Below are 53,961 nucleotides of genomic sequence, written 5' to 3' on the forward strand. Positions count from 1 at the left end.
CTGCCCGTAGGCCACCCACTTGTCGTAGCCGTGCTCGAACTGGACGTCGTCCCAGCGGATCGGCGAGTTGTGGTGGCCGCGCGACGACACGGACACGACGCGCGCGCCGTCGGCGACGGCCGGCCACAGGCGGTTGACCAGCGCGAAGTGGCCGAGGTGGTTGGTGGCGAACTGGGCTTCCCAGCCCGGGCCGACACGGGTCTCCGGGCACGCCATGACGCCGGCGTTGGCGATGAGGAGGTCGATGCGCCGCCCGGAGGCGAGGAAGCGCTCGGCGAAGGCGCGGACGCTTTCGAGGTCGCTCAGGTCCAGCTCGTCGACCTCGACGTTTTCAACGCCTTCGAGGGCCGCTTCGGCCGTCTCGCGGCGGCGGGCCGGGACGACGACGTGCGCGCCGGCGCCGGTGAGCGCGCGGGTGGTCTCGAGGCCGATCCCGGAGTATCCGCCGGTGACGACGGCGAGCCGGCCGGTGAGGTCGATGCCCGCGACGGCTTCGGCCGCCGTGGTGGTGGCGCCGAAACCCGAACCGATCTTGTGCTGTGCGGTGGTCATGCCCCGACGCTACGAGCTGGAGCGCGCTCCAGCGCAAATCGCGAACGAGGCCGAAAGAGGGGACAATCGGGGACGAGAGGCGCAGCCGACCTAGGAAGGCTCTGATGGCCGACTACTACGGGAACCAGCCCCAGGACGTCCGCCCGGGGATCGATGCGGGCCGGCTGTGGGCGGGCGGCGTGGCGACGGCGGTGGTCGCGGCCCTGCTCGCCGTGGTCGGGCTGCTCATCGCCCGGGGCATCTTCGAGGTCGAAGTGCTGGCCCCAAAAGGCGAGGGCGTCTGGGGGAACGCGAGCACCACGACGTACGCACTGGTCGCCGCCGCGGTGGCCCTGCTCGCCACCGGGCTGATGCACCTGCTCAGCGTCGCCACGCCGGCGCCGGCCCAGTTCTTCGGCTGGATCATGGTGCTGGTGACGTTGATCGCGGTGGTGCTGCCGCTGACGTTGACGGTCGCCCCGAGCGCGAAGATCGCGACGGCGATCATCAACCTCGTGATCGGCCTGGTGATCGCCACGGTGGTCAACAGCATGGCGGCGAGCGCCCGCACCCTGCACCGGCGCCGCAGCCAGCAGAAACCCCCGCCGCCGACCCGGCAGTGGTCGAACCAGGAGCCCCCGCCGACCCGGTACTACGACCAGTGACCGTGGACGTGCGGGAGACGAACCGCCGGGTGATCGAGCAGTTCCGGGCGGGCGGTGAGGTCGAGGGCATGCACCGGGACCGCCTGGTGCTGCTCACCACGACGGGCCGGCACTCGGGCGAGCCGCGCACGGTCCCGATGATGTTCCACCGCGACGGGGATCGCCTGCTGGTGGTGGCGTCCAACATCGGCGCGCCGCGGCACCCGGACTGGTACCTCAACCTCGCCGACGACCCGCGGGTGACGGTGGAGGTGGACGGCCGCGAGTTCGAGGCGGAGGCCCTGCCGCTGCTGGGCGCGGACTACGTGCGGACGTGGACGGAGCTGGAGAAGCAGTACCCCTTCCTGGCCGACCACGCGGCGAAGGCCCGGCAGGCCAAGCGGGTCATCCCCATCGTCGAGCTGTCCGAAGAGGACTGACCCGCTCGGTCCACTTCGGACTACTTGCTCGCCACCCGGCGGTAGCGGGCCGTGGCCAGCGGGGCGAACACCGCGATGATCGCGACGCAGCACAGGAGCGCGTACAGGGCCGCGTGCTCCGCCGGCCAGCCCGACGGCGGTGCCCCGAACCGGTTGCCGAACAGGTCGCGGGTCGCGTTGATCACCGCCGTGAACGGGTTCCAGTCCGCGATCGCCTTGAGGAAGCCCGGCAGGGTCTGCGTCGGGACGAACGCCGACGAGATGAAGCTCAGCGGGAACATCCAGATCAGCCCGAGGCTCTGCGCCACCTCGACGCTGCGCGCCGCCAGGCCGATCAGCGCGCCCACCCACGACAGGGCCCACGCGAACATCAGCATCACCAGGTAGCCGAGCAGCGCGTCCCAGAAGCTGCCGCGGATCCGCCAGCCGACGATCAGGCCGCAGGCCGACATCACGACCAGCGCCACCACGCTGACGACCAGGTCGGACGTCGTGCGGCCGAGGACCACCGCGAGCCGGGACATCGGCAGGGAGCGGAACCGGTCGATGATGCCCTTCTGCAGGTCGTTGGCGAACCCGATGACGGTGAACGCCGAGTTGAACGCCACCGTCTGGGCGAAGATCCCGGCGATGAGGAACTCGCGGTAGGCCGCGCCGCCCGCCTCGCCGCCGATGGCGTTGCCGAAGACGTAGGCGAACAGCAGCACGAACATGATCGGCTGCAGCGTCGCGGCCATCAGCCAGTCCGGGTTGCGGCGGACGTTCATCAGGTTGCGCCAGGTGATGACGCCGCCGTCGGAGATGCCCTTCGCGAGCGCGTTCACTTCGCCACCTCTTCGGCCTCGGCGCCGTGGCCGGTCAGGGACAGGAAGACGTCGTCGAGCGTGGGCCGGTGCAGGGCGACGTCCTGGACGGCGATGCCCTGAGCGTCCAGCCGCCGCAACGCCTCGATGAGCGCTTTCGGCCCGGTGTCGACGAGGATCTCGGCGCGCCGGGTGTGGTCGTCGCCGGCCGGCTCGCCCGCGCCGACTTCGCGCAGCACCGCCAGGGTGGCCGGCAGGTCCGCGGCGGAGGCGACGACCAGCTCCAGCCGTTCGCCGCCGATCTGCGCCTTGAGCTCGTCGGCCGTGCCGCGCGCGATCACCTTGCCGTGGTCGATGACGACGATCGAGTCGGCGAGCTGGTCGGCCTCTTCGAGGTACTGGGTGGTCAGCAGCACCGTCGTGCCGTCGGCGACCAGTTCCTTGATGACGCCCCAGGTGTCGAGCCGCCCGCCCGGGTCGAGGCCGGTGGTCGGCTCGTCGAGGACGACGACGACCGGCTCGGCGACCAGCGCGCCGGCCAGGTCGAGCCGCCGGCGCATGCCGCCCGAGTACCCCTTCGCGGGCCGGTCGGCGGCCTCCTCGAGCGCGAACCGCGCGAGCAGCTCGCGGGCGCGCGCCCGGGCCGCGGCCTTCTTCCGGCCGTAGAGCCGCCCGACCATGTAGAGGTTTTCGAAACCGGTGAGGTTTTCGTCGACGGCCGCGTACTGGCCGGAGAGCCCGATCCGCTGCCGGACCTGGTCGGGCTCGGCGAGCACGTCGTACCCGGCCACGTGCGCCGTGCCCGAGTCGGGCCGCAGCAGCGTGGTCAGGATGCGGACGGTCGTGGTCTTGCCGGCGCCGTTCGGGCCGAGCAGGCCGAGCACCCGCCCGGCCGGGATGTCGAGGTCGACGCCGTCGAGCGCGCGCGTCGACCCGTAGGTCTTGACGAGTCCGCGCACCTGGACGGCGATGTCCGGTTCGGGCATGGCGATTCCCCTCTCGCTGACACCCGCCAAGCTAGGCCACGCTGTCCGCTTTGTCCTCCGGGTTTATCCCTGAGCCACCGAGAGCGTCACCGCGAACTCCGGCGGGGTCCGCAGCGACTGGAACACGACGCAGTAGCGCTCGGTCAGCTTCTTCAGCGTGGCGAGCTGGTCTTCGGACGCGTCGGTGTCCAGCTCGAACGACAGCCGGATCGCGCGGAAGCCCACCGGGGCGTCTTTCGCGACGGCCAGGGTGCCGCGGAAGTCCAGGTCGCCCTCGGCGCGGACGCGCCCGCCGCGGACTTCGAGCTCCAGCGACGTCGCGACCGCCCGCAGCGTCACCCCGGCGCACGCGACGAGCGCTTCGAGCAGCATGTCGCCGGAGCAGGCGAGAGTACCGTCGCCGCCGGTCGCCGGGTGCAGGCCGGCTTCCACGACCGCGCGGCCCGTCTCGACCTTGCAGGAGATGCCGAGGCCGTCGAGTTCGGCGTCGGCGTGCAGCGTCACGAGCGCGCTTTCCGGCTGCTCCCGGTACTTGTCCTTCAGCGGGGCCTGGGTCGCGCGCAGCTCTTCGGTGTCCATGGGCCCGATTGTGCCCCCGGACGCGAAGAAGCGGGGAGACCGGTCGCCCGGCCTCCCCGCTTCAGCGGTTCAGCTTCAGCTCAGGGTGACGGCCACGTCGTCGATGACGAACGAGGTCTGCAGCGAGCTGTCTTCGGTGCCGCTGAACTTCAGCGCGAGGGTGCCGCCGGCGGCCGACGAGACGTCGATCGTCTTGAGCGCGTACCCGGACGCCTTGTTCAGGTTGGAGTAGCTGCCCAGCGTCGCGCTGCCGTTGGTGACGGTCAGCTTGTCGTAGGCGGTGGTGGTGGTCGTTTCCGCGGTGTCGATGTGCAGGTAGAACGTCAGGCTGGCGTGGCAGCCCGCCGGGATGCTCACCGACTGGGCGACGGCCTCGGTGTGGGTCGAGCCGTAGCCGTCGAGGTAGGCGGAGTAGGTGCCGCCGTGCGCGGCCTCACCCGACGAAGCCCACTGGCCGATGGTGCCGGTGTCGCCGGTCCAGTTCGCCGCGCCCGATTCGAAGCCGCCGTTGACGATCTTCTGGCCGGAGCAGCCGCCGGTGGTGCCGACGGTCCACGTGAACGACGCCGTGCCGGTCTTGTTGGCCGCGTCCTTCGCCGTCACCGTGACGTTCGAGGTGCCCGCGGTGGTCGCGGTGCCCGAGATCGTGCCGGTGGAGGCGTTGATGGACAGGCCGGCCGGGAGGCCGGTGGCCGACCAGGTGTACGGCGCGGTGCCGCCGGAAGCCGACAGCGGCAGGTTCACCGAAGCGCCGGTCACGGTCGACTGGTTGCCCGGGTTGGACACGGTGACCGTGCCGGTCGCCGAGCACGTCGGGTCACCCGACTGCGCCGGGACGGAGATCGCGTCCCACGCCGCCTTGACGGTGTTGAACTCGGTGCAGCTGCCCGGGAACAGGTTCTTCGCCGCGGTCAGCGTCCAGGTGCGGTACTTCAGGTACGAGGCGCCGCTGGTCTTGAGCAGCATCGCGTTGTAGAAGATCTTCACCGCGTTCTGGACACCGAGGCCGGTGATCGACGAGCTGTTGCAGGTGGAGCTGGTCGGCTGCCCGTTGGTCGGGTTGGTGCCTTCGGCCAGCAGGTAGAACCAGTGGTTGCCCGGCCCGGCCGCGGCGTGCACCTCGGTGCTCGGGATCGAGCTGTCGTAGCAGTTCTTGTCACCCAGCGCCGACGGGTTGTACATGTTGCGGATCGGGCCCGAGCCGACGAGGTTGATCTGCTCGCCGACGAGGAAGTCCGGCACGTCGTACGGCGCCGGCTCGTTCGCGAACCACTCGGTCGAAGCGCCGAAGACGTCCGCGACGAACTCCTGGGTGCCGTTGCCGGAGATGCCGCCCGGGGTGTGGTCGTCGATGCCGTGGCCGTGCTCGTGCGCGACGACGTCGATCGAGCCGATCCACTGGTTCTGCGAGTTGTGCCCGATCTGGACCTGGGTGCCGTCGTAGTAGGCGTTCTCGTCGGCCAGGCCGACGCGGATCGGCCAGCCGCCGCCGTTGCCGTCGAAGCTGTTGCGGCCCAGCCACTGCGAGAGCATCTTGTTCTCGGTCTGGGCGGCGAACAGCGCGTCGACGCAGCCGGTCTCGCGGCTGGTCGCGTTGCCGTTGCCCCAGCTGTCGGTCGTCTTGCTGAAGGTGGTGTTGTTCGCCGCGTCCTGGCAGGACGTGTTGGTGATCGTCGGGTCCTTCAGCGAGTACGTCGAGCCCGAGTGCGTGGTGTCGAGGTGCACCGGGTTCGGGCCGTTCCAGGCGGAGGTGCCGTCACCGTGCAGGACGTGCTCCTGCGTGTGGAGCACCTTCCCGGTGGCGGCGTCGACGATGACGTCGAGGCGGCTCGGGCCTTCGGCGTCGCGGCCGACGACGGTGCTCTTCCACGCCAGCGTCGGCGAGCCGAGGGCGAAGACGACCTGCTCGGCCGGGCTGACGCTGTCCACGGCGGACAGCTGCTTGCGCGCGGTGGCTTCGGCCGCGGCCTTCGTCACCTTGGCGCCGGTGGTGGCGAGGTTGATGGTCTGGTCCTGCGCGACCGAGGTGCCGAGCACCTGGCCCGTCGAGTTGGTCGCGACGACGAAGTCGCCACCGACCACCGGCAGGCCCTTGTAGCTGCGCTCGTACGGGATGTACTGCAGCCCGTTGGTGGCGGAAATCGCTTTCTGGGCCAGGAAAACGTCGTCCGCGCTGGCGTGCAGCGCGGCCGGCCTGCTCGCCACCAGGCCGGCGGCCGCGGTGGCGGCCTGGGCCACCGCGCTCGGCGCGGCGTTCGGGGTGGCGTTCGGGGTGGGTTGTGCCTGTGCGGTGCCGGTGATGCACAGCGCACCGACGAGCACGCCGGTTGCTGCCAAGACGACAGGACGTCTCAGATCCATCGAGGAATCTCCTCCGGGCAGGGTGGACCAGACCCGGGTTCGAGGCCGGGCCGGATCAAGGGGACGCGAGGTGAAGCGGTGGAACGGAAATCAGAATCCGGTGCCGGAGCTTCGTGAACAAGCGACTAACGTACGGTCTTATCTACCGGAAGCAATAACTCCCAAAAAGGACATTCGACCCTATTGGGATTTCTCTTGCTGATCGTCCACTCAGGACCGAACGGGGATCACCGCTGTTCGGGTGATCTTTCCCGCGTCCGAACCGACGAAGGCCCCTTCGCCGGGAATCGGCGAAGGGGCCTTTGGTGGTACGGCTGTGTCAGGCGGTCTTCTCGCGCTTCGGGAGCTTCCAGCCCGGGCGCACGAAGTGGCAGGTGTACCCGTTCGGAATGCGCTGCAGGTAGTCCTGGTGCTCCGGCTCGGCTTCCCAGAAGTCGCCCACCGGGCTGACTTCGGTGACGACCTTGCCGGGCCACAACCCGGACGCGTCGACGTCGGCGATCGTGTCCTCGGCGACCTTCTTCTGGTCGTCGTTCTCGAAGAAGATCGCGGAGCGGTAGCTCATGCCGATGTCGTTGCCCTGACGGTTCTTCGTCGTCGGGTCGTGCACCTGGAAGAAGAACTCGAGCAGGTCCCGGAACGTCGTCTTCGCGGGGTCGTAGACCACCTCGATGGCCTCGGCGTGCGTGCCGTGGTTGCGGTAGGTGGCGTTCGGGACGTCGCCGCCGCTGTAACCGACCCGGGTCGAGATCACCCCGGGCTGACGGCGGAACAGCTCCTGCATGCCCCAGAAGCAGCCGCCGGCCAGGACGGCCCTTTCGGTTGACGTGGTCACGGCGTCACTCCTTCTCCTCGTGTGGTGCTGCCACCTGTACAACTTCGGTGCTCAGCCGATGATTCCACGCGGGGATTACGGAAGCCTGACGTCACCCGGCCTGGAGCTTCGCGAGGGTGAGCACGTCGCCGCCGATGCCCCAGCCGCCGTCGGCGACCTCCTCGACGAGCACCATCGTGTTCGCGCGGGCACGGTCGCCGTAGATCTCGGCGTACAGGTCGGTGGTGCGGGTCACGAGCTGCTCCTTCTGCTCCGGGGTGAGGGTGCCGGCAGGGACCTTGAAGTTGGCGAACGGCATGGGACGTCCTTCGGGTATCGATGTTGTCGGATTGACGTAAGCGACGCTAACACGAGGTTGGCATCGACGCTACCCTCAGATTGATATCAACGATAACGCCTGCTAGCGTCGGTGCCGTGGACTTGAGAACGCGGATCCTGGAGGCGGCGGCCGACCTGCTGTCCCGCTCCGCCGAAGCCGACTTCTCCACGCGGGCGGTCTGTGAGGCGGCCGGTGTCGGCGCGCCCGCGCTCTACCGGCAGTTCGGCGACAAGGAGGGGCTGCTCGCCGCCGTCGTCGACCGCGGGTTCGAGAAGTACCTCGCCGGCAAGCGGGCCGCGAAGCCGTCCGACGACCCGGTGCGCGACCTGCGCGACGGCTGGGACAACCACGTCGCGTTCGCGCTCGACAACCCCAACCACTACCGCCTGATGTACTCGGGCCTGTCGACGCCGCCGGGCGCCGCGGCCGAGGCGCACAGCCTGCTGCTCGCGGTCCTCGAGCGCTGCGCGGCCGCCGGGCGGCTCAAGCTGCCGCCGCCGCTCGCCGCGCAGATGGTGATGGCGGCCAACGCCGGCGTCGCGCTGTCGATGATCACGCGTCCCGAGCTGTACTCCGACCGCGGGTTTTCGACGCGGGTCCGGGAGAGCGTGCTGGCCGGAGTCCTCGCCGACGAGCCGGCCGGGCCGGGTGGTGTCGAGGTGACGGCCACGACCCTCGCCGCGCGGCTGCGCGAGACGCCGCCGGGCATGCTGACGGCGGCGGAGGCGACGTTGTTGCAGGAGTGGCTGGCGAGGCTGAGCCTCCACAGTGGACACTGAGCCGGACGGCGGCGGCCGTTGGTCCGTTCGCTTCCTCTTCGCCGCCTGCGCGGCCGGGTTCCGGCGGGGGTGGGACGATGGCGTCGGGGCCGCCCCGATCCGGCCCCGGGGAGGCGCGCGATGCGCGACCAGGAACAGGCCGTCACGGAACGGACCAGCGGGGTGCTGGTCGTCGAAATCCGCGGCGAACTGGACATAGCCACCGTGCTTCGGTGGACAACGCTCATCGAAGCCGCGATCTGCGAGCTTCCGGAGCCGCACCTGCTGGTGCTCGACCTGACGTCACTGGAGTTCTTGTCGGCGCGCGGGGCCCGTGGCCTGCTCGAGGCGCTGGAAAGCTGCCGGGAGCGCGGGATAGCCGGGTGCCTGATCGCCACGCCCGGGACGGTGGCGGCCCGGGTGGTCCGGCTCACCGGGCTCGTCGACCGGGTCCCGGTGTTCCCGAACCGGCTCTCGGCGATCGCCGCGTACCAGCCGGTGGAAATGCGCTGGCTGCCGGGCTGACGGCCCGTCCACGACACGACCCGGCGCGGGCCCTGCGCCGGGTGCTATTCGCCGCGCATCGACCGGCGGATCTCGGCCAGCCGGTCCTTGGCCGCCTGGTCGCGGTCGGCGATCTTCTTGTCCAGGGTCTCCGCCGTGTGGTCGGTCCCGAGACCGGCCACCTCGACCGACCCGACCGACGTGTGGTAGCGGTTTTCGATCTTGTCCCGGACGAAGTCGAAGCTGGGTACGCCGCCCTCGCTGTAGTCCGGGTCGGGCAGGGGCGGCGAGGGGATCGCGATCGCGGCCGTGGGGGTCTCGTCGACGATCTCGCCGTCCACGATGTCCGGGTCCTCGGGTTTGCTCATCGTCGCCTCCTCGCCGCCGCTCGGCCCTTCCGACCTTAGCGCCGAAGTGGCGCCCCGGTCAGCGACTCGCGGACGGCCTGTTCGACGAGGGCGTGGACCGAACCGCGGTCCAGCTGCGTCGAGGTGAACTCAAAATGAACGACAGGTGGGAAACCGCCAGTGGGTAATTCGGCCGTGGGGCGGCGGGGCGCGGTGGGGAATTCTCGACGCGCACAGCCGGTGTCCGGAGGGAGCAGACATGAGTGCCGGGGCCTACCACGCCGAAACCACGGAGATGGGGACGGTCGTCAAGGCGGTCGAGGAGGTCGGATCGTCCTTCGTGTCCACGACCCGCGACCTGGAAGGCCTGGTGCTCGACGCGTTGTCGTTCGCCGGGATCGGCAGCGGGGTCGCCGCCGCGAACTCGGCGTTGCACTCGACGCTGGGCAGCGCGCTCCAGAAGTTCCTCAGTCTCATCACGAACGTGAACCAGAACGTCCAGACGGCCGCGAACGGCTACAACGCGGCCGATTCCGACGTCGCCCAGGCCTACGGCGGCGGGCAGAACGCGACTACCCAAGGCGGCGGGGCGGCGGCCGCGGCGGCGCCGCCGCAGCTCGACCCGCGCGTCGTCGACTCGATCATGCGGTCCGAAGGCGCGACGGGGGAGCAGGGCGGCGTGCCCGAGGCCTACGGCTTCCGGCAGAACATGCACAACGGCTACGACCGGATCATCGCCGCCCGCGAGCAGTACGGGCAGGGCAGCGCCGAGGAACGCGCCGTCGTCTCCGACCTGATGACGGCGAACGCGCGCACGGCCGGTGCGCTCAACTTCACCGACCCCGGCACGCAGGCCGCGATCATGTCCGGCGCCCACATGCGCGGCGCCGGCGGGGTCCGCGCGATCCTCAACCACATGGCGGGCGACGACATCGTCCGCAGCTCCGGCACGATCAGCGACGCGGCGGTCCAGCACGCGCAGGGCCTGACGCCCGAGCAGTTCCAGCAGGAGTTCCACGACGCCCGCATCGAGTACGACCGCCAGATCTACGGCGACACGACCACGCGCCAGGGCGGGCACACGGCGAACTGGTGGGACCGCTACGGCAACGGGCTGACCCAGCGCTACGACCGCGAGCAGAACGAGTTCCTCCGGCTGTCGCAGCCCCAGAACTGATCTTCGGCGGTTCGAAGATCGGAAAACGGGGCACCCTACACCGTGTAGCCGAACGACGACGGGAGGCACACGATGTTCCGGAGGATGATCGCACTACTGGGCGGGGTCGCCGCGCTGTCGGGGACCGTGGCGTTCGCGGGAACGGCCGAAGCGGCGGCCACGCCGTGCAGCGCCGAGGCAAAGGCCTGCGTCCAGCGCAGTTCGAACACCGCGTGGCTGACGGACGGCGCCGGGAACGTCACCTACGGGGGCGTTCCGGTCACCGTCGGGCTGCCGAAGTACCCGACCCCGCTCGGGACGTTCCACGTGCAGTACAAGGACATCGACCACTACAGCAAGCAGTACAACGGGCCGATGCCGTACTCGGTGTTCTTCACGACCACCGGGGTCGCGTTCCACCAGGGCAGCCTGAAGGTCAAGTCCCACGGGTGCGTGCACCTCTCGCACGCGGCCGCGGTGACGTTCTACAACGCGCTGCACCCGGGTGACGTCGTCCAGGTCGTGCCCTGATCCGTCCGGTGTGGACGGTCGAGCAGGGCGCCGGTGACGGCGCCGAAGACCAGGTGGTCGAGCACCTGGGGCGTGCGGGGCAACGCCCGCACCGCCGGGTAGGCCCGGCTCGCGATGCCGAGGTCCAGCGCCGCGATCGCGAGCCCGGCCACCGCGCCCTTCAGGACGCCCCGGCAGCCGGTGGCCGCTAGGACACCGGTCCAGGCGGCCGAGACGAGGGCGTGCGCGACCAGTCCGGCGGCTACGCCGGGCCGGTCGCGCCGGCCGGGCAGCAGGGTGCCCGCCGCGCGGGTCGCGGCGAGGACGTCGCTGCCGGTGACCAGGGCGTGGGCGGTCGAGGGGAGCCCGCTCACGACGGCGGCGACGGCGCCCGCCCGGGCGACGTTCACCGCGCGGCCAGGTACGCGGCCACCCGGATCCGCAACCCGCGGACGTGGGGGAGCGCGATCGTGAACTCGCGCGTCGGCCGGTAGCCGGGCCACGGGTCGCCGTGGGTGCACGGTCCCGTGAAGTAGACGAAGCCGTCTTCGTCGTCGAAGCGCCCGGGCGACCAGCGCGCGGCGTCGCCCGCGCGGCGATCGGCGCAGTCGGCTCGCGCGAGCCAGTACACCTCGTGCTTCATGACGCGCTTGAGCTGCCCGGCGAACGCCGGCAGATCGGGCTCCGGCAGGCCGAGCCCGCGCCCGCCCCAGACCCGTGGCGCGCGCTCGGACGTGCGCGCGGGGCAGCCGAAGGTGACCTCGCCACCGGCGTAGTGACGGGCCCAGTTTTCCGTTGCCAGGTCGGAGAAAGAAGATCCGCCGGTGATCTCCAGCGTCATGGGGGAACGATAGTCGATCACGGCGGGACGGGTACCGCCGCGCGGGTGTCGATCACTGATCTCATGGTGTATACAGTATGCAGTAGGCTACCGCCGGGCTGAGGAGGCCGCCATGTACTCAGTCACCAACCCCGCGACCGGGGACCTGGTGGAAGAGATCCCCAACGCGACCGACGAGGAGGTCCGCGCCGCGATCGACCGCGTCCACGGCGAGTTCGCGGCCTGGCGGGCCCGGCCCGTCGCCGAGCGGGCGGCCGTCGTCCTGCGCGCGGCGGAGCTGTTCGCCGACCGCGCCGACGAGCTGGCCGCGATCATGACGCTGGAAATGGGGAAGCGGATCAACGAGGGCCGCGGCGAGGTCGGCGTCGTCGTCGACATCTTCCGGTACTACGGCGAACGCGGCCCGGAGCTGCTGGCCGACGAGCCCCTCCCGATCCGCGGCGGCGAGGCCGTGCTGACGAAGGAGCCGATCGGGGCGCTGCTCGGCGTCATGCCGTGGAACTTCCCGTGCTACCAGGTCGCCCGGTTCGTCGCGCCGAACCTGGTGCTGGGCAACACGATCCTGCTCAAGCACGCGTCGATCTGCCCGCGTTCGGCGGCGGCGATCGAACAGGTGCTGCGCGACGCCGGCGTGCCTTCGGACGCCTACGTGAACGTGTTCGCCTCGAGCCGTCAGGTGCCGTGGATGCTCGCCGACCCGCGCCTGGTCGGGGTGTCGCTCACGGGCAGCGAGCAGGCGGGCATCTCGGTGGCGGCGGAGGCCGGGCGGAACCTGAAGAAGTGCGTCCTCGAGCTCGGCGGATCCGACCCGCTGATCGTCCTGGACACCGACGACCTGGACGAGACGGTCAAGGTCACGGCGACGGCCCGGATGCGCAACTGCGGCCAGTCGTGCAACGCACCGAAGCGGATGATCGTTTTGGGCGAGCTGTACGACGAGTTCGTCGACCGGCTGGCCAAGCGGGTGACGGAGTACTACGTGCCGGGCGACCCGGCCGACCCGGCGACGACGCTCCCACCACTGGCGTCGATCGCGGCAGCGGACGAAGTGGCGGCCCAGGTCGAGACGGCGATCCGCGAAGGCGCAACCCTCCGGGCGGGCGGCCGGCGCGTCCCCGGCCCGGGCGCGTACCTGGAGGCCACGGTGCTCACCGACGTCACGCCGGAAATGGCGGCGTACCACGAGGAAATCTTCGGCCCGGTGGTCCTGGTGTTCCGCGCGGACACGGAGGAGGAAGCCATAGCCCTGGCGAACGACACCCCGTTCGGCCTGGGCGCGAGCGTGTTCGGCACGGACCGCGCCCGCGCGGTGCGGGTGGCCCGCGCCATCGAGGCGGGGATGGTCTACCTCAACAAATCGGGCGGCTCGGAAGCGGACCTGCCGTTCGGCGGCATCAAGCGATCCGGCATCGGGCGCGAATTGGGGCCACTGGGCATCGAGGAGTTCATGAACAAGAAACCGATACGCCTCTGACCTGCTGTTTTGTTGCGTTTGGTCCCACCAGGCCGTCGTCAGGCCGTCTCGGAATCCTGGGCCGTCTGGGGCGGCCGGCGGGGCTTGAACACGCGGTTGGTCGCCGCGCGGGCACGCTTGTGGCTCGACGGGACGAGGTGGGTGTAGATCCGGAGCGTGTAGCCGGGGTCGTGGTGGCCGAGGTACTCCGCGACTTCCTTGATCGACACGCCGTTGGCGAGCATCGTGGACGCGAAGAAGTGGCGCATGCCGTGCATCCCGTCCCGGCGGTCGACGTACTCCAGGCCAGCACCCTTGAAGGCCGGCCGCCAGATGTCCTTGGTGAAGTTGGAGCCCTTGATCACGTTGCCGATCGGCTGTTTGGCGTAGACGCTCCGCTTGGTCACCCGGCCGATCAGCACGCGCGCGGTCTCCGGCCGGCCACCGGGTTCGAGCCAGGGGAGCGTCAGCGTGACAGGCTCGAAGGTGGCCATGTAGTCGTCGATGTCGTCGAGCACGCCTTGCCCGAGCGGCACTACGCGCGTCTTGCCACCCTTGGGCGGCGAGAACACGGGCTGAGTGCCGATCCACCGGATCTGACGCTGAACGTTGACGATCATCTCGTCCCGGTCGACGTCGTCCGGGCTGAACCCGAAGATCTCCATCTGGCGGAGCCCGAGCCCGGCCCCGAGCGGCACTGTGACGGTGTACTCGGCGGGCAGAGCGAGCCGCACCGCGCGGACCCGGCTGTCCGGCCACGGGATGACCTTCCGCTGGACGGGCTTGGGCCGCTTGACGCTCTTCGCCCGGCACGGGTTCGCCCGGATCTTCTTGTCGTCGTAGGCCGCCTGAAGGATGGCGGACACGGTGTCGAAGAGCACCGCGCGGGTGGACGCCATCAGGCCGCGCCCGCCTTCGCTCTTCGGCCGTTCCAACCAGTCGAGCCAGTCCCGAATGGTGTCGGTCTTCGCAGCCACCTTGAGCGGCTTATCCCCGAGGAACGGGAAGATCCCGGTCTTGAGGTGGTTGCTCACGGTTTGCCGGGTTCCTGCGTCCGCCGACTGGCCCTTACGCCACTGGGCCGTGTAGTCGCGGAACTTCTCTTCGCCGGACTCGGCCGAGATGTACTCACCGGCGAGCACGTCGTGTTGCATCTTGGTCAGGAAGGTCTTGGCCTTCGTGAGTTGCTTGTCCGGAAAGGACTTGCTCCGCTCGTTGCCCTCGGGGTCGTAGTACCGGACCTTGTACCGGTCGCCCTTGCCGAACAGTTCGGTCTTCTCGCGGACGGGGTGACCCTTGGCATTGAAGACCGGCTTGTCGTGCTCGTCCTTCTTCTGCCGCCACCACCGGTCTTGTACGTGGCCTTTCATCGTTTCTCCTATCTTGGCTGGGTTTGATGCGGATTCACCCCATGTCCGAGTTTTCGGGCATGGGGTGAATCCGGGATCTGTTATGCGGCACCGTCATGGCCGAGCTGGTCGATCCAGGCTCGAACCGTGTCGGGGGAGTACCGGACGTGCTTGCCCATCCGAAGCCACGTGGGGCCGTAGCTCTTGAAACGCCAGTCCCGCAGGGTCTTCTCGGGTATCCCGAGGAAGGTGGCCAAGTCCTCAGGCGTCCACAGGCCCTCGATGCTCACCACCTTGATTCGTGCACTCATATCTGCCCCCTCAGGCCGCCAGAGATGGAGTTGCCGAAGTAACTTCGCCCGGTGGTCCGGCGGCGAGTAGCGCTAAGTCGTACTCGGCCTTCCACGTGATCCGCTCCGAGATGGCTCGCATGACCAGCTGGTCCCGTGGCGGGCAGTGGGTGTCGCCGGGCTCGACCTTGCGCCACACGAACCGATCCGGGGCCGGTTCCGGCTTGCTGATCCCGACCGCCGCCAACGCCGAGAGCACGAAGCCCCGGCGGTCGGCCTTGTGGTCGGCGACCGTCTTGCCGGACCACTTGCGCGAAACCAGAACCCGCCGCCCCGGAAGCCCGAGCGTGGACCTCCGGTGAGCGCGTCCCTTGCAGTGCCCCGGGGTGGTCTTCCCGTTGGCTCCCTTCGGGTTAATCCCGTACAACAGCCAGACCGCGCAGCGCGGCGAGCACGGCGTCACGGCCAGGTGGGTGTGCAGCATGTCGTGGTGGTCCTGCTGCCCAGTGGTGTCGGCCTCCACGACCTCACCCGTGGACTTCGTCAGGTACTTGGTCAGATAGCCGATGTGACGGCCGGCCTCTTCCGTCCCGCCGAGCAGGCCCTTCGAGTGCACCTGCGCGCCGAAGGTCACGACATGCGCGGGTGCCTCCACAGCATCCACCGCGTCATCCCAGGCCGTCAGCGGTTCCCGTGTTTCCGGGTCCACAAAGGAACGCGAATCGGGGTCCCACAATGGTTTCCGGTCCGTGTATACCATCTCGTCATGCGCAGGCCACCAGACCTGGTGATAGGTGGCCTCGGTGACCAGGCGGATGGTGTCGTGCGAGATCGCCCCTCGCAACGCCGCGTGCAGGTGCGGAGCGGCCCGCTTCTGCGGTTCGACCGTGGCGAAGTACTGCACGTCCCAGCCGACGACGCGGCGCAGGTTCTGCCACCACCGATCCACCAGCGCCGCGAAGTGCACCGCATCCCGAGCGGCCCGCCGGTAGTCATACGACGCCGGATCGGCCGGGGACCCATCGGGCCGGACGCGGCCGTAGGTGTCGCAGGTCAGCGTGACGAACATCGACGGCCGGAACTTCCCTGAGAACTCACGCCCCACCGTCGTCTTGCTCACCTTCCGTCGAGGCAGGTTCGGCGCGTCCTGTCGCCGCTTCGTCGACCGCTTCACCGCCTTGCGTTCCGGCACGTCCAGGGCTGGCAGGCGCCCGGTCATCCCCGAGGCCCGCAGCTCCGCATCGACGCCCGCGACCTCTGCCCGCAGCTCTTCCGCCTCGACCTCATCCCCGGCTGCCGCCACGTCCCGGTAGTGCGCGGCCAGGTCGGCCCGGTAGGTCAGCAGCTCGGTTTGTGTCTCCGAGGGCTTCTCGCGGGTGATCACCGGCTCTTCGGTCAGGTGCCAGCCTTCCCGGCATTGGGCCTGTCGCAGCGCCTTCGCCTTCCGGGCACACGGCAGGCAGACCGATTCGACGGTCGAGCCGCATGGGACGGGGACGTAGCGGACTTCGCCGGTTTCGGTGTCGCCGACCTCCATCGTGAACGGCCGGGTACACACGCCGTGCTTCTCCGCCGTGGCCTTGACGACGTCGGCCGAAAGGGCACCGCGGATTCGCTCGACCGGGGTGGCCGGCACCGCCGGGGCCTGCGGGTTTTCGCTGGTGGTGGTCATGCCGACCTCCCTTCGCCCGTGCGTCGATCGGCCAGGCTGATCACCTGGGCGCCGCCGTTGGTGACGTAGTGCTCCAGTTGCTTGATCGTGTGATCGGGCACCCACCCGGCCCGCACGCGCAGCGGTTCGCGGATGCCTTCGCCCCAGACGTAGCCGACCCCGGCCGCCGATTCCGGGATTCGGTTGGCCCACGCCCCGCGCTCGTATGCGCCGTCGCCGAGGACCATCGGGACCTGCGTCTTCGAGGTCAGCCGCATCGCGATGCGCCGGGGCAGCAGCTCCCGCACCGGCACCGTGTCCTTCGTCGGCTCCTGCACGTAGCCCCGGACCGTGAACCCGAGCGCCCGGCCTTGGGTGGTCAGGATCGCCACCTTCTCCACGATGGCGTCGCGGGTCTTGCGGTCGGTGTACTTGGTCAGCGCGCCGATCTCGTCGAACTCCAGCAGCTCCACCGGGTAGTCGGTGGAGATCGGGACCTGCCGGGTGTGCCCGGCGAACTCGCGCTTGCGCCTGTCCAGCTCGTCCAAGAGCGCGTCAAGGACCTGGACCGCTTCCTGTCCGCTCTGGCCGTAGCGGGCGAAGATCCCGCGTCCGTAGGACAGCTCCATCGCTTTCGGATCGATCCCGGACACCCGGACCAGACCGGCCCGGATCGCCGAGGCCGCCGCGACCAGCGGGCACCACATCACCGAGTTCTTGCCCGATCCGGTGGCCCCGGCGACCAGGGTGTGCGCGCCGGTACCGACGAGGGGGAGCCGCCAGGGCTTGCCGTATTCGGTCGACCCGGCGAACACCGCCCGCAGGTCGACCCCGGTACCGTCCACGGCGACGAGGTCCGGCACCGGCAGGCACGCGACCGGCGAGGCGAGGAGGTCTCGGCGCATGAAGTCGATCGACACGACGTCGGGCTCGAGTTCCCGGATTTGGCAGCGGGTGACCTTCCGCGCGACTGCCAGCGCGCGGGCACCGTCGTCGAAGTCCTCCGGCTTCTGGCCCGGTACCAGCCGTACCCGGACCTCATCCCACGAGGCCCCGGACCGGACCGACAGCAGCGCAGGCACCGCGACCGAGCGGTCCTGACTGCGGGCAACCGTGTTCCGGCCCCGTCGACGGCCGACCAGGGACACCGTGACGTCGACCGGCACCGAGGCGTCCCGAACCACCAGGTTACACGCGGTCAGCCAGCCGGCCAGCTTCCGGCCGTAGAGCGCCCACCGCAGCCACCACGAACGCAGCCACCGGCCGCACCACTGGTCATAGCTCACCGCGTCCAGCCGCCACCAGACGAGCTGCACTAGGCCGAGCACGACGAGGGTGACCAGGAGCGAGAGCCCGCCCAGCCACCGGCACCAGCCCCACGCCGCGACGAGGGTGAGGCAGGTCCGCCAGTGCGTCACGAGTTGCCGGACAATCCAGCCGACCGCGCGCGCCAGGCCCCAGAGCACCATCCCGAAGACCGCGAGCGCGGCCAGCATCTCTGCCAGGCCGGCCAGGGCACGCCCGATCTTCGCCAACACCCACAGCAGCACGGCCAGGCCGCCGCCGACCGCCATCAGCGTCATCACGCTGTGCGCGTCCATCAGTGACCACCCCGCACATCGGCCGTGCGGATCTCCAGCGGGAGCATCCCCAGGCACGGGGCGCACTTGGTCTCCCCGGGCAGCAGGCGGGCGAACTTCTTGCATTCCGCGCAGCGCATCCGGGTGACCCCGGTTGACTGGCGTTGGTTGTCATCATTTATCGTTCGCATTGTTCACTTCTCCAGTGGACAGACGCAGAACCGGAACAGGTTGGTAGCCAAGGGCCGGTTCTGCGTTCTAAAAGGGACACTTGCGGGCACGTGGGGACGCGTTTATCCGCCACACGTCCCCACGTGCGGAATGCTTGATATTCAGTTCTTCTCAGACTTGCCGGTACTGTCCTCGTGAGCGGAGCTGGACCCCCTCGGCGAGCAGGATGTTGCGGGTTTGGTTGTAGCTCATGCCATACGTGGCAGCGACTTGCCGGATCGTCTGTCCGTGCTCGTACGCGTTGACCAGACCCGGCGGAGTTGCCGGCAGGCGGATCTTCGGCGGCCGCAGCGCAACTCCGGCGTCGATCAGGGTGGTGCGCACCTTTCGATAGCTGAGCGGAAGCTCTGCCGCCAGAGACTCGATCGTCTCACCGTCGGAATAGCGCTTGACCAGGTCGATGACGACTGCCGGGTCTATCTCGTCAGTCACTTCTCCTCTCCGAAACTCGATCGCCATTCCGGCTTTCTCGTCAGCTTCTCGACCTGACGCATTTCGTAACCAACCCAGTACAACGCCTCCCAGTGGTGACGCTGATCGGTCTCCGCGACCCGCTCGTACATCGCCGCGTTCGCCCGGTGAAACGCCACCCACTCCGAGGTCTTCGCGTCGACCTCGGGACGCAGCACGAACACCGCCTCCCGGGCGTCAGCCAGCGTCACAGCCTCGTCCCGCGCCTGGACCACCGTCACCGACTCCATCAGGCCCGACCGGTGCCGCCGCGCGAGCCGTCAGCAGCGCCGCCAAGTCGTCCACCCCGTCGCGGAGTTGGCGAAGGAATGCCACGCAGGCCGGCCACTGCTCCAGGTCCTCCGGGACCGTCAGCGAAACCACCGACGTCGCCCCGGTCACGACCAGCATTGGGGGACTGGCCGGGTGCGGTCCGGTCTCCTCGACTGTCACCGAATCCCGGGACTCGACCCTCCACGTCACGCCGAACCCGTCGACTCGAAGCACCATCACCATCTGCCTTACTTGCCCAATCCCGTGCCAGCTCGGCGAACCCCTCGGCTGCCGACTCCAGAGCCGCGACACACCACCACGGCAGACCCCGCGTCCGCGCCAGCTCATGCCACGCCCGCGACACCCGCCGCGCCGCGTTCGACGTGTTGAGCGACGACGTGGTCGAGAAGACCCGCGAGCCGTGCTCCCACGCCGCCATGTAATCGCGGTACGCCGATTCCCACGCCCGGACCAGCTCACTGAACGCCGCAGCATCGCGAACCGGCCCGGACGCGTTCATCCCGCTCACGCTGCCTTGGTCGCAGCTTCGCCAGCCGTGGCGGAGCGCGCGGACTTCGAGCCCGAACCACTCCCGGCTGCCTTGAAGCCGGTCGCCCGGAACGTGTACGACTGGTACTTGAACTCGCCCTGGCCCGCCACCTTCGGCTCCGCCGTCAGCCCCTCCAGCTCGATCGGGCGCATGCCGGGCAGCGCTTCCGAGGTCGAGGGGACCGGCTGGACGTCAGCCAGCAGCGTGATCTCGAATGAAGCCCGCTTCGCCTTCGTCTCGTCCGGGTCGGTCACCGTCGCCTTCCACTGCCGCTTGCCGGTCACCTCGTCCACCCGCTGCCGGGTCGGGCGGCCTGCCGTCCGGTCTTCGCGAGACTGGTACTCCGTGTCCGCCGTAACTTCTCCCACCATGACGAGCCCCTGAGGGAACGCCTGGTCAAACGCGATTTCGAACCTGAAACCCTTGGTGATAGCCATTTCGTTAGCCCCTAGATGTCGTTCTCAGTCAGTAACTTCTGGCGTGTCGTCGCCACTGTCGACTTGTGCCGTTGTCGAGTTCAGGACGGCTCGTACCTCTTCGAGTTCTCTGCTCAGCACCGCAATGGCGTCCGAATCCACGAGCAGGACCACCGGGAACGCCTTGCCGAACCGAATTTCCGCTCGGTTCGCGTAGGCGAGGGCGCGGACCCGGATGGGAAGGTCTGCCGTGACGTGGATCTGGACCGTGTCGCGCATGTCGGTCGCGCCTACGCCGCGAGTCGGCGGAGCGCCCGTGTTCCCGCATCGCGTGACCGGCCGTCGAGCACGGACCCCGCGCTTCGAGTCGTCATGCCTGCCTTCCTTTCGGTTCAGTCGCCGGGCGGACCCCGGCAATCTGACTTCCAATCTCCGGCAAATGGCGGGACATGATCACCACGTGGCGGGACATCTCGGGACGTCCCTGGTACGGTCGAAGACGTCCCTAAAAGTCCCAGGGGGGTGCTGATGCCGAACGAACGCCTGCGTGACGCGCTGCTGCGCAACGGTCTGACGTTGGAACAGGTCGCCAACGCCGTCGGCGTCGATCACAAGACCGTCGAACGCTGGATCACCAAGGGGCGCCTGCCGTACCCGAAGCATCGGCACAAGATCGCCGCGATGGCGCGCGAGTCAGAGACCTACCTATGGCCGGACTCGATCGCACCGGCGCGCAAGGCCGAGACGGCGGCAGCGGAAGTCGTGCGGGTGTTCCCGCATCGCAACGCCATCCCGGTCGAGCTATGGGACCGGCTGATCAAGGAGGCGTCGGAGAACGTTGAGGTCCTGGTACACGCCGCTTTGTTCTTGGTCGAGCGCCCGCGCTTCATAAAGGACTTGATTGCCAAGGCTGCGGCCGGCGCGAAGATCCGCCTGGCCTTCGGTGACCCGGAGGGTGGCAGCGTCGCGCTGCGGGGCGAGGAGGAGCAGCTCGGCGACGGGACGCTTCCAGCGCGTATCCGCAACGCCCTCGCGTTCTATCGACCGCTGATCGGTGTCGAAGGCATCGAGATGCGGTTCCATAACACGACGCTGTACAACTCGATCTTCCGGTTCGACGACGAGATGATCATCAATACGCACGTGTACGGGTTCCAGGGAGCCCACGCCCCGTCGCTCCACCTTCGGCGGCTTTCCGCCGGGGACCTCTTCGAGACGTACTCGGAGAGCTTCGAGTCAGTCTGGAACCTCGCCAAGCCAGCCACCTTCTAGGAGGCAGCATGACCCGAGTCGACTACTACAACGACCCCAACGCCCCCAAAGTGAACAGCATTGCGGTAGCAGTCTCGGCGTTCATCCAGGACGATGAAGGCCGGATATTAATGATTAGGCGCACGGACAACGATCTGTACTCAATCCCGGGTGGCCAACTGGAACTCGGTGAGACGTTGGCTCAGGCAGCGGTACGGGAGGTTCGCGAAGAGACAGGCATTGAGTGTGAGATCAACGGGTTGATCGGCCTGTACTCAGACCCAAAACATGTTATTGCCTACGACGATGGTGAGGTTCGGCAGGAGTTCTCTATCTGCTTCCGTGCTAAATATCTCGGAGGTGTTGCTTCTGTTAGCGATGAGAGTAAAGAGGTTCTTTGGGTTGCTCCTGCAGGTCTGGGTAATCTAAAAATTCACAAATCTATCGAGCTGCGCCTGTCTCATGCATTAAGTGGGGCAGATTTGCCGTATTTCACCTAGAGCTGTGTGCTGTGGCGTAATGTAGGCCGATCTGTGCCCTTGAGACTAGCTTGCTCTGTGTTGCGAAGTCTGTGTCGCGGGGCTGCCCGATGATGGTGCGGTACGCTCGCGAGCTTCCTCCTTTCGCTTATTGATAATCGCCACCCAGTCGTCCGCTAGATCGGGATTCTTCTTTCGGAATATCGCCTCCATCTCTTTCTGTGCCTCTTCATGTGTGACATCTTCGATCTCGTCCAATGCTGTCCGCGCCTCTTGGTAGAATCCTCTGTTTTCAAGGGTTATGACGAGAGCGCAGAGCCATTCGTTGTCATTCTGTGGGGTTTCGTCGAGTGCGGCTATCCCGTCCCGCACTGTCTCGACGATCGGCAAATCGATATAATCCTGATAGTAACAATTAGCCAAGAGCTCATGAGATCGCCTAAGTTTCTGGGCGGCTTGGACGAGGAGCGTTGCTGAAACCAGAGTAGCCAGGGGTATCAATATGAAGTGATTTCCCGTCGGAAAAGTGCAGCTTGCAGCGATTATTGCAGGGGAAATCGCTACTCGTAGGTCAACTTCTGACGCTAGCCGATCGTACTCTTGATAAAGAGCTGGTGCTGTTTGGGAGAGTCGAGTTGCGCCGTAGGGGAGTGTCTTTATGGCCTGCTCGATGGGGAATCCAAAAGTTCCAACGGCGGTCATTCCAGTTCTGGTGAGTCTTGAGCGAATGGCTTCAAACATCATGCTTCTCGACGTCTGGTTCAGTGGCCAGAAGTGCAAGTCCATTCTCGCGAAGAATCGTGAGATTTTCTTAAATCCCCATCGTGGGATAAACTTCCCATTTCTCGATCGGTAGCCGAGTCGAGAAATGGCAATCCCAAGTCTTCGCGCTAGTCTGCCTAGCTTAAATACCAAAGGGTTTATTGCAGTCTCAACGACACTTCCCAGTAGATAAGCTGCGCCAACTGCGGTCGCGGTGACGATCGCTCCGGATGCTGTGCTGGTTGTAAGGGTTGACGCGTATCTGACTATTTGATCACTGATCGACTTTACTGTGTCGTGAAATGTGAACACGATGGCTGCGAGCCAGATCGCCCCCGATGCGAGAGGTGCTCGCAGTTCGCGAAGGCCAGGCAGCAGTGATGAAAGAAAGCCCACGTCGTCTCCAAACGCTGCCGAAATTGGCTCTATGGGATCAAGGCGCGCCGCCAGCGGCGGCGCGCATGTCACCACCCGTGCGGCGGGTCCGCCCTCATGCGACACGGACGGCCTGCCGCTCCGCTCCGGCCGCCGGTCGCCGGGCGGCCCGCCGGAGGCCCGCCCGCGTGCGCGCGCCGCCGGGAGCCGGTTGATCCACTCGTCCCCATACGTCCAGAGACGCCGCCCGGTCGATCAGTGTTACGCCGACCGGGGCACGACCTGGTGGCCGCTCCCTCGTCAGCGATCGTTTAACACCGGCCGACCGCCATCAAGAGCGCCTGCGGCGTCGCTGCGCGATGGACGCAAGCGCCCACCCTTGACACCGGTCCTCCGGCGCTAATGGCGGCGGGGACGAGAAAGACGGGGAGGGCTGCCACCTGGCCAGATGAGGCACAGGGCAGCGAGGAGCCAGGCCGTCTACAGGCCGTCAGAAGTCCAGACAGGCCCGGACGCGACCGGACCCAACAGACGCAAAAGAGCAGGTCAGAGGCGGTACGCCCAAGAACGCCCCCAGGCCCGTTGACCGCCTGGATAGTTCATGAACAAGAAGCCCATCCGGCTCTGAGGGCTATTCGAGGGCTATTCGGAAACCTCGCCGTCCCGGATGGAGCGGGCCACCTCGCGGTCGATCTCCGCTTGCTCGCGCTCTGCGCCGGCCGCCGATGCCGACAGGCGGGCCTTCGCGCGCTGCACCTCCGCGCCGGCGCGGTCGAGCAGTTCGTGGTCGATCTCCGCGAGGGTGGTTTCGAAGTTCGCACCGGATCCCGGGAAGGATTCGAAACGGGCTTCGTAAAAGCGGATTCGCTCCTCGCGCTTGTCGGCCGAGGATTCGCGCTGGTCGGCGCGGTGCTCGCGTTCGTCGGCGCGGTGGTCGCGCTCGTCCGCCTTGCGGTCGCGCTCGTCTGCCTTGCGGTCGCGCTCGTCGGCGATGCGGTCGCGCTCGTCGGCGATGCGGTCGCGCTCGCTCTTCGCCCGCTCGTCCATGCTTGCCAGGGTACGGCCGGAGAGGACCGGCCGCCTATCGGCTCACGGGATGATGCCCCGTGAGGCCAACGCGTCCGCCAAGCGCTGCCGCAGCTCCTGAGCCGTCGCCTGGACGTCGATCTCCGCCGGTGGGGACAGCACCTTCGAGATCACCGTCGAAAGGTTCTGGTACGCCGGGGTGAGCGGGCGGACCGCCGCGTCCGTGAGGGCCGCCTGGATGTCGCCCTTCATCGGGTACTGGTCGGCCATCGTCGGGTTTTCCTTCGGGTCGGCCGGTTTCGCCGGGTCCAGCGGGCCGTTGTCGCGGTAGATCGACGCGATGCTCGGCGGGATGCCGTCCACCAGGGCCTGGTACTTCTGCGAAGTCGCGTTCCGCAGGCACAGCGCCGCTTCGAACGCTTCCGGCTTGTGCTGCGAATACGTCGACACCGCCAGGTTGAACCCGCCGATCGTGACGCGGCTGGCGCGGCCCGGGTCCACCGCCGGGTAGCGCGTCCACTTGAAGTGCGCGAGGTCCTGCGGCTTTTCCTTGGCGTAGGAGGCGTAGACGAACGGCCAGTTCAGTTCGGTCGCCGCCTGCCCGCGCTGGAACGCCTGCCGGATGTCGTCCTCCTTCTGGTTGGTCAGCGACGGGTCGGTGATCCCCGCGGTCGTCAGCTTCTTGAGCAGCTCCAGGGCCCGCACGGCGCCGTCGTCCATCACCACGGACTTGCCGTCGTCGGACAGGATGTGCCCGCCCGCGGAGGCGACCAGCGTGTTGTAGAAGACGACCAGGCCTTCGTACTGGGCGCCGGTGAACACGACCTGGTACGGCTTCCCGGCGGCCTTCAGCTGCTGCGCCTGCGTCACCAGCTCGTCGAACGTCTTCGGCGGCGACGGCGTGATCCGGTCGTCGTACCAGAGCAGCTGGACGTTCGTGTTCTTCGTGGCGCCGTACAGCTTTCCGTTCCACTTGGCGGTGGCCAGCGGCCCGGGCAGGACGTCCTGCGTGGCCGCGGCCGCGTTCGCGCCCGTCCACTCCTCGGCCCAGCCCGCCTCGGCGAACTCCGGGACCCACGTGACGTCGAGGCCGAGCACGTCCAGCGAGGTGTCCCCGGCGGCGAGCCGGCGCACCATCTGCTCGCGCTGGCCGTCCGCGCCGCGCGGCAGCTTGTTGTAGACGATCTTGTAGCGGCCCGCGGCCTCCTGCGTGCACCGGTCGACCACCGTCTGCAGGTGGTCCTCCGGCGAGATGTACAGGTTGATCGTCAGGCCCGCGGCCGAGGAGCACGCGGCGAGCGCGGAGGCGGCCAGCGTGACCGCGCCGACGACGGGAAGGAGCTGGCGCATGTCGGCCTCCTTGCCGGACAGGCAACGCTTGATTGCAAGCGCTTGCATCGATGATTAGCCTTGATCAAGGCAAGTGTCAACGCCTGATGGGAAACTGGTTGCAAGCGCTTGCGGCGAATGGGGCAGGAGATGCCGGACAAGCTCGACGACGTGGCCCGGCTCGCCGGCGTCTCGGCGGCCACGGTGTCGCGGGCCCTGCGCGGGCGGCCCGGGGTCGCCGAAGGCACGCGGACCCGGGTGCTGGCGGCCGCGGCGCGGCTCGGGTACGCGATCTCGCCCGCCGCGTCGAGCCTGGCCACCGGCCGCACCGGGACGGTCGGCGTGATCGTCCCCTACGTCGACCGCTGGTACTTCTCGCGGCTCATCTCCGGTGTGGAGCGGGTGCTGCGCGACGCCGGGACGAGCCTGCTGCTCTACAACCTCGGCGACGACCCGGGCCGCGCGCGGTTCTTCGCCGATCTGCCGCTGCGGCGCCGCGTCGACGCCGTGCTCGTGCTTTCCCTGCCGCTGACCGGGGCCGAGCGCGACCGGTTGCTCGGCGTGGGCACGCCGCTGGTCACGGTCGGCACCGAGGAGCCCGGCGCGGACTCCGTCGGCATCGACGACCACGCGGCCGCGGTGGGCGCGATGCGCCACCTCGTCCAGCTGGGCCACCGGGAAATCGCGTTCATCGGGGAGAACGCCCCGGTCCCGCTCGGGTTCACGACGCCGCTGCGACGGCTCGAGGCCTACCGCGAGGTCTACCACGCGGTGTGCCGGGAGGACGGCCGCGAGCCGGAGGCGGCGTTCGAGACCGGCGGCGGGTTTACCGTCGCGGGCGGGGAACGCGCGATGGGCACCCTCCTCGGCCTGCCGCGCCGGCCGACCGCGGTGTTCGCCGCCTCCGACGAAATGGCGTTCGGCGCGCTGCGCACGCTGCGCCGGGCCGGGCTTCGGGTGCCGGACGACGTCTCGGTGCTCGGGTTCGACGATCACGAACTGGCCGACCTGCTCGACCTGAGCACGGTCGCGCAGCCCGTGGCCGAGCTCGGCGAGCGGGCAGGGCGGTTGCTGCTCGCGCGATTGTCCGGTGGAAAAATCGCGACATCGCCGTCGATTCTCGGGACACAACTAGTCCTTCGGGGGAGTACCGCGCCACCGAAGGCGCTCTGACCAGCGGTTCTTACGGCGTTGCTCTGTTCGGTCGATTGCGGCCAAGTGGATCACCGGGTCAAATAATCGCCGACAAGGATTAATCGCCGTGAGGAGCTGGCTGTGCACTGGGGGTCCGTGCTCGAAGAAGGCGGAGCGGGGATGGTCCGCCCGTACTTCCGCACCCACGGCCGAACGCGGCCGACGCGGGATCTGCCGATCGAGACGCTGGTGTCGATCACCCAGCGCGGTCAGGCCGTGGTGCGGGGGAGCACGACGGAAGAGTCGGAGATCTGCGCGCTGCTGCGGACCTCCCAGTCGGTCGCGGAGGTCGCCGCGCGGCGGCGGATCCCGCTGGGCGTCGCGCGGGTCCTGCTGTCCGATCTGGCCGACCGGGGGCTGGTCATCGTGCACACCGCGCGCAAGAGCTCCGGGAACCGGCCCAGCCTCGAGCTGATGGAACGCATCCTCCACGGCCTCAGCCGGCTGTGAACTCCCGGATCAGCCGCGCGAGCTCGGCCGGCTGATCGAGCGGGACCAGCGTGTAGCTGTCATCGACCTCGACGAGCTTTCCCTTGGGCAGCAAGGCGGCCAGCCGCTTCCCGTGCTCCGGTGGCATCACGCGGTCCTCGGCGGCCCAGACGACCAGGACGGGCCGGTCGAACGCCGGCAGCCGCTCGGCCGCCTCGACCAGGAGGTCCGGGGCCGCCGCGGCCGCGCGCAGGACGCGGACCGTGTCGCGGCGGACGTCCGCCCGGCTCAGCAGTGGCCGGATCCAGCCCGCCGAAACGGCGTCGCCACGTTTGGTCAGCCAGCCGAACGCGATCGGGAGCCGGCGCACCGCGCGCAGCCGCATCTGCTGCATGAACGCGCCGAACAACGCCGGTGACAGCTTCCCGGTGAGGAACAGCGTCCTGCCGGTGAGCCCGGGCGGGAAGTTGTCGAAGGCGTCGCACGAGGCGAGCACCACGCGGCTGACCCGCGGAGCACCGTCCGCCATGAGCAGCTGCACCAGCGCGCCGCCGGTGTCGACGCCGACCAGGGTGACGTCCCGCAGGTCGAGCCGCTCCAGGAAGCCGGCCAGCAGGCGGGCGATGCCGGGCATCGAAAGGTCGGCGTCCGTCGGCATCGGGTGCCGGTGCGCGCCCAGCGGCAGCGTCGGGACGACGCAGCGGTGGCCCGGCAGAGTCGCGACCGGGCCGTCCCACAACGTGCCGTCCATCAGCAGGCCGTGGACGAAGACGACGACCGGGCCCGGCCCGCCCGTGTCGGTGTACTCGACGGTGCCCGCCCCCAGCGCGATTTCCATGCCAGAAGTGAACCACGCGGTTCACATTGTGTCGAGAGCTTCCTCCCGCTCCACCGCGCGCAGGAGCGCCTCGAACCCGGCGGCCGCGCCTGCGCCGTCCGGGCTGGTCAGCAGGTCCACGAGGAAGCCGCGCAAGGTCGCGAGGACCATCGAAGCGACCTCGAACTTCCGCTGGTCCGGCCAGCCGGGCGGGCAGAACTCCATGAGCGTCGGCAGGTACTGCTGGGACGCGCCGTGGCCGAGCGCCGCGTACCGGCCCGGGTCGTACATCGCCAGGCCCATCGCCTGGTCGAGGACCCGCCGCAGCTCCGACTCCTCGTCGCGCAGGCTCACCCAGGCGGCGCGGACGCGGTCGGTGAGCGTCGAGGACGTCTCGGCGACGGCCGTCAGCGCGTTGCCGATCCGCCGTTCCCGCAAGGCGAAGACCGCTTGGCGGAGCAGGTCTTCCGCGCTCGCGAAGTGGTAGAGCAGCACCTTGTGCGTCGTCCCGGCGGCCCGCGCGGCGCGCCGCAGCGAGAAGTCGACCAGGCCGTTCTCGGCGACGTCGTCGGTGACCTTCGCCAGCAGCTCCCGGCGCCGGGCCTCGCCGCGGGCCGAGCCGGTCGAACGCCGGTAGCCGGTAGCGTTGTCCATGGCCGACAGCTTGGCACGGGGAGGGGTCGTCGATGCGGGTACTGGTGACCGGGGGCAACGCCGGGATCGGGTACTTCGCCGCGGAGCAGCTGGCGTCGGCGGGTGCCGAGGTGGTGATCGGCAGCCGGGACCCGGCGAAGGCGGAGGCCGCGAAGAGCGCCCTCCGCGCGCGGGTCGCCGGGGCGAAGGTCGAGCACGTCCGGATCGACCTCGCGGACCTGGCTTCGCTCGAGGCGGTCGACCCGGGTGAGCTGGACGCCGTCGTCTGCAACGCGGGCGTCATGCTCGACGAGCCGCCGCGGCGCGAGACCCCCGCCGGGCACGAGCTGATGTTCGGCACCAACCACCTCGGCCACTTCGCGCTGGTCGCCCGGCTGATGCCGGTGCTGGCGCCGGACGCGCGCATCGTCACCACCGGCAGCTTCGCGGCCAAGTCCGCGAGCCTCGACTTCGCTGACCTCCAGAGCGAGCGCGACTACCGGCCGAAGCGGGCGTACGAGCGGTCCAAGCTGGCCCAGATGCTGTTCGCGCTGGAGCTCGACCGGCGGCTGCGGGAGGCGGGCTCGAAGCGGCTGAGCGTGGTGGCCCATCCCGGTGGTGCGCTCGACTCGCTGACGCCGTCACGGCCGCCCGTGCACGTCCGCACCGCCGGCGAGTGGCTCACGGGGCTGCCGGCCCGGGTTCTGCTGCAGGGCAAGGACGCCGGCGCGCGGCCCGCCGTCCGCGCGGTGCTCGGCCCGGACGTCACCGGCGGCCAGCTGTGGGGCCCGCACGTCTTCGGCCTGCGCGGCCGCCCGCGGCTCGAGGAACGCTGGAAGAACCTCGCCGACGACGCGGCCGCCGGGCGGCTGTGGGCGGAAAGTGTCACGCTGACCGGGGTGGACCCGCTGGGCTGAGTGCACAGCGCCGACGCCCTGGCTGTGCACATCGCACGGTGACGCCGCCGGAACCGCTGCCTACGGTGCGGGGAACCGTTCCCCTTCCCGGAATAGGAGGTCGGCGTGGCCTCAGCAGTCGGTGTCGATGACTATGCCCTCACCAGAGTGCCGGACCAGGCCCGGTACTCGTGGTGGTCGGTCGCCGTCCAGCGGTTCGGCCAGGTGTCCGCCCTGTCCCAGTTCCTGCTCGGAGCCACCGTCGGCTTCGGGATGAGCTTCTGGAACGCGGTACTGGCGTTCACGTTCGGCTCGGTCATCCTGGAGCTCATCACGATCCTCGTCGGCGTCATCGGCGTCCGCGAAGGTCTTTCGACGTCCATGATCGCCCGCTGGACCGGCTTCGGCCGCGGCGGCTCGGCGCTCATCGGGCTCGCCATCGGGATCAGCCTCATCGGCTGGTTCGGCATCCAGTCCGCGGTCTCCGCGGAAGGGCTCGTCTCGCTCATCGGCGGCCTGCCGGAGTGGGGCTGGGCGCTCGTGTTCGGCCTGCTCGTCACCGCGATCGTGGTGCGCGGCTTCCACTCCATGGCCTGGACGGCGTACGTGACCGTCCCGGCGTTCCTGGTCCTCGTCGGCTGGTCGGTCATCTCGGAGCTGACCCGCCACGACGTCGGCGCGCTCGTCTCCTCGGCCCCGCCCGGGCCGTCGCTGAGCCTGCTCCAGGGCACCACGCTGGTGGCCGGCGGCTTCATCGTCGGCGCCGTCATCACCCCGGACATGACCCGCTTCAACCGGTCCACTTCGGACGTCGTGAAGCAGACGCTCGTCGGGATCACGCTCGGCGAGTACGTCATCGGCCTCTCCGGCGTGCTGCTCGCGCACGCCGTCGGCAGCGCCGGGATCACCACGATCGTGACGTCGTCGGTCGGCTGGGTCGGGCTGCTCATCGTCATCGCCGGCACGATGAAGATCAACGACTGGAACCTGTACTCCTCGGGGCTGGGCGTCGTGAACTTCATCGGCACGGTGTCCGGGCGCAAGGCCCACCGCGGCCTGGTCACCGCGGTGCTCGGCATCGCGGGCAGCGTGCTCGCCGCGGCCGGGATCCTGGCCAAGTTCACCGACTTCCTCACTGTGCTGGGCGTCGCGTTCCCGCCGATCGCCGGGATCATGGTCGCCGAGTACTTCGTCGTGAAGAAGTGGCGCGGGGACCTGGAAGCCGCCCGCGCCCGGGGCACGGTTCCCGAAGACGCCCCGGTGTGGGTGCCCGCCACGATCGTCGTCTGGATCGCCGCGGCGCTCTTCGGCGAGTTCGTCGAATGGGGCCTGCCGAGCATCAACTCGCTCGTCGTGGCCTTCGTCCTGTACGTCGTCGCCGGGAAGCTCGGTCTGGTGCGGGGGATCGGCAGCAGCCGGACCGCCGAGACCGCTCCCGCCGTCCAGTCTGCTTAAGGAGAACCTGTGCGCATCGGCATCGACGTCGGCGGCACCAACACCGACGCTGTCCTGCTCGACGGCCGTCAGGTGCTCGCCTCGGTCAAGACCAGCACGACCGCGGACGTCACCTCGGGCATCGTCGCGGCGATCGACGGGCTGCAGCGGCAGCGCGCGTTCGACCCGGCGGGCGTGCGGGCGGTGATGATCGGCACCACGCACTTCATCAACGCGCTCGTCGAGGCCCACCGGCTCGCGCCGACCGCGGCCGTCCGGCTCAGCCTGCCGGCCGGGGCGTCGTTGCCGCCGATGGTCGACTGGCCGCAGCGGCTCGTCGACGCGGTGTCGGGGCGCAGCTACCTGGTCCACGGCGGACACGAGTTCGACGGCCGCCACATCGCGGAGCTCGACGAGAGCGAGCTGCGCAAGGCCGCCGACGACATGGGGACGGCCGGGGTGCGCAGCGTCGCGATCACCTCGGTCTTCTCCCCGGTCAACGCCGAGTTCGAAGCCCGCGCGGCGGAGATCATCGCCGCGCAGCTGCCGGACGTCGCGATCTCGCTGTCCCACGAGATCGGCCGGATCGGCTTGCTGGAACGGGAGAACGCGACGGTCATCAACGCGGCGCTGCGGGAGCTGGCCGCGCACATCGTCGACGGGCTGGCCGCGTCGGTCACCGGCGCGGGCATCACCGCGCCGCTGTACCTGAGCCAGAACGACGGCACGCTGATGGACGTCGACTTCGCCCGCCGCTACCCGGTGGCGACGTTCGCCTCGGGGCCGACGAACTCGATGCGCGGCGCGGCCGTGCTGTCCGGTTTGGACACCTGCGCGGTGGTCGACGTCGGCGGCACGACGTCGGACGTCGGTGTCCTGCGGCAAGGGTTCCCGCGCGAGGCGACCACGGACGTCAGCGTCGCCGGGATCCGCACCAACTTCCGGATGCCGGACGTGCTGTCGATCGGCCTCGGCGGCGGCAGCCGGGTGCGCGGCAACGTCACGGTCGGCCCGGACTCGGTCGGCTACGAGCTGACGTCGAAGGCCCTGGTCTTCGGCGGCGACACGCTCACCGCGACCGACATCGCGGTCGCCGCGGGCCGCGCCGACATCGGTGATCCTTCGCTGGTGTCGCATTTGGACAAGAGCCTGGTGCGTGCCGCACTGGACCGCATCGCGGCCGAGGTGTCCGATGTGGTCGAACGGATGCGGACGTCCGCCGAGCCGTTGCCGGTGGTCGCCGTCGGCGGTGGCTCCGTGCTGCTGCCGGACGAGCTGGCCGGCTGCGGCGAGGTGCACCGGCCGGAGAACTACGCCGTGGCCAACGCGATCGGCGCGGCCATCGCGCAGATCGGCGGCGAGGTCGACCGCGTCTTCGTGATCGAACCGGGCCGCCGGGAAGCCGTCGTCGAAGAGGCCAAGCAGGAGGCGATCGACCGGGCCGTCGCCGCCGGGGCGTCGCCCGCGTCGGTCGGCATCGTCGACTTCGACGAAGTACCCATCCCGTACCTGCCCGGCAACGCCACGCGCATCCGCGCGAAGGCCGTCGGCGACCTGCAGCTGGGGGCGTGATGCGCGAGATCACGGCGGACGACCTCCACGACATCGCCCGCGGTGCCGCCATCCTCGGCACCGGCGGCGGGGGCGACCCGTACATCGGCCGGCTGCTGGCGCTCTCGGCGGTCCGCTCGTACGGGCCGGTCCCGCTGGTGCCCCTGGCGGAGGTGGGCGACGACGCCGTCGTGCTGCCCGTGGCCATGATGGGTGCGCCGACAGTGATGGTCGAGAAGCTGCCCTCGGCCGAGCAGGTCGGGCTCGCCGCCCGCACGCTCGCCGGCTACCTCGGCAAGGAGCTGACGCACATCGCGTGCGCCGAGGCGGGCGGGGTCAACTCGCTCATCCCGGTCGTCGCGGCCGCGCAGCTGGGGCTCCCGCTGGTCGACGCCGACGGCATGGGCCGGGCGTTCCCCGAGCTGCAAATGGTTTTGCCGACTTTGTACGGCATCCGCGCCACCCCGATGTCCATTGCGGACGAGAAGGGCAACCGCGGGGTGCTGGACACAGTGGACAACCGGTGGGCCGAGCGGCTCGCCCGCTCCGCGACCATCGACATGGGCTGCTCGGCGATGATCAGCAACTACGCGATGTCCGGCTCGCAGGCCCGGGAGTCGCTGGTACCGGGCACGCTCAGCCTGTGCGCCGAACTGGGTGCGCTGGTGCGCGTGGCCCGGGCGGCGCACGAGGACCCGGTCGCTCGCGTGGTCGACCGGCTGGGTGGGCGGCGGCTGTTCAGCGGCAAGGTCGTCGACGTCGCCCGCCGGACGGTCACCGGCTTCGCCCGCGGCGAGGCCCGCCTGTCCGGAATGGACGACGACACCGGCGCGGAACTGGTGCTGCGGTTCCAGAACGAGCACCTGGTCGCCGAGCGCGACGGCGTCGTCGAAGCGTCGGTGCCCGACCTGATCTGCACGCTGGAGCGCGAGTCCGGCGAGGCGGTGACCACCGAAGGGCTGCGCTACGGCCAGCGCGTCACGGTGATCGCCGCTCCCGCCGACCCGCGCTGGCACACGCCGGAAGGCCTCGCGCTCGCCGGGCCGCGGTACTTCGGCTACGACATCGACCCGATCGGAGTCGCCGGGTGAGCTGGACCCTGACCGAAGACCACCTGACCGACCTCGCCCGCGGCGCCGCCGTGCTCGGCACCGGCGGGGGCGGCGACCCGTACGTCGGCCGCCTGCTCGTGCGCGAGGCCATCCGCGAACACGGGCCGGTCACGATCCTCGACCCGTCCGAAGTGGACGACGACGCCCTCGTCGTCCCGACCGCGCAGATGGGCGCGCCGACCGTGGTGCACGAGAAGCTGCCCAACGGCTCGGAACCCGTGCTGGCCCTGCGGACCCTCGAAAAACACCTCGGGAAACGGGCCGACGCCACGATGCCGATCGAGTGCGGGGGCATCAACTCGATGATCCCGCTGCTCGTCGGCGCGCGGCTCGGTCTGCCGGTCGTCGACGCCGACGGCATGGGCCGGGCGTTCCCCGAACTGCAGATGGAGACGTTCGGCGTCTACGGCGTGCCCGGTTCGCCGATGGCGATCGGCGGCGAGCGCGGCGAGACGACCGTGATCGACACCGGCGCGGACAACCGGCGGATGGAGTGGCTGGCGCGCGGCATCACCATCCGGCTCGGCGGGGTCGCGCACATCGCCGAGTACGCGATGAGCGGCGCCGACGTCAAGCGCACGGCCGTGCCGCAAACGCTTTCGCTGGCGTTGACCGTGGGCCGGACGATCCGTGAGGCACGCGAGTCCAACGAGGACCCGGTCGGCCGGCTGGCGTCGGCGTTGCGCTCGACGCCGTACCAGCACCTGCGGGTGCTGTTCCGCGGCAAGGTGTCCGATGTGGAACGCCGGACCGAGGCGGGCTTCGCGCGCGGCCGGGCGGCGGCCGTTTCGTTCGACGGCGCGCACAAGCTGGAGATCCTGTTCCAGAACGAGAACCTCCTGGCCACTGTGGACGGTGAAGTGCGCTGCCTGGTGCCGGACCTGATCTGCGTGCTGGAGTCCGAGTCCGCCGAGCCGATCACCACCGAGACGCTGCGGTACGGGCAGCGCGTCACCGTCGTCGGCATCTCGACCCCGGCGCTGATGCGCACGCCCGAGGCGCTGGACACCTTCGGCCCGGGCGCGTTCGGGCTCGCCCACGACTTCCGGCCCGTCGAGGAGATCGCGTGAGCCTCGCCGGGAAGCACGTAGTGATCATCGGCGGCGGGTCGGGCATCGGGCTCGAAGTGGCCCGGCGTGCGTCGGCGGCGGGTGCGTCGGTGCACCTCGGCGGGCGGACGCCGGAGAAGCTGTCGACCGCGGCGAAGGAGGTCGGCGGCACCTGGCAGGTCGTCGACAACACGGACCAGGGCTCGCTGGCCACGTTCTTCGGCGCGCTCGACCGCGTCGACCACCTGTTCACGCCCGGCGCGTCCTACACGGTCGGGCCGCTGCGGGAGCTCGGTGACGAGGACGCGGCCAGCCCGTTCGTGACGAAGTTCTGGGGCCAGTACCACGCTGTCAAGCACGCCGTGCCGAAGCTGGCTCCCGACGCCTCGATCGTGCTGATGTCCGGCGCGGCGAGCGTCCGGCCGCCGGGAGCGGCGCCCGCCTACGTCGCCTGCAACGCGGCGGTCGAAGGCCTCGGCCGCGGACTCGCGGTCGAGCTGGCACCGGTCCGGGTGAACGTCGTCGCGCCCGGCACGATCGACGGCGCCCTGTGGGCCGGGCGGCCGGCCGACGTCCGGGAGGCGAGTTTCGCCCAGTACCGCGCGGACACGCTGCTGCACCGCGTCGGCAAGGAGTCCGAAGTGGCCGATGCCGTGCTGTACCTGTTCGGCAGCACCTACACCACGGGGTCGACGCTCTACCCCGACGGCGGCTACGCGCTGCGCTGAGCTCGTCTACTGTGGTCGTTCATGCGCATCACGGCCGGTGACGTGGCCGCCCTCGAACGCGGGGTGGCCCTGCTCGGGTCCGGCGGTGGCGGGGACACCGCCACCGCCGCGGTCCTGCTGCGGCGGCTGGTCGCAGCCGGCCGCTCACTCGCCGTACGAGCGATCGAAGAGCTGCCACCGTCGGCCGGGGTCGTGCCGATCGGCATCGTCGGTGCCACCGCGGCGTTCACCGAGAAGCTGCCCGGCGGCGACGAGTTCGCGGCCGCGGTGGCCGCCGTCGAACGCTGGACCGGCGAGCGCGCCGACGCCCTGATGTCCATCGAGATCGGCGGGCTCAACGGGTTGCTGCCCCTGGTCGTCGCCGACCAGCTCGGGCTGGGCTACGTCGACGCCGACCTCGCCGGGCGCGGCCTGCCCCGGCTCGACCAGTTCTCCGTCGCCGCGACCGGCCGCGGCATCGCGCCCGCCGCGCTGGCCGAGCCCGGCGGGCAGGTGGTGGTGCTGGCCGCGGGGTCCGACGCCGTGATCGAGCGGGGCACCCGGGCGTTCCTGGCCGGCTCCGGCGGGTGGGCGGCGTTCGCGCTCGCCCCGATCCCGGCGGGCGAGCTGGCCGCGTGCACGGTGCCGGGGACGACGAGCGGCGCGCTGGCGCTCGGCCGCCGGGTGCTCGCTGCGGGGGAAAGCCCGGCGCGGGACGCGCTCGAAGCCGCCCTCGAAGGTTCGGTCCTGGCCCGCGGCCGGGTCCTGGAAGTGGCGCGGCACGTCGGACCCGGACAGCACGGCAGCCCGGGGTTCGGCCGGGGCAGCGTCACCCTCGCCGACCACCGCGACGGCGCGCTGCTGCGGCTGGAGATGGAGAACGAGTACCTGCTCGCCCTGCGCGACGGCACACCGGTGGCGTCCACTCCGGACGTCCTTTCGGTACTGGACCACCGCACCGGCGTCCCGGTGTCGTGCGATGCGATCCGCGCGGGCGTGGAGGTCGACGTCGTCCGGCTGGCGGCGGCGCCGTTCTGGACCGACCCGCGGTGGCTGCCGGTGGTCCGGCCCCGCGCGTACGGCATCGACTGCGACCCGGTGGGGCTCCCGTGACACTGCGACGGGTGCTCGCGCTGCCGGGCTGGGCGGAGCACGTCGTCCTGCTGGCCGGGTCGGCCGGTCTCGACCGTCCACTCGCGACGGTCAAGGCCACTTTGGACGCTTCGCACGTCCCGGTGGCGGGTGAGCTGACCGTCGTCGTCCGGCCGATCGCCGGCACCGACTGGCAGATCGACGCGCTGCTGCGGCGGTGTGCCGACGCCGGGGCCACCGGGGTGCTGCTGCCGGCGACCGAGCCGCTCACCGCGTCGCGCCTGCTCGCCGACCGCCTGGGCGTGCCGCTGCTGAGCACGGCCGCGTCGCCGCTGGACCTGCTCGTCGAGGCACGGCTCCTGCTCGCGGCACCGGAACTGGACCGCGCGGAGCTGCTGCTGGCGACCCACCGCGCCCTCGGCGACCGGCTGCGCCCGCCCGAAGAGGTCGTCGCGGTGCTGCGGCGGCTGCTGCGTTCGCCGGTCGCGGTGCTCGACGACCGCGGCGCCCCGCTGGCCGGGGAGGTTTCCGGGCGCGTCCGGCTCGACGAGGCCGTGCCGCAGCGGATCGAACTCGACGAGGGGGTCCTGCTCGCGCACCCGGTGCTGCTGCAGCGGCCCGCGATGTGGCTGGCCGCCGAGGTGGACGCCGCCCGGGCCGACGTCGTCCCGCCCGCGCTCGCGGTGGCGGCCGGGGCGCTGCAGCGCTGGCTGCTGGCGAACCGGCTGGAGCTGGAACGCGACGCGCGCTCGCGCACGGCGTTGCTCGGCGACCTCCTGCGCCTGGACACCGAGCCGGGCGCGGACCTGCGCCGCCGCGTCGCCGACGCGGGCTGGCGCCTCGGCGGCTGGCACGCCGGGCTGCACCTCGGCGTCCCGGCGGCGGTCGACACGGTGGCACGGACCCAGGAAGTGGTGCGCGCGCTGCGAGCCGAGGACGTCGACGCGGTGGTCGTCGAGCACGGCGACGGCTGGACCGGCTGGGTCACCTTCGACCACGAGCCGACCGCGGAGCGCGTCCGGTCGCTGGCGGCCCGGCTGCAGGCGGTGCACCGGGCGGTGCGCCTGGGCGGGCACATGGGGGTCGGGCGGCCGCACCCGCGTCCGGAAGGCCTGGCGACGACGGTCGCGGAGGCCCTCGACGCGGCCCGGCTGGCCGCGACCCGGCCCGAAACGGGCCACTTCCTGCACGTCGACCAGCTCGGCATGGCCCAGCTGCTGCTGGAGTGGACCCGCACGGACACGTTCGAACCGGCGGCGCGCGCCCTGGTCGCGCCGCTGCGGGACGCCCCGGGCGACCTGGTCAGGACGCTTTCGGCCTACCTGGACGCGGAGTCGTCGATCGCCGAGACCGCCACGGTGCTGGGCGTGCACCGCAACACCGTGGCGGCCCGGGTCGCCCGGATCGAGCAGCTGCTGGGCGTCGACCTGTCCCGCCCGGACGAGAGGCTGGCCCTGCACCTCGCGTCCCGGGCGGTGATCCTCGCCGAGGAGTGACTAGTTGTCGTCCCCGCCGGTGACGTTCCCGATGCTGGCGGGCACACCCTTGATCATGTCGACGACGGTCTTCCCGGCCAGCCCCGACTTGCCGAACCACGGATCGGTCATGATCTTGATGGCCGACTCGAACCGCTCGGCGCCTTCCTTGCCGAAGACCTTGCCGAGCTCGTGCACGGAGAAGTTGCTGATCTTGTCGAACTTCTGCATGATCTCCGGCGTTACACCGTCGACTTTGGACAGTTTGTCCTTGATGACATCGGTCATCTGATCGGTGAACGGCTTGTGCGGCTTGGGATCCGGGGTGGCCGACGACGGGGTGCTGTCGGGCTTCGGCTCGGGTGTGGTGTCCGGCTTGGGCTCGGGTGTGGTGTCGGGCTTCGGTTCGGGCTTGGGCTCGGGGGTGGCCGACGAGGGGGTGGAGTCCGGCTTCGGCTCGGGCGTGGTGTCCGGTTTCGGTTCGGGCTTGGGTTCCGGGGTGGCCGAGGATGGGGTGGTGTCGGGTTTCGGTTCGGGCTTTGGCTCCGGTGTGGTGTCCGGCTTGGGCTCGGGCTTGGGTTCCGGGGTGGCGGACGAGGGTGTGGTGTCGGGCTTCGGTTCGGGGGTCGTGTCCGGTTTCGGCTCCGGTGTGGTGTCCGGTTTCGGTTCGGGCTTGGGTTCCGGGGTGGCCGAGGATGGGGTGGTGTCGGGTTTCGGTTCGGGCTTTGGCTCCGGTGTGGTGTCCGGCTTGGGTTCGGGCTTGGGGTCGGGGGTGGCCGAGGATGGGGTGGTGTCGGGCTTGGGTTCCGGGGTGGCCGAGGCCGGTGTGGTGTCCGGCTTCGGCTCGGGCTTCGGGGCCGGGGTCGGCTCCGGCTTGGGGGTGGGCTTCGGGGTGGGCGTTGGCGTCAGGCTGCCCGCCGGGGGCTTGACCGCCGCCAGGTCGTCGCCTGCTTTGCCCATCTTGGCCAGGGCCTGGACCAGGTCCGCCAGCTTCTTGCCCAGCTCCGCCAGCTTGGCGCCGATCTTGCCCAGGGCCGTGGCCACCGTGCCGATCGTCGTCGTGATGAACAGGGCGATCGAGGCGCCGAACGTCACCGGGGCCAGGGCCGCCGCGATCAACGCGCCCTTGACGATCGTGGCCAGGAGCATCGCGATCAGGTCGCGGAGGATGCCGCGGAACGCGCCTACGATGCCGCCCGCGATCTTCATGTTCTTGCCGGCCTGGTCGAGGTAGCCGCCCAGGGAACCCAGCTGCTCGGTGACCGCGTCCATGTCCTTCTTGAACTGCTCGGCGGCCTTGCCCTCCCAGTCCTTCATGAGCGTGTCGAGCGCCTGCTGGTGCTGCGCCGACCAGTCCTCGAGCTTCTTCTTCTCCGCCGTGAGCGCTTCGCTGGCCGCCGCGATGCCGATCGGGTCGCCCATCAGGATGTCCAGTGGCCACCGCAGGATCGTGATGTGCTCGATGAGCCAGCCGATCCCGGCGGTCAGCAGGCTGCCGATCGGGTCCAGCACCAGGCCGATCGTCTCCAGCGCCATGCCCGCCGCGCCGATGCCGATCGCGACCTTGTCGTTGTCCTTGACGGCCTTGTCCAGACCGATCGCCGCTTCGAAGAAGCCCGCGCCGGCCGAGGCGTTGTCGCTGTTGAAGAGTTCGGAGCCGTGGAGGCTGACGTCCTTGCTCTGGTAGTCGTCGGCCACTATTCGAACCTCACGATCGAGTCGACGGCGTCTTCCTCGCCGGACTTGTAGCGCTTCGCGGCCTCGGCGACCTTGTCGGAGAACTCGCCGATCGTCTTGGCGTAGTCGCCGAACTGGTGGTGCGCCTTGTCCGTCCAGGTGCTCGCGCCCGCGGCCATCAGCTGGCACGCCGGGTTGATGCCGAACATGCCGGGGTCGCAGGTCATGCCGCCGACCAGGTCGGCCGTGCTCTGCAGGTTGCGCTGGAGTTCGTCGAGGTGCTGGCCGAACTTCGCCAGGGGTTCGGAATCGACCCGGAAGCCGCCGCCGCTCACCAGGGGTTCGATTCGTCGTCGGAGTGGTCGTCGGCCGGGGGACGGCGACGCGGGGCGGCCGGCGGCGGCGGGGTCGCCGACGGCGGCGGGGTGCGCTCGGGCTCGGCGCTTTCCGGCGCCGCGAAGTCGCCGTCCGGCGGCGGGTCCGGCGGCAGGAAGGAACGCACCATGTCGGTCGACTCGCCGTCGCCGTTGATGGTCGCGAAGGAGTCCGCGACGGCGCGGGCGGTCTGGCGCTGCGCGTCGCGCACCGCGCCCATGATCGCCGCGGTCAGCCGCGCCGGGCCCAGTTCGCACGCCCGGTGGCCGAGCTCCAGGTTCGTCAGCGCGCCGTTCGGCGCGAGCGTCACGGTGACCGACCCGTCGCGGGTGCGGACCGTGGCCCCGGCGGCGGAAAGCGCTTCGTTCAGCGCGGCCGCTTTCGTCTGCATGTCCCGGACCTGCCGCTCGAGCAGCAGTTGGAAGTCTTCACCTGGCCCCAGGTTCGGTTGCACGAATTCAACTCCTCGCCACGCCGGGGTGCGGGGCCGCCCAGCCCCATGATCGGGCCAGATTAGCGCACACCGGACATTCATCTGCTGATCGCCGGGGCGATGCCTCGTTTTCTCCCCGATGTTGCCCTCGAATGCCCTCGATCGGGTTTGACCCGGACCGCGCTCCGGGTTGCACGATCGGGGCATGACACTCGACGACTACCGGGCGCTGGGCCGCTCCGGGCTGCGGGTCTCGCCGCTGGCGCTGGGCGCGATGACCTTCGGCACCGGGTCCCTCTGCGCCGACGACGGCACCGCCCGCAAGCTCTTCCGCAGCTACGTCGAGCGCGGCGGCAACTTCGTGGACACCGCGAACAACTACAGCGCCGGCCGCAGCGAGGAGCTGGTCGGCGAGTTCCTCCGGGACGTCGACCGCGACGACGTCGTCCTCGCCACCAAGTACTCCGGCCCCGACTTCCGCGACGGCGTCCCGCGATCCGACGTCCGCCGCCGCAGCAACGGGCGCAAGAACATGGTCGCCTCGCTCGAGGCGTCGCTCCGGCGCCTGCGCGTCGACCACGTCGACCTCTACTGGCTGCACCTCTGGGACGGCTTCACCCCGGCCGAAGAGGTGATGGCCGCGTTCGACGACCTCGTGCGCGCCGGGAAGATCCGGGCGGCCGGGCTCAGCGACGTCCCGGCCTGGTACGCGACGAAGGCCGCCATGCTCGGCGGCCCGCCGGTGACGGCGCTGCAGCTGGAGTACTCGCTGATCGAGCGCGCGATCGAGGCCGAGTACGTGCCGCTGGCCCGGGAGTTCGGCATCGCGGTCCAGCCGTGGGGCGCGATCGGCGGCGGGTTCCTGTCCGGCAAGTACACCCGCGACGGCGCGGGCAGCGGACGGCTCGCCGAGGCGGCCGCGTTCCGGTCCCTGCCGGACACCCGCTGGGCGATCCTGGACGCCGTCCGCGAGGTCGCCGCCGAAGCCGGCGCGACACCCGCCCAGGTCGCCCTCCACTGGGTGACCCGCCGGCCGGAGATGCCCGCGCCGCTGATCGGTGCCCGGACGACCGAGCAGCTCACCGAAACCCTCGGCGCGCTCACGCTCGGCCTCACCGACGCGCAGCTCGACCGGCTCACCGAGGTCAGCGCACCGGAACTGCCGTTCCCGCACGGTGTCCTGGCGCGGCTCAACGCCGGGCTGCCGCGCTAGCCGCGTCCCCGGTGGCCGCCGCCGTCGTCGGCGACCGTCTCGGCGTGCGGCTCGCCGCCCCGGCAGGTCACGACCGTCGTGTTCTCGGCCCCGTCGCTCTTGAACTTGACCGACGCGGTGGCGGCCGGGCCGCGCGAGACGTCGTCGGTGCGGTAGCCCGGGGCCGGGCTCCACGACACCAGCTCGACCCGGTCCCCGGTGCACTTCGCCACGAGGCTGCCGCCGAGGACGGTCAGGCCGCGCGGCGCCGGCGCGCTCGACGACGCCGGTGGCGCCGGGGTCGTGCTCGGCGGCACGGTTTCCAGCGCGCGGGCGACGTCCTCTTGGGACAGCGGCCGGCTCTGGGGGCCGAGGATGCCCGCGCCGACGACGTCGAGGGCGGCCGTGCCGACCGCGGCGGTGGCCGCGGCGGCCACCAGCCAGCCCGCCGTCATCAGCAGTCCACGCCCGGTCACCCGTCCACTGTGCCATCCGCGCGGGTTAAAGCGGGGCTAAGACGCCCTTAGCGTTCGCCACGGGCCCGGCGAAGCGGCTTCGCGTGTGTAGCCTCCGGGAATGGCGATCGTGCTGCTCGTCGAGGACGACCCGACCATCCGCACGGCCGTGCTGCGCGCGCTGACCGAGCGGGGGCACACGGTGACGTCCGCGCCGACCGCGATGGCCGGGCTGCAGGCGGCCGTCACCGACCGGCCCGACGTCGTCCTGCTCGACCTCGGGCTGCCGGACCTCGACGGCCGCGAGGTGCTGCGGATGATCCGGGCGGTCAGCGCGGTGCCGATCATCGTGGTCACCGCGCGCGGGGCCGAGGAGGAGATCGTCCGGCTGCTCGACGCCGGCGCCGACGACTACGTGGTCAAGCCCTTCGGCGGGGCCCAGCTCGACGCGCGGATCCGCGCGGTGCTGCGGCGGGCCGAGCCGGAGGAGACGGCGGCCCCGGTGGTCGTCGGCGGGCTGTCGGTCGACGCGCGCACCCGGCAGGCGTCGCTCGACGGCGCACCGCTGGACCTGACACCGCGCGAGTTCGACCTCCTGCACTACCTGGCGAGCCGGGCCGGGACCGTGGTCAGCAAGCGCGAGCTGCTCGCCGACGTCTGGAAGCTGCCGTACGCCGGCGCGGACAAGACCGTCGACGTCCACTTGTCCTGGCTGCGGCGCAAGCTCGGCGAGACCGCGCAGGAGCCGCGGTACCTGCACACCGTGCGCCGCGTGGGGGTCCGGCTCGCCGAACCGGGGGCCGGGGCGTGAGGAAACGGCTCGCGGTGCTGGTCGCCGCCGCGATGAGCCTGGTGCTCGTCGCGTTCCTCGTCCCGCTGGCGATCCTGCTGCGGTCGGTCACGGCCGACCGCGCGGTCACCGCCGCCACGGCGAAGGCGCAGTCCCTGACGTCGCTGGTGGCGACGGCCGACGCGGCGGCCCTGCGGCCGGCGGTCGACCAGCTGAACACGACCGCGGGCCACCCGGTGACGGTGTTCCTCCCGGACGGCACCGTGCTCGGCACGCCCGTGCCGCGCACCCCGGGCGTCACGCTGGCCGCCGCGCAGGGCAGCAGCCTGACCGTGGAGGACGCCGGCGGGCGCGAAATCCTCGTCGCGGTCCAAGGCCTGCCGCGCGGCACCGCCGTCGTGCGGGCGTTCGTCGACCGCGCGGAGCTGACCCGCGGGCTGGGCGCGGCGTGGCTGGTGCTGGCCGGGCTCGGCGTGGTGCTGCTCGCGCTCGGCGTGTTCGTCGCCGACCGGCTGGCCCGCTCGATCGTGCGGCCGGTCCACGAGCTCGCCGCCGTGTCACGGCGGCTCGCGGAGGGCGACCTCGACGCGCGCGCCGTCCCGGGTGGACCGGGGGAGGTCCGCTCGGTCGCCGCCGCGCTCAACCTCCTCGCCGCGCGGATCCGGGACCTGGTCCGGCAGGAACGCGAGGCCGTCGCGGACATCTCGCACCGCCTGCGGACGCCGTTGACCGTGCTGCGCCTGGACGCCGAGTCGTTGGGCGACCCGGCCGAGGCCGAGCGGATCACCGCCCACGCCGAGAGCCTGGAGCGCCAGGTCACCGCGCTCATCGACCAGGCCCGAGCACGCGACTCGGCGCCCGGCTCGTGCGACGCGGCGGCCGTCGTCGGCGAGCGCGCCGAGTTCTGGTCGGTGCTCGCACAGGACCAGGACCGCGCCGTGACCGTCGCGCTCGACCCCGGTCCGCTGCCCGTCGCGGTCGGCGAGCCGGAGCTGGCCGCGTGCCTGGACGCGTTGCTGGGCAACGTTTTCGCGCACACGCCGGAAGGAACGGCGTACACGATCCGGCTGACGGCGGCGCCCGGCGGAGCGCGGCTGGAGGTTGCGGACGAGGGCCCGGGGTTCGACTTCGACGGCGTCGAGCGCGGCGCGAGCGGAGCCGGGTCGACCGGGCTCGGGCTGGACATCGCGCGCCAGACCGCCCGCGCGTCCGGCGGGACGTTCCACGTCTCGCGCGTCCGGCCGCGGGGGGCGCGGGTCGTGCTGGAACTGGGGAAGCCCTTAGGGATGCCTTAAGGCCCGCGCAGTGCGGCGCTATCGCTCGGTGCGTGATGCTCGTTTCGTTGGCAGGGAACGAAAGGAGCGCACATGCGCAAGATTCTGGTGATCGCCGCGGCGGGCGCGGTGCTGGCGGTCGGAGGGACCACGGCGGCGCTGGCCGCGGGCTCGCACTCCGGGACCGACGACGGGCTCCGGGTGCCCACCTCGAGCGTGCCGTCGAGCACCGGCGCCACCTCTTCGCAGCAGAGCACGTACCCGACGCGCACCCACGACCTCGGCGACGACCACGGCGGCCGGCGCGCGGAACCGGGTGACGACCACGGTGGCCGCCAGGCGGAACCGGGTGACGACCACGGACGCCACCACGAAGGCGGCGACGACCACGGCGGCCGCCGCTGACCCCGTAGCAGTCCACAGTGGACCTGGGCGGACGGCGCGGTGGCCGTCCGCCCAGGGGTGTCACGGCGTGGCGGGGCCCGCGGTGACCGCGCCGACCGTCAGGCCGTGCGCCTCGGCGGCGTCGTCGAGCGGGCCCTGGTTCCACGGCAGCGTGATCGCCGGGTCGCTGGTGTCGCCGCGCGGGGTCGTCGTCTGCGGCGCCGTGACCGTCACGCTCGCCGGCCGCACCTGGTTCTCCGGGCCCTCGATGCCGGTCCAGTGCAGCAGCATCGACGCGGGCGCGCCCTCGGCGACGGTGACCGACGGCGCGTCGGCCGCGGCCGGGTCGGGCGTCACGGTCACGCCGGGCGCGCCGGCCAGCGCGACCGGCAGCGCGCCCTGCAGGGTGCAGGATTCGCCCGGCTTCGCGGTGAACTCGACGGACGCGTAGCGCTGGCCCGCGCCCGGGGACCCGGCGACCAGCGTCGTGTCGACCTGGGCCGAGGTGCAGCGGAAGTCGGTCGGCATGGCGACCGCGGTCCCGGCCGTGGCCAGGACGGCGGCGCCGGTCACGGTCAAGGCGGTCACGGTGCGGCGGACGCTCGGGCGAATGGTCATGAGCGGGATCCCCTTCCCTGCGTAGGTAAGTCCCTCACCGGACTTCGCGTACACAAGGAAAGATGCCCACGACCCGATCAGGTTAGCTCCGAAGTGCGATTGCCCGCACAAAAGCAACCCTCGGTGATCTTGAACGTCTCACCGGTGCGTGGCGGCGGCCCGCTCGATCTCCGCGCACCGCCGCGTCCAGAACTCGCTGTCCCGGGCCGGGGCGCTGGTCGTGCCGTCGAGCTGCTCGCGCAGGATGTCGGCGTGCCCGGCGTGCCGGGTGGTCTCGGTGAGCACGTGCACCATGACGTTGAACAGCAGGACGTCCGGCCGCGGCCACCACGGGACGTGGCCGGGGGCGTCGATGGGCAGCGCCGCGATCGTCGCGTCGGCGTGCGCCGCCGCGCGCTCGAACCGGTCGACGACGTCCGCGCGGGTCTCGTCTTCGGTCGCCCAGAAGTCGCGGCCGCGCGCCTCGAGGTCGTCCCAGCGGGGCAGCGGCTCGGGGAACGGCCGGCCGAACACCTCGCCCAGGTACCGCGTCTCCCACAGCGCCAGGTGTTTCACCAGGCCGAGCAGGTTGGTTCCGGTCGCGGTCAGGGGACGGCGGACGTCGTACTCGCTCAAGCCCTCCAGCTTCTCCAGCACGGCCTCGCGGGCCTCGCGCAGATCGTCGTGCAGGTACTGTTTCGCGAACTCGTCGATCACCGCACCGAGCATGCCAGATCAGCCCACGGGCACGCCGCGCACCGCGACCGGCCCCCGGGTCGGGTCCAGCTCCGCGCTCTGGTCCACTCCGGACGGTGTCAGCACGTCGAACGCCTTCGGGGCCGTCGCCGGGTCCGCCACGCAGATCGGGGCCGTGCCGCCCGGCGCGCAGAGGCCGAACGTGTACGGCCCCGGCGTCGGCGTGAACGGCCGCGCCTGGTCGGGGGAGTTGCCGTCCTGCCCGGTCAGCACCACCGCGAACGTCCAGCCCGCGGCCGGGGTGCCGAACGCCGGCTTCGCCACGCTCACGGTGATGTACCGCGTCGCTTGGGAAGCCTGCACCGACGGCGTTGCCAGCGTTGCGCCCGAGGCATCGACAAGCGCCGGGTCCGCGAAGCCCTGGACCTCGATGCGCCGGCTCCACGCGTCCTGCGATGCGATCGTGTACGCCCGGCTCGGGAACGGCGCCGCGGTGGACGTCACCGTCGCCGCCGGGTCGTGCGCGTAGATCGTCAGCAGCTGGGCGCCCAGCGGCGAGCCGAACGTCGGCGACAGGTCCCGGATCTGGGCCCGGAACACCAGGTTCGGGCCCGAGTCGATGACCTGGAACCGCTGCAGGTCGAACGCGCCGGCGTGGAAGTCGCCCGCCGTCGGGTAGGCGTAGGTGCCCGGGCCGTTGTCGTCCCCGTCCGGGTCGGCCTGGTCGAGCAGGACCGTGCCGGAGACGAAGTCCGAGCTGATCGTCTTCTGCGCGTACCCGGTGCCCGCGCCGGTGACCGCCGCGGTGACGACGTTCGCGCCCAGCGGCGTCGGCACCGTCGCGCCGAACTTCCCGTCCGCGGACGCCCGCACCGACAGCACCGAAGTCGTCCCCGCGTCGGTGGCCGAGACGGCGAGGTCGACCTGGCTGCCCGCCGGTGCGGTCCCGCTGACCGCCGCGGTCGCGGTGGACACCGACGCGGGCGCGTCGAGGGTAACCGCCAGCGCCGCCGGCGGGGCGTGCGTGACGTACCGGGCGCGGACGTCGGCGGGCTGCTCGGGGAGACGGCCGTCGTCGAGCGCGCGGGCCAGCCGCACCGACTGCGACTGCGCCCAGCTCAGCGGCGCGACCGAACCGGCGGGCTGCCCCGGCGCGAACCCGATCGACGCCGTGCGCGGGTCCGAGCCGTACGGGGCGGCCGGCACGGCCGGGTTTTCCCACGCCTGCTCGGGAATCAGGCCGGTGCCGCCGGTCTGGGCCCGCATCGCGCGCAGCAGGGACGCCGCCCCCGCGCGGTCGCCCGTCTGCACGGCCTGCTCGCCGCGTTCACCCGCGAGCACCGGCCAGAGGTGGCCCGACCCGGTGTTCGTCGACGGCCACGGCGCCCCGGTCGGGGCGCAGTTCGTCGGGTCCGGCTCGTAGCAGTCGCCGTAGCCGTCTTCGCTGCCCGCAGCGGAAGTGCCGTAGCGGTACCAGCCCGGCCCGGTCGGCGTGTCCCGCTTGATCACCCGGTCGACGACGCCGAGCGACGCGACGACGTCGGGATCGTCGGCGGGCAGCACGCCGAGGCGCGTCAGCTCGAGGAACCCGGCGTCGACGACCGCGCGCTGGTCGGCGTCGACCGAGCCGTTGCCCAGGTTGTAGATCCACTCGGAGTCCGGGGCGCCGTTCTTGGTCAGCCGCAGGAAGTACCGGCCGCCGTACGGGCCGTTCGACGTCACGGTCCAGCCCTTGATGCTGCGCTGGAAGTGGTCGGCCGTGGCGCGGTAGACGCGGGCGCGGGCCGGGTCGCCGTTGCGGTCGGCGATCACGCCGGCCGCGACGAGCCCGGCGATCTCGGCGGCGATCGTCGAGGGGGAGTAGCCGCCCTGCTCCTCCCAGCGTTCCGAGCCGAACGCCGGCCCGTGCGCGACGACGAAGTCCGCGGCCGCGCGGATGTGGTCGGTGTAGAGCGTGCGGTCGCGGTCGAGCCCGGCCTGCAACGCCATCAGGATCGGGTACGCGCTCTCGTCGAGCTGGTCACCGCCGGAGTCGGGGGCCTTCTTGCCGTTGAGCATGGAGTTGCGCGGGAAGCGGCCGTCGGGTTGCTGCTGACGGCCGAACAACCACCGCACACTGGCCCGCGCCGTCTCCCGGTCGCCCGCCGCGAGCAGGCCGGAGAAGCTTTCGTAGAGGTCGCGGGCGAAGATCTCCCGGTACGATCCGAAGTAGACGGGCTTGCCGCCGGGTGCGTCGCCCGCGGAGACGGCCTGGCCCCACGGGCTGCCGAGCGACGCGACCACGGCACCGGGGAACGTCTTGTCCTCACTGGCTTTCAGCACGTTGGCCGACTGGTAGTAAGCGTCGGAGTCCTTGCCGCGCACCGGGATCAGCCCGTTGTCGTAGTCGCGCCAGCCGCGCGCGTACTCGCGGTAGCTCTGGTCGAACGGCGTGCGCAGGCTCGCACCCGCGGTCTGGACCGCCGCGCGCGCGTCCGCGCCGAACCCGAGCGCCAGCACGGCCGGGCGCCGCGGCTCCAGGTCCAGCTGGGCGGTCTGCACCACGTTGCCGTTCACCGCCGACGACGTCGGATCGGTGAGCCGGTGGTCGCGGTCGAGCTGGGCCAGGCCGTCACCCGCGGTGCCGGCGAAGCCACTGGACGTGGCGAGGAACCGGCGGTCGGCGCGCAACGCCGCGGCCAGCGGGGTGCCGTAGTCGCGGGCCGGCGCGCTGGACACCGTGTTCGGGTCGGCGCTGACCAGCGCGGACGTCGCCGGGTCGACGGTCGCGGTGTCCCCGCCGCCGTTGGCCGGGCCGCCACCGCCGTTGCCGTTGATGCTCGCGTCGAAGCGCACGTAGACCTTGAGGTCGCGGCCGGACCCGGTGAGCGGGTCCAGGCGCGTCCGGATCAGCACGCCGGTGCGGGCGGGGTCGGTCAGGTAGTCGGTGACCAGCCGGTACTTGCCGTTGCGCGCGGTCGACGTGATCTGGCAGGCCATCCCGCCGGCACTCGTCGAGACCGTGTAGGTCATGTCGCGCGCCTGCAGGTCGGTGAACGTGCGGCCGTCGGTGACCGCGAACTGCAGCGTCTCGACGTTCGTGTTGTCGATCACCGGCGCGTACACATCGGACAGCACGCCGCCCGCCACCGTGAACCACGCCTTGCTCGTCGTGGTCCGCGCGGTGCCGAGGCAGTCCTTGCGGGCCAGGCCGAAGTGCGAAACCGCGCCCGGCCCGGGGGCCGGGTCGGCGGCGGCCGCCGGTGCGGGCAGCAGGGCCGCGGCCAGCACCGCACACACCAGGACGGACGACGTCGACCGAGTCATCCGCACATCCGATCACGGCGGACGGCGGCGCACCAGGTCCGAAAGCACCAGGGAAGTCGTTGCCGGTGATTGAGATTCCCGACCGGTGGGTAGGAAACGAACAGTCCCCCGGGGAGGTGAACGTGGAAGAGCACGGAGCGGACGGCTGGCGCTACCGCGGCACGATTTCGCCACGGACGCTGCCGAGCTTGCGGCGGCACCTCGTGTCGTGGCTGAGCAGACGAGCCGGAGACGAGGTGGGGCGCCAAGCCGACGACGTCGTCCTGGCCTGCTGGGAAGCCATGGCCAACGTGCTGGACCACGCCTACCGCGGCCGGCCCGGGCTGATCGACGTCCGGGCCCGGATCGACGACGACGTGCTGATCGTCACGGTCGCCGACCAGGGGCGCTGGGCGACGCTGGCCGAGCGCAACGACGGTGGCCGCGGCCTGCTCCTGATCCAGGCGCTGGTCGACGGTCTGGACCTCCGCTCGACCGACGACGGCACGGTGATCACGCTGACCTGGCCGTTCCCGGTCCGTCGCACGGCTTGAGCGTCAGCCCGCCGACGAGACCTCCGACACGAACCGGGCCGCGACCTCCCGCAGCTTGACGTTCGTGTGCTGCGACTCGGTGATCAGCCGTTTCATCGCGTCTTCGGCGGTGATCCGGTGCACGGCCATCAGGATGCCCTTGGCCTGCTCGATCACCGCTCGCGTGGTCATCGCCGTCTCGAGGTCGGCGGTGCGCTGCCGGGCCCGCAGGTAGCGGCGCGTGGTGCGCAGCCCGAACGAGACGATCTCGGTGTAGAGCCGGAGGATCCGGGAGTCGGTCTCGGCGAACCCGTGGTCGCCGTAGCCGAAGAGGTTCAACGCGCCGGCGAGGTGCTCGTCGACCCGCAGGGGCGCGGCGAGGTAGCTGCCGACGCCGAGGCGGCGGGCGTTCTCGGTGAACTCCGGCCACAGGACACCGGCCGTGGGCACCGACAGCCGGACGATCTCGCCGGACTCCGCCGCCCGCAGGCACGGGCCCTCGCCCACGGCGTACTGGACGCGGTCGATCTCGACGGCGCGCTCGTCGGTCGAAGCGGCGGTTTCCGGCTCACCGTCGCGGATCGCGGTGATGCTGGCCATGTCGGCGCCGGGCACGGCCCGGACGGCGTCGGCGCAGACGGCCTCGAGGATCTCCGCTTCCGCGGGCTCGCTCTCCAGCGCGCTCGTGAGGTCCGCCATCACGGCGGTCAGCTCGTCGAGGTGCTCGGCCGGGATCGGCTCACCGGTCACTGCTGGGTCACCTCCGTCCAGGGTCCAGCCGTGACCTTACCCGGGCCCGTCGGCGGAACCGCGCAGGAGAGGCGGTGACTCCGGCGCGGCGCTCACTGTTGAACGTCGTGGGTCGGGCGCCGGGCCACCTGGCGACAGCCGGAAGTGCAACCCACCCGGCGACCGTCGCTGCGAATGGCTTACCCGTTGCTCCGGATGCCAACCGCTCAGCGGATCATCACTTTCGCGGCTTCGGTGAGCCCCGAGACGCGCAGGACCCGTTCGAGCAGGCGCGGTGCGACCAGACGCAGGTCGTGCCCGACCGCCCGGTCGAAGAGAGCGGCGACGCCGGCGCTGTCGAGGTAGGTCACCCCGGTCAGGTCGACGGTGAGCGCGGTCCCCGCGGCCAGCTCGCGGCCGAGCGCCGCGGCGAACTCCGCGGCGTTGCTCATGTCGACCTCACCGGTCACGGTGAGGATCCGGTCTCCGTCGTCGCCCGCGGTGGCGACCAGCGTGAGGGCCGTCGTCGTCACGAACCGATTCTCCATTCCAGCGTGACGGTGGTACCTGCCGGGTCGTGCCGGACGGTGACCGCGTCGGCCAGCGCTTCCATCATCGGCATGCCGCGGCCGCGGAGCACGTGGTTGTCCGGCGGCGGGTCCTTCCAGCGGCCCTGGTCGGTCACGGTGACGACCAGGTGCGTGCCGGTGAGGTGCGCGGCCAGGCGCGCGGTGCCGCCGTCGGCGGGGTAGGCGTGTTCGACCGCGTTGGCGCAGGCCTCGCCCGCGGCGACGAGCACGTCCTGCGCGAGGTCGTCCCCGAGCGCCGCGGTGCCCAGCCACGCGCGCAGCCAGTGGCGGGTGGACGCGAGGTTGTCCGGGTGCGCCGCGAAGTCCAGCTCCAGCGGCGGCACGGTCCGGCGGTAGAGCAGCAGCGCGACGTCGTCCTCGTACCCGTCGGCCGGCCGGAGCCGGCCCATCAGCGTGGCCGCCAGGTCGGCGAGCTCGGCGTCGCGGGCGCCGTGGGCGACCACGGTGGCCCGGTCGATGCCTTCGTCCAGCGACTCGCGGCGGCGTTCGACGAGGCCGTCGGTGTAGAGCATCAGCAGCGAGCCGACCGGGACGACCGCCGTGGCCTCCGGGCGCTTGGCCGGGATGCGGACGGCGAGCGGCACGCTGCCGCCCGCGTCGAGGAACTCCGCCGTGCCGTCGTGGTGGACCAGGGTGGCCGGCGGGTGCCCGGCGCTGCTGTAGGTCAGCGCGCCGGTGGCCGGGTCGAGGACGCCGCAGAAGACGGTGGTGCACAACGCACCCGGCAGCCGGTCGGCGAAGCGGTCGAGCGTGGTCAGGGTGTGCGCCGGGCCGTTGGCCTCCAGCAGCAGCGCGCGGCAGGCGCTGCGCAGCTGGCCCATCACCGCGGCCGCGGCGAGCCCCCGGCCGACGCAGTCGCCGACGACGATGCCGATCCGGTCGCCGGCCAGCGGGACGACGTCGTACCAGTCACCGCCGACCTCCAGCGGCGGGTTCGCCGGCTCGTAGCGCACCGCGAAGCCGTCGGGAAGCCGGGCGGGGCCCAGGATCGAGCGCTGCAGCGCGATCGCGACTTCGCGCTGGCGGTCGTCGCGGTGCGCCCGGCGCAGGGCGTGCGCGAGGGTCCCGGCCAGCAGCGCCAGCAGTGTCCGGTCCTCGGTGCCGAGCGGGCGGGCGGGGTCCGGCTCGACCCAGAGCGTCAGCCGGCCGCCCGGGTGGTCCAGCGTCGTCCCGGCGCCGTCTTCCGCCGCGGTCGCGTGCAACGCCGGGAGCGAGCGGAGCCGGTCGAGGGTCGCGCGCAGCGGCGCGGCGAGGTCGGTCCACCGCCGGTCGACGGGGGTGGTCGAAGCCAGCTCCGGCTCGCCGTCGCGCGGCCAGGTCACCGCGAGCACGCGCGTGGCCTGCCACAGCTCGCGCAGCATGTCCAGACCGGTGCGCAGCACGTCCGGCACCCCGCTGATCCCGGCGAGGCGCTGGTTCATCGCGGCGAGCGCGTTCTCCCGCTGCACGGCGTAGCGCTCCGCCGTGACGTCGCGGATCGTGCCGATGAGCCGGCGGTCGCCGTCGTCGTCGTACAGCTCCTTGTAGGCGATCGCGGCCCACACGCGGTGCCCGTCGCGGTGCTTCAGCGGCAGCACGAAGCTGCCGGACGGCTCGGTCCGCGACCGGGCCAGCGCCTCGGCGACCTGCCGGTGGGCGGCGGGGTCGTCCGGGCCGGGCGCCCAGGGGAACGGCGGCGAGTAGGGCAGTCCTTCGGGGCCGTAGCCCAGCAGCTCCATGCACGCGGCGTTGATCTCCACGACCCGGCCGTCGGAGTCGCAGACGAAGAAGCCCTCCTGCAGCGAGTCGATCATCGCCGCGCGCCAGCGGGAGTGCTGGGTCCGCAGCCGGGCCATCCGGACGGTCGTGCGGACGCGGGCGAGCAGTTCCTGCGCGGAAAACGGCTTCACGAGGTAGTCGTCGGCGCCGGCGGCCAGCCCGTCGACGGCGGCCTCCTGGCCGGCCCGCGCGGACAGCAGCAGCACCGGCACGGCGGCGGTCCGCGGCTCTCGCCGCAGCTCGGCGAGCAGCTCCAGGCCGTCCAGCCGCGGCATCATCACGTCGCTGATGATCAGGTCGGGCGGCGCGGCGGACGCGGCGGCGAACGCCTCGACGCCGTCGCGGACCGCGGTGACCACGTAGTCGTCGCGCAGCAGGCGGGCCAGGTAGTCGCGCATGTCGGCGTTGTCGTCGGCGACGAGCACGTGCGCGCCCGCGGTCCGGCCGGGCGCGGGCCGGAGCCCGCTGTCGTCGTCCGGCAGCCAGCGCAGCGTCTCCTGCACGAACGGCTCGACCGTTTCGGCGGCGATCCCGCCGGCCGACGGTTCCGGGGCGACCTGCTCGGCGGGCAGGTGCCGGCTGCCCAGGGGCAGCCGGATCCGGAACGTCGTGCCCGCGCCGGGGGTGCTGTCCACGGCGACGCTGCCGCCGTGCATGGTGACGAGCTCGCGCACCAGCGCCAGCCCGATGCCGCTGCCTTCGTTCGAGCGCGCCCGCGCCGACTCGATCCGGTGGAACCGCTCGAACAGCTGGGGCAGCTCGGCCGCCTCGATGCCGATCCCGGTGTCGGAGACGGTGACCACGGCGTGTTCGCCGTCGAGGGCGGTGCCGACCCGGATCTCGCCGTCGAAGGTGAACTTGACCGCGTTGGACAGCAGGTTGAGGACGACCTTCTCCCACATCCCGCGGTCGACGTGCACCGGTTCGGCCAGCGGCGGGCAGTCGACGGTGAACCGCAGCCCGGCCCGTTCCACGGCGGCGCGGAACACGCTCGCCAGCTCCGCGGTGAAGGCGGAGAGGTCCACCGGTTCGAACCGGGCCTGCATGCGGCCCGCCTCGAGCCGGGAGAAGTCGAGCAGGGTGTTCACCAGCCGCCCCAGCCGCAGCGCGTTGCGGTGGATGACGGCGACCTCTTCGCGCACGCGTTCGTCGGCGTCGCCGAGCGACTTGCCGAGCTCGGCGACCGGCCCCTGGATCAGGGTGAGCGGCGTCCGGAACTCGTGGCTGATGTTGGCGAAGAACGCCGTCTTCGCCGCGTCCAGCTCGGTCAGGTCTTCCGCGCGCTGCCGCTGCACCCGGTAGGCGAGCGCGCCGTTGACCAGCGCCGCCGTCTGCTGGGCGACCAGCCCGAGGAAGGTCCGGTAGGACTCGTCGAGGGCGTGCCCGGCGCTCGCCGCGAGCACGATCACGCCGGTGGCCGGGCGGCCGGCGTCCCCGGGCAGCGGCAGCACCACCGCCTCGGTGGGCGGGGTGGACCAGCCACCCGACGGCAGCTCGCCGAAGGTCGCCGTCAGGTCGGTCACGGTCCGCGCGGTCCCGTCGGCGAGCACGGCATCGAGCGGCCAGCCGTCCGCGTGCCCGGCCCCGCCGGGGGTGACGGCCGCGAGCGCGAGCCCGCCGTCCTCGTCGAGGACGTGGATCGCGGCGTAGGGGACGTCGTCGCCGGCCCGCGCGAGGACGCCGGCGACGAGGTCGCAGGCCTCGCCGACGGTCCGGGCGGAGCCC

57 protein-coding genes (2 of these 57 cut by a window edge) are annotated in these 53,961 nt (G+C 71.0%); 24 read left to right on the forward strand and 33 right to left on the reverse strand.

Features of this window, described 5'->3' with window-relative positions; translation table 11 throughout:
* Positions 1-552, reverse strand: the 5' portion of a protein-coding gene (locus ACYVLJ_RS23195; RefSeq protein ID WP_451984949.1) for an SDR family NAD(P)-dependent oxidoreductase. Its footprint begins 408 nt before the window's first position; the window shows 552 of its 960 coding nt (coding positions 1-552); its start codon is at positions 550-552; its stop codon lies off the left edge, out of view.
* Positions 553-656: 104 nt separating this feature from the next.
* On the opposite strand from ACYVLJ_RS23195, the gene ACYVLJ_RS23200 reads away from it, so the two are divergent.
* Positions 657-1,196 (forward strand): DUF6069 family protein, encoded by a 540-nt coding sequence (locus ACYVLJ_RS23200; protein ID WP_460440263.1) that lies wholly within the window; start codon positions 657-659, stop codon positions 1,194-1,196.
* Positions 1,193-1,615: a nitroreductase/quinone reductase family protein gene (locus ACYVLJ_RS23205; protein ID WP_451984945.1), complete on the forward strand. Its 423-nt coding sequence runs from the start codon at positions 1,193-1,195 to the stop codon at positions 1,613-1,615. Before ACYVLJ_RS23200 ends, ACYVLJ_RS23205 begins: the two co-directional genes overlap by 4 nt.
* Positions 1,616-1,635: 20 nt before the next feature.
* On the opposite strand, the gene ACYVLJ_RS23210 is transcribed toward ACYVLJ_RS23205, so the two are convergent.
* From ACYVLJ_RS23210 to ACYVLJ_RS23235, 6 genes are all read right to left on the reverse strand, one after another.
* Positions 1,636-2,439: an ABC transporter permease gene (locus tag ACYVLJ_RS23210; RefSeq protein WP_451984943.1), complete on the reverse strand. Its 804-nt coding sequence runs from the start codon at positions 2,437-2,439 to the stop codon at positions 1,636-1,638.
* Positions 2,436-3,404 carry a DrrA family ABC transporter ATP-binding protein gene (locus tag ACYVLJ_RS23215; protein ID WP_460440264.1) on the reverse strand — a complete coding sequence of 323 codons (969 nt, stop codon included), beginning with the start codon at positions 3,402-3,404 and terminating at the stop codon, positions 2,436-2,438. Before ACYVLJ_RS23215 ends, ACYVLJ_RS23210 begins: the two co-directional genes overlap by 4 nt.
* A gap of 63 nt (positions 3,405-3,467) precedes the next feature.
* The gene (locus ACYVLJ_RS23220) at positions 3,468-3,983 is read right to left on the reverse strand and encodes an OsmC family protein (protein WP_460440265.1); all 516 of its coding nucleotides are present in this window, start codon (positions 3,981-3,983) and stop codon (positions 3,468-3,470) included.
* Positions 3,984-4,058: 75 nt separating this feature from the next.
* Positions 4,059-6,344, reverse strand: coding sequence for a M4 family metallopeptidase (locus ACYVLJ_RS23225; RefSeq protein WP_460440266.1), 2,286 nt, complete (start codon positions 6,342-6,344; stop codon positions 4,059-4,061).
* Positions 6,345-6,663: 319 nt separating this feature from the next.
* Positions 6,664-7,179 (reverse strand): peptide-methionine (S)-S-oxide reductase MsrA, encoded by a 516-nt coding sequence (msrA, locus tag ACYVLJ_RS23230; RefSeq protein WP_451984935.1) that lies wholly within the window; start codon positions 7,177-7,179, stop codon positions 6,664-6,666.
* A gap of 91 nt (positions 7,180-7,270) precedes the next feature.
* Entirely contained in the window at positions 7,271-7,477 is a 207-nt protein-coding gene (locus tag ACYVLJ_RS23235) for a 4-oxalocrotonate tautomerase family protein (RefSeq protein ID WP_284742587.1), read from the reverse strand.
* Between the two features lie 116 nt (positions 7,478-7,593).
* Here ACYVLJ_RS23235 and ACYVLJ_RS23240 point away from each other — a divergent pair, with 116 nt between their 5' ends.
* A complete protein-coding gene (locus tag ACYVLJ_RS23240; RefSeq protein ID WP_460440267.1) occupies positions 7,594-8,277 on the forward strand; it encodes a TetR/AcrR family transcriptional regulator in 684 nt (227 codons plus the stop codon).
* 120 nt (positions 8,278-8,397) lie between these two features.
* Positions 8,398-8,781 carry an STAS domain-containing protein gene (locus ACYVLJ_RS23245; RefSeq protein WP_451984931.1) on the forward strand — a complete coding sequence of 128 codons (384 nt, stop codon included), beginning with the start codon at positions 8,398-8,400 and terminating at the stop codon, positions 8,779-8,781.
* A gap of 44 nt (positions 8,782-8,825) precedes the next feature.
* Here ACYVLJ_RS23245 and ACYVLJ_RS23250 read toward each other — a convergent pair whose 3' ends face one another.
* On the reverse strand, positions 8,826-9,128 hold the full coding sequence (locus ACYVLJ_RS23250; RefSeq protein ID WP_451984929.1) for a hypothetical protein: 303 nt from the start codon (positions 9,126-9,128) through the stop codon (positions 8,826-8,828).
* Positions 9,129-9,366: 238 nt separating this feature from the next.
* Here ACYVLJ_RS23250 and ACYVLJ_RS23255 point away from each other — a divergent pair, with 238 nt between their 5' ends.
* Positions 9,367-10,284 (forward strand): hypothetical protein, encoded by a 918-nt coding sequence (locus tag ACYVLJ_RS23255; protein WP_460440268.1) that lies wholly within the window; start codon positions 9,367-9,369, stop codon positions 10,282-10,284.
* Positions 10,285-10,368: 84 nt separating this feature from the next.
* The gene (locus tag ACYVLJ_RS23260; RefSeq protein ID WP_460440269.1) at positions 10,369-10,794 is read left to right on the forward strand and encodes a L,D-transpeptidase; all 426 of its coding nucleotides are present in this window, start codon (positions 10,369-10,371) and stop codon (positions 10,792-10,794) included.
* Here the strand turns inward: ACYVLJ_RS23260 and ACYVLJ_RS23265 are convergent.
* Both ACYVLJ_RS23265 and ACYVLJ_RS23270 read right to left on the reverse strand, forming a co-directional pair.
* Positions 10,749-11,183 (reverse strand): hypothetical protein, encoded by a 435-nt coding sequence (locus ACYVLJ_RS23265; protein ID WP_460440270.1) that lies wholly within the window; start codon positions 11,181-11,183, stop codon positions 10,749-10,751. The genes ACYVLJ_RS23260 and ACYVLJ_RS23265 overlap by 46 nt on opposite strands.
* On the reverse strand, positions 11,180-11,614 hold the full coding sequence (locus ACYVLJ_RS23270; RefSeq protein WP_451984921.1) for a hypothetical protein: 435 nt from the start codon (positions 11,612-11,614) through the stop codon (positions 11,180-11,182). The genes ACYVLJ_RS23265 and ACYVLJ_RS23270 overlap by 4 nt, the downstream gene beginning before the upstream one ends.
* A gap of 112 nt (positions 11,615-11,726) precedes the next feature.
* Here ACYVLJ_RS23270 and ACYVLJ_RS23275 point away from each other — a divergent pair, with 112 nt between their 5' ends.
* Positions 11,727-13,088, forward strand: a complete 1,362-nt coding sequence (locus ACYVLJ_RS23275) for an NAD-dependent succinate-semialdehyde dehydrogenase (protein WP_460440271.1) — start codon at positions 11,727-11,729, stop codon at positions 13,086-13,088.
* Positions 13,089-13,126: 38 nt separating this feature from the next.
* On the opposite strand, the gene ACYVLJ_RS23280 is transcribed toward ACYVLJ_RS23275, so the two are convergent.
* From ACYVLJ_RS23280 to ACYVLJ_RS23315, 8 genes are all read right to left on the reverse strand, one after another.
* Entirely contained in the window at positions 13,127-14,437 is a 1,311-nt protein-coding gene (locus ACYVLJ_RS23280) for a tyrosine-type recombinase/integrase (protein WP_460440272.1), read from the reverse strand.
* 80 nt (positions 14,438-14,517) lie between these two features.
* Complete coding sequence (locus tag ACYVLJ_RS23285; protein WP_354844607.1) at positions 14,518-14,727, reverse strand: helix-turn-helix domain-containing protein; 210 nt, start codon at positions 14,725-14,727, stop codon at positions 14,518-14,520.
* A 10-nt stretch (positions 14,728-14,737) separates the two neighbouring features.
* The gene (locus tag ACYVLJ_RS23290) at positions 14,738-16,378 is read right to left on the reverse strand and encodes a replication initiator (RefSeq protein WP_460440273.1); all 1,641 of its coding nucleotides are present in this window, start codon (positions 16,376-16,378) and stop codon (positions 14,738-14,740) included.
* A complete protein-coding gene (locus ACYVLJ_RS23295) occupies positions 16,375-17,958 on the reverse strand; it encodes an FtsK/SpoIIIE domain-containing protein (protein WP_460440274.1) in 1,584 nt (527 codons plus the stop codon). Before ACYVLJ_RS23295 ends, ACYVLJ_RS23290 begins: the two co-directional genes overlap by 4 nt.
* A gap of 321 nt (positions 17,959-18,279) precedes the next feature.
* Positions 18,280-18,600: a helix-turn-helix domain-containing protein gene (locus tag ACYVLJ_RS23300; RefSeq protein WP_460440275.1), complete on the reverse strand. Its 321-nt coding sequence runs from the start codon at positions 18,598-18,600 to the stop codon at positions 18,280-18,282.
* Complete coding sequence (locus ACYVLJ_RS23305) at positions 18,597-18,860, reverse strand: AMED_5909 family protein (protein ID WP_460440276.1); 264 nt, start codon at positions 18,858-18,860, stop codon at positions 18,597-18,599. Before ACYVLJ_RS23305 ends, ACYVLJ_RS23300 begins: the two co-directional genes overlap by 4 nt.
* Positions 18,861-19,416: 556 nt before the next feature.
* Positions 19,417-19,878, reverse strand: a complete 462-nt coding sequence (locus ACYVLJ_RS23310) for a hypothetical protein (RefSeq protein WP_460440277.1) — start codon at positions 19,876-19,878, stop codon at positions 19,417-19,419.
* 24 nt (positions 19,879-19,902) lie between these two features.
* On the reverse strand, positions 19,903-20,136 hold the full coding sequence (locus ACYVLJ_RS23315; protein WP_460440278.1) for a hypothetical protein: 234 nt from the start codon (positions 20,134-20,136) through the stop codon (positions 19,903-19,905).
* Between the two features lie 249 nt (positions 20,137-20,385).
* Here ACYVLJ_RS23315 and ACYVLJ_RS23320 point away from each other — a divergent pair, with 249 nt between their 5' ends.
* Positions 20,386-21,129: an XRE family transcriptional regulator gene (locus tag ACYVLJ_RS23320; protein WP_460440279.1), complete on the forward strand. Its 744-nt coding sequence runs from the start codon at positions 20,386-20,388 to the stop codon at positions 21,127-21,129.
* A gap of 8 nt (positions 21,130-21,137) precedes the next feature.
* Positions 21,138-21,608 carry an NUDIX hydrolase gene (locus ACYVLJ_RS23325; protein WP_460440280.1) on the forward strand — a complete coding sequence of 157 codons (471 nt, stop codon included), beginning with the start codon at positions 21,138-21,140 and terminating at the stop codon, positions 21,606-21,608.
* Between the two features lie 45 nt (positions 21,609-21,653).
* Here ACYVLJ_RS23325 and ACYVLJ_RS23330 read toward each other — a convergent pair whose 3' ends face one another.
* The 3 genes from ACYVLJ_RS23330 to ACYVLJ_RS23340 all read right to left on the reverse strand — a co-directional run bounded on the left by ACYVLJ_RS23330 (position 21,654) and on the right by ACYVLJ_RS23340 (position 25,100).
* Positions 21,654-22,373 (reverse strand): hypothetical protein, encoded by a 720-nt coding sequence (locus ACYVLJ_RS23330; protein ID WP_460440281.1) that lies wholly within the window; start codon positions 22,371-22,373, stop codon positions 21,654-21,656.
* A 993-nt stretch (positions 22,374-23,366) separates the two neighbouring features.
* On the reverse strand, positions 23,367-23,771 hold the full coding sequence (locus tag ACYVLJ_RS23335; protein ID WP_460440282.1) for a hypothetical protein: 405 nt from the start codon (positions 23,769-23,771) through the stop codon (positions 23,367-23,369).
* 42 nt (positions 23,772-23,813) lie between these two features.
* The gene (locus ACYVLJ_RS23340; RefSeq protein WP_460440283.1) at positions 23,814-25,100 is read right to left on the reverse strand and encodes an ABC transporter substrate-binding protein; all 1,287 of its coding nucleotides are present in this window, start codon (positions 25,098-25,100) and stop codon (positions 23,814-23,816) included.
* Positions 25,101-25,229: 129 nt separating this feature from the next.
* On the opposite strand from ACYVLJ_RS23340, the gene ACYVLJ_RS23345 reads away from it, so the two are divergent.
* Together ACYVLJ_RS23345 and ACYVLJ_RS23350 are read left to right on the forward strand one after the other, a co-directional pair.
* Positions 25,230-26,252 (forward strand): LacI family DNA-binding transcriptional regulator, encoded by a 1,023-nt coding sequence (locus ACYVLJ_RS23345; RefSeq protein ID WP_460440284.1) that lies wholly within the window; start codon positions 25,230-25,232, stop codon positions 26,250-26,252.
* 102 nt (positions 26,253-26,354) lie between these two features.
* Positions 26,355-26,723 carry a DUF742 domain-containing protein gene (locus tag ACYVLJ_RS23350; RefSeq protein WP_451984883.1) on the forward strand — a complete coding sequence of 123 codons (369 nt, stop codon included), beginning with the start codon at positions 26,355-26,357 and terminating at the stop codon, positions 26,721-26,723.
* Here the strand turns inward: ACYVLJ_RS23350 and ACYVLJ_RS23355 are convergent.
* Positions 26,710-27,540 (reverse strand): alpha/beta fold hydrolase, encoded by an 831-nt coding sequence (locus tag ACYVLJ_RS23355; protein ID WP_460440285.1) that lies wholly within the window; start codon positions 27,538-27,540, stop codon positions 26,710-26,712. The two genes, ACYVLJ_RS23350 and ACYVLJ_RS23355, sit on opposite strands and share 14 nt — an antisense overlap.
* 21 nt (positions 27,541-27,561) lie before the next feature.
* Positions 27,562-28,173, reverse strand: a complete 612-nt coding sequence (locus ACYVLJ_RS23360) for a TetR/AcrR family transcriptional regulator (RefSeq protein WP_460440286.1) — start codon at positions 28,171-28,173, stop codon at positions 27,562-27,564.
* A gap of 32 nt (positions 28,174-28,205) precedes the next feature.
* On the opposite strand from ACYVLJ_RS23360, the gene ACYVLJ_RS23365 reads away from it, so the two are divergent.
* From ACYVLJ_RS23365 to ACYVLJ_RS23400, 8 genes are all read left to right on the forward strand, one after another.
* The gene (locus tag ACYVLJ_RS23365) at positions 28,206-29,069 is read left to right on the forward strand and encodes a Rossmann-fold NAD(P)-binding domain-containing protein (protein WP_460440287.1); all 864 of its coding nucleotides are present in this window, start codon (positions 28,206-28,208) and stop codon (positions 29,067-29,069) included.
* Between the two features lie 105 nt (positions 29,070-29,174).
* A complete protein-coding gene (locus ACYVLJ_RS23370) occupies positions 29,175-30,503 on the forward strand; it encodes a purine-cytosine permease family protein (protein ID WP_451984875.1) in 1,329 nt (442 codons plus the stop codon).
* A gap of 9 nt (positions 30,504-30,512) precedes the next feature.
* Positions 30,513-32,054: a hydantoinase/oxoprolinase N-terminal domain-containing protein gene (locus tag ACYVLJ_RS23375; protein ID WP_451984873.1), complete on the forward strand. Its 1,542-nt coding sequence runs from the start codon at positions 30,513-30,515 to the stop codon at positions 32,052-32,054.
* Complete coding sequence (locus tag ACYVLJ_RS23380; protein WP_451984871.1) at positions 32,054-33,124, forward strand: DUF917 domain-containing protein; 1,071 nt, start codon at positions 32,054-32,056, stop codon at positions 33,122-33,124. Before ACYVLJ_RS23375 ends, ACYVLJ_RS23380 begins: the two co-directional genes overlap by 1 nt.
* Positions 33,121-34,215, forward strand: a complete 1,095-nt coding sequence (locus ACYVLJ_RS23385; RefSeq protein ID WP_460440288.1) for a DUF917 domain-containing protein — start codon at positions 33,121-33,123, stop codon at positions 34,213-34,215. The genes ACYVLJ_RS23380 and ACYVLJ_RS23385 overlap by 4 nt, the downstream gene beginning before the upstream one ends.
* Positions 34,212-34,922 carry an SDR family oxidoreductase gene (locus ACYVLJ_RS23390; RefSeq protein ID WP_460440289.1) on the forward strand — a complete coding sequence of 237 codons (711 nt, stop codon included), beginning with the start codon at positions 34,212-34,214 and terminating at the stop codon, positions 34,920-34,922. The genes ACYVLJ_RS23385 and ACYVLJ_RS23390 overlap by 4 nt, the downstream gene beginning before the upstream one ends.
* A gap of 21 nt (positions 34,923-34,943) precedes the next feature.
* Complete coding sequence (locus tag ACYVLJ_RS23395; protein WP_460440290.1) at positions 34,944-36,014, forward strand: DUF917 domain-containing protein; 1,071 nt, start codon at positions 34,944-34,946, stop codon at positions 36,012-36,014.
* A complete protein-coding gene (locus ACYVLJ_RS23400) occupies positions 36,011-37,489 on the forward strand; it encodes a helix-turn-helix domain-containing protein (RefSeq protein ID WP_460440291.1) in 1,479 nt (492 codons plus the stop codon). The genes ACYVLJ_RS23395 and ACYVLJ_RS23400 overlap by 4 nt, the downstream gene beginning before the upstream one ends.
* Here ACYVLJ_RS23400 and ACYVLJ_RS23405 read toward each other — a convergent pair whose 3' ends face one another.
* Genes ACYVLJ_RS23405 through ACYVLJ_RS23415 form a run of 3 tightly spaced genes read right to left on the reverse strand, consistent with a single transcriptional unit; the run spans position 37,490 to position 39,974 of the window.
* Complete coding sequence (locus tag ACYVLJ_RS23405) at positions 37,490-39,166, reverse strand: WXG100 family type VII secretion target (protein ID WP_460440292.1); 1,677 nt, start codon at positions 39,164-39,166, stop codon at positions 37,490-37,492.
* Positions 39,166-39,480: a hypothetical protein gene (locus ACYVLJ_RS23410; protein WP_451984859.1), complete on the reverse strand. Its 315-nt coding sequence runs from the start codon at positions 39,478-39,480 to the stop codon at positions 39,166-39,168. The genes ACYVLJ_RS23405 and ACYVLJ_RS23410 overlap by 1 nt, the downstream gene beginning before the upstream one ends.
* Positions 39,477-39,974, reverse strand: a complete 498-nt coding sequence (locus ACYVLJ_RS23415) for a YbaB/EbfC family nucleoid-associated protein (RefSeq protein WP_460440293.1) — start codon at positions 39,972-39,974, stop codon at positions 39,477-39,479. Before ACYVLJ_RS23415 ends, ACYVLJ_RS23410 begins: the two co-directional genes overlap by 4 nt.
* Positions 39,975-40,158: 184 nt before the next feature.
* Between ACYVLJ_RS23415 and ACYVLJ_RS23420 the strand changes: the two genes are divergently transcribed.
* A complete protein-coding gene (locus ACYVLJ_RS23420) occupies positions 40,159-41,166 on the forward strand; it encodes an aldo/keto reductase (RefSeq protein WP_460440294.1) in 1,008 nt (335 codons plus the stop codon).
* On the opposite strand, the gene ACYVLJ_RS23425 is transcribed toward ACYVLJ_RS23420, so the two are convergent.
* A complete protein-coding gene (locus ACYVLJ_RS23425) occupies positions 41,163-41,621 on the reverse strand; it encodes a hypothetical protein (RefSeq protein WP_460440295.1) in 459 nt (152 codons plus the stop codon). The genes ACYVLJ_RS23420 and ACYVLJ_RS23425 overlap by 4 nt on opposite strands.
* A gap of 100 nt (positions 41,622-41,721) precedes the next feature.
* Here ACYVLJ_RS23425 and ACYVLJ_RS23430 point away from each other — a divergent pair, with 100 nt between their 5' ends.
* The 3 genes from ACYVLJ_RS23430 to ACYVLJ_RS23440 all read left to right on the forward strand — a co-directional run bounded on the left by ACYVLJ_RS23430 (position 41,722) and on the right by ACYVLJ_RS23440 (position 44,069).
* A complete protein-coding gene (locus ACYVLJ_RS23430) occupies positions 41,722-42,411 on the forward strand; it encodes a response regulator transcription factor (protein WP_451984851.1) in 690 nt (229 codons plus the stop codon).
* Positions 42,408-43,685, forward strand: a complete 1,278-nt coding sequence (locus ACYVLJ_RS23435; RefSeq protein ID WP_460440296.1) for a sensor histidine kinase — start codon at positions 42,408-42,410, stop codon at positions 43,683-43,685. The genes ACYVLJ_RS23430 and ACYVLJ_RS23435 overlap by 4 nt, the downstream gene beginning before the upstream one ends.
* A 72-nt stretch (positions 43,686-43,757) precedes the next feature.
* Positions 43,758-44,069, forward strand: a complete 312-nt coding sequence (locus ACYVLJ_RS23440) for a hypothetical protein (RefSeq protein WP_460440297.1) — start codon at positions 43,758-43,760, stop codon at positions 44,067-44,069.
* 60 nt (positions 44,070-44,129) lie between these two features.
* On the opposite strand, the gene ACYVLJ_RS23445 is transcribed toward ACYVLJ_RS23440, so the two are convergent.
* From ACYVLJ_RS23445 to ACYVLJ_RS23455, 3 genes are all read right to left on the reverse strand, one after another.
* Positions 44,130-44,666, reverse strand: coding sequence for a DUF4232 domain-containing protein (locus ACYVLJ_RS23445; protein ID WP_460440298.1), 537 nt, complete (start codon positions 44,664-44,666; stop codon positions 44,130-44,132).
* Positions 44,667-44,804: 138 nt separating this feature from the next.
* On the reverse strand, positions 44,805-45,374 hold the full coding sequence (locus ACYVLJ_RS23450; RefSeq protein WP_460440299.1) for a DinB family protein: 570 nt from the start codon (positions 45,372-45,374) through the stop codon (positions 44,805-44,807).
* Positions 45,375-45,380: 6 nt separating this feature from the next.
* Positions 45,381-48,647: a glucodextranase DOMON-like domain-containing protein gene (locus tag ACYVLJ_RS23455; RefSeq protein ID WP_460440300.1), complete on the reverse strand. Its 3,267-nt coding sequence runs from the start codon at positions 48,645-48,647 to the stop codon at positions 45,381-45,383.
* Positions 48,648-48,769: 122 nt separating this feature from the next.
* On the opposite strand from ACYVLJ_RS23455, the gene ACYVLJ_RS23460 reads away from it, so the two are divergent.
* Positions 48,770-49,180 (forward strand): ATP-binding protein, encoded by a 411-nt coding sequence (locus ACYVLJ_RS23460; protein ID WP_451984839.1) that lies wholly within the window; start codon positions 48,770-48,772, stop codon positions 49,178-49,180.
* A gap of 3 nt (positions 49,181-49,183) precedes the next feature.
* On the opposite strand, the gene ACYVLJ_RS23465 is transcribed toward ACYVLJ_RS23460, so the two are convergent.
* The 3 genes from ACYVLJ_RS23465 to ACYVLJ_RS23475 all read right to left on the reverse strand — a co-directional run.
* A complete protein-coding gene (locus ACYVLJ_RS23465) occupies positions 49,184-49,909 on the reverse strand; it encodes an ANTAR domain-containing protein (RefSeq protein WP_451984837.1) in 726 nt (241 codons plus the stop codon).
* A gap of 206 nt (positions 49,910-50,115) precedes the next feature.
* A complete protein-coding gene (locus ACYVLJ_RS23470; protein WP_451984835.1) occupies positions 50,116-50,421 on the reverse strand; it encodes an STAS domain-containing protein in 306 nt (101 codons plus the stop codon).
* Positions 50,418-53,961, reverse strand: the 3' portion of a protein-coding gene (locus ACYVLJ_RS23475; protein WP_460440301.1) for a SpoIIE family protein phosphatase. 530 nt of this gene lie beyond the right edge of the window; only the last 3,544 of its 4,074 coding nucleotides appear in the window; its start codon lies off the right edge, out of view — the gene reads right to left on this strand; it ends in the stop codon at positions 50,418-50,420. The genes ACYVLJ_RS23470 and ACYVLJ_RS23475 overlap by 4 nt, the downstream gene beginning before the upstream one ends.

Source organism: Amycolatopsis stemonae (genome assembly GCF_054781455.1).

What these genes read in the sequence shown, in the direction of transcription:
- ACYVLJ_RS23200 (WP_460440263.1), top strand. Translation starts at nt 657, where the DNA reads ATGGCCGACTACTACGGGAACCAGCCCCAGGACGTCCGCCCGGGGATC.
- ACYVLJ_RS23215 (WP_460440264.1), bottom strand. Translation starts at nt 3,404, where the DNA reads ATGCCCGAACCGGACATCGCCGTCCAGGTGCGCGGACTCGTCAAGACC.
- ACYVLJ_RS23220 (WP_460440265.1), bottom strand. Translation starts at nt 3,983, where the DNA reads ATGGACACCGAAGAGCTGCGCGCGACCCAGGCCCCGCTGAAGGACAAG.
- ACYVLJ_RS23225 (WP_460440266.1), bottom strand. Translation starts at nt 6,344, where the DNA reads ATGGATCTGAGACGTCCTGTCGTCTTGGCAGCAACCGGCGTGCTCGTC.
- ACYVLJ_RS23235 (WP_284742587.1), bottom strand. Translation starts at nt 7,477, where the DNA reads ATGCCGTTCGCCAACTTCAAGGTCCCTGCCGGCACCCTCACCCCGGAG.
- ACYVLJ_RS23245 (WP_451984931.1), top strand. Translation starts at nt 8,398, where the DNA reads ATGCGCGACCAGGAACAGGCCGTCACGGAACGGACCAGCGGGGTGCTG.
- ACYVLJ_RS23250 (WP_451984929.1), bottom strand. Translation starts at nt 9,128, where the DNA reads ATGAGCAAACCCGAGGACCCGGACATCGTGGACGGCGAGATCGTCGAC.
- ACYVLJ_RS23255 (WP_460440268.1), top strand. Translation starts at nt 9,367, where the DNA reads ATGAGTGCCGGGGCCTACCACGCCGAAACCACGGAGATGGGGACGGTC.
- ACYVLJ_RS23260 (WP_460440269.1), top strand. Translation starts at nt 10,369, where the DNA reads ATGATCGCACTACTGGGCGGGGTCGCCGCGCTGTCGGGGACCGTGGCG.
- ACYVLJ_RS23270 (WP_451984921.1), bottom strand. Translation starts at nt 11,614, where the DNA reads ATGACGCTGGAGATCACCGGCGGATCTTCTTTCTCCGACCTGGCAACG.
- ACYVLJ_RS23275 (WP_460440271.1), top strand. Translation starts at nt 11,727, where the DNA reads ATGTACTCAGTCACCAACCCCGCGACCGGGGACCTGGTGGAAGAGATC.
- ACYVLJ_RS23280 (WP_460440272.1), bottom strand. Translation starts at nt 14,437, where the DNA reads ATGAAAGGCCACGTACAAGACCGGTGGTGGCGGCAGAAGAAGGACGAG.
- ACYVLJ_RS23285 (WP_354844607.1), bottom strand. Translation starts at nt 14,727, where the DNA reads ATGAGTGCACGAATCAAGGTGGTGAGCATCGAGGGCCTGTGGACGCCT.
- ACYVLJ_RS23290 (WP_460440273.1), bottom strand. Translation starts at nt 16,378, where the DNA reads ATGACCACCACCAGCGAAAACCCGCAGGCCCCGGCGGTGCCGGCCACC.
- ACYVLJ_RS23295 (WP_460440274.1), bottom strand. Translation starts at nt 17,958, where the DNA reads ATGGACGCGCACAGCGTGATGACGCTGATGGCGGTCGGCGGCGGCCTG.
- ACYVLJ_RS23310 (WP_460440277.1), bottom strand. Translation starts at nt 19,878, where the DNA reads ATGGCTATCACCAAGGGTTTCAGGTTCGAAATCGCGTTTGACCAGGCG.
- ACYVLJ_RS23315 (WP_460440278.1), bottom strand. Translation starts at nt 20,136, where the DNA reads ATGCGCGACACGGTCCAGATCCACGTCACGGCAGACCTTCCCATCCGG.
- ACYVLJ_RS23320 (WP_460440279.1), top strand. Translation starts at nt 20,386, where the DNA reads ATGCCGAACGAACGCCTGCGTGACGCGCTGCTGCGCAACGGTCTGACG.
- ACYVLJ_RS23325 (WP_460440280.1), top strand. Translation starts at nt 21,138, where the DNA reads ATGACCCGAGTCGACTACTACAACGACCCCAACGCCCCCAAAGTGAAC.
- ACYVLJ_RS23330 (WP_460440281.1), bottom strand. Translation starts at nt 22,373, where the DNA reads ATGGACTTGCACTTCTGGCCACTGAACCAGACGTCGAGAAGCATGATG.
- ACYVLJ_RS23335 (WP_460440282.1), bottom strand. Translation starts at nt 23,771, where the DNA reads ATGGACGAGCGGGCGAAGAGCGAGCGCGACCGCATCGCCGACGAGCGC.
- ACYVLJ_RS23340 (WP_460440283.1), bottom strand. Translation starts at nt 25,100, where the DNA reads ATGCGCCAGCTCCTTCCCGTCGTCGGCGCGGTCACGCTGGCCGCCTCC.
- ACYVLJ_RS23345 (WP_460440284.1), top strand. Translation starts at nt 25,230, where the DNA reads ATGCCGGACAAGCTCGACGACGTGGCCCGGCTCGCCGGCGTCTCGGCG.
- ACYVLJ_RS23355 (WP_460440285.1), bottom strand. Translation starts at nt 27,540, where the DNA reads ATGGAAATCGCGCTGGGGGCGGGCACCGTCGAGTACACCGACACGGGC.
- ACYVLJ_RS23360 (WP_460440286.1), bottom strand. Translation starts at nt 28,173, where the DNA reads ATGGACAACGCTACCGGCTACCGGCGTTCGACCGGCTCGGCCCGCGGC.
- ACYVLJ_RS23365 (WP_460440287.1), top strand. Translation starts at nt 28,206, where the DNA reads ATGCGGGTACTGGTGACCGGGGGCAACGCCGGGATCGGGTACTTCGCC.
- ACYVLJ_RS23380 (WP_451984871.1), top strand. Translation starts at nt 32,054, where the DNA reads ATGCGCGAGATCACGGCGGACGACCTCCACGACATCGCCCGCGGTGCC.
- ACYVLJ_RS23395 (WP_460440290.1), top strand. Translation starts at nt 34,944, where the DNA reads ATGCGCATCACGGCCGGTGACGTGGCCGCCCTCGAACGCGGGGTGGCC.
- ACYVLJ_RS23420 (WP_460440294.1), top strand. Translation starts at nt 40,159, where the DNA reads ATGACACTCGACGACTACCGGGCGCTGGGCCGCTCCGGGCTGCGGGTC.
- ACYVLJ_RS23430 (WP_451984851.1), top strand. Translation starts at nt 41,722, where the DNA reads ATGGCGATCGTGCTGCTCGTCGAGGACGACCCGACCATCCGCACGGCC.
- ACYVLJ_RS23440 (WP_460440297.1), top strand. Translation starts at nt 43,758, where the DNA reads ATGCGCAAGATTCTGGTGATCGCCGCGGCGGGCGCGGTGCTGGCGGTC.
- ACYVLJ_RS23445 (WP_460440298.1), bottom strand. Translation starts at nt 44,666, where the DNA reads ATGACCATTCGCCCGAGCGTCCGCCGCACCGTGACCGCCTTGACCGTG.
- ACYVLJ_RS23450 (WP_460440299.1), bottom strand. Translation starts at nt 45,374, where the DNA reads ATGCTCGGTGCGGTGATCGACGAGTTCGCGAAACAGTACCTGCACGAC.
- ACYVLJ_RS23455 (WP_460440300.1), bottom strand. Translation starts at nt 48,647, where the DNA reads ATGACTCGGTCGACGTCGTCCGTCCTGGTGTGTGCGGTGCTGGCCGCG.